This is a genomic window from Arenimonas composti TR7-09 = DSM 18010 (genome assembly GCF_000426365.1).
In the GTDB taxonomy this organism is placed as follows: domain Bacteria; phylum Pseudomonadota; class Gammaproteobacteria; order Xanthomonadales; family Xanthomonadaceae; genus Arenimonas; species Arenimonas composti.
Genome location: NZ_AUFF01000001.1, coordinates 515,244 through 569,947 on the forward strand (window position 1 = coordinate 515,244; position 54,704 = coordinate 569,947).

A 54,704-nucleotide genomic window follows, 5' to 3' on the forward strand; every position below is an offset into this window, starting at 1 on the left:
CGCGCTGGCTCAGCTCGGCCAGCTGCAGGTTCTGCCGCGACACCCGTCGCACCAGCTGGTAGGAGCTCTGCGCGACCGCCAGCGAATGCACCACCAGCAGCGGCGCGGTCGCCAGGATCACCGCGGTGCTCGACGGGAAGTCGACCGCGAAGCCGGTCGCCAGGCCGGCGAGCAGCAGGCCGGTCGCGAACCACGGCAGCGAGCGCAGCCACAGCCCGCGCACGCCGGAATGGATCTTGTCGGCGGTGACCATGGTCGCCAGCACCGCCGACGGCAGCAGGTTGAAATGCAGCATCGGCAGCCAGCTGCCGGCGAGGAAGGAATCGATGACGAAGTTGCGCAGTTCGGCCTTCAGCGGGTCACGGCTGGCGATCGCCCAGCGGAAAGCGACGTGCGGCCAGAGCACGCAGCTGAGCACGACCCAGGTCCAGGCCGCCCAGCCGGCGTCCAGCTCGAGCAGCACCGCCGCCAGCGGAAGCGCCGACAGGCTCATGCCGAGGATGCGGAACCTGTAGGTGCGGCGCGGCAGGCTTCGCAGCCGCTTCGCCGGATCGCCGTCGCCGCGGTGGGGATCTTGGCGACGCCTGACCGGTGGTTCGGAGGACGGGGAGGCGGGCATCGGTCGGCGAAGGCGGGAGCAATCGCGATCATAGCGTCTCATTCGGCGGGCGCCGCATACGCGGCGTCCACGGGCGGTGTCGTCTGCTGCACCTACCCCACGCGAGGAGCACGACGATGCCCACCGGCAAGCGCGAGAAGATCAGCCCCAACGGCGATGCCCGTTTCGTCCGCCGCGACGAGCAGGGCCGCTTCAAGGAGAGCGACGACGTCGGCCGTTCGCTCGCCGCCGACCGCCGCCAGAAGGCGAAGACCACGGTGAAGTCCGGCCAGGGCGACCGCGGCGACCAGAAGCGTCGCTGAGGCCGGTGAGCCTCGCCGAATACCGCCGCAAGCGCGACTTCGCGCGCACCGCCGAGCCCGAGCCGGGCAAGCCGATGCCGCGCGGCAAGCGGCCGCTGTTCGTGGTGCAGCTGCACCACGCCAGCCGCCGCCACTACGACTTCCGTCTGCAGGTCGGCGATGCGCTGAAGAGCTGGGCGGTGCCCAAGGGGCCCAGCTACGACCCGGCGGTGAAGCGCATGGCGGTCGAGGTGGAGGACCATCCGCTCGACTACGCCGGCTTCGAAGGCGACATCCCGAAAGGCGAATACGGCGGCGGCCACGTCGCCCGCTTCGACACCGGCACCTGGAGCAGCGAGGGCGACGTCGAGGCGCAGCTGGCGAAAGGCCATCTGCGCTTCGAGCTGTTCGGCGAGCGCCTGAAGGGCGGCTGGCACCTGGTGCGCTCGGGCAAGCCGGCGCGGCAGCCGCAGTGGCTGCTGTTCAAGGAGAAGGACGAGTTCGCCGGCGAGCTGGAAGCGGACGACCTGCTGGAGGGCGTCACGAAGCCCGGCGGGAAGCCGGAATCGGGAAACGGGAAGCGGGTTTCGGAGCGCGGGGTGGCGAAGGGGAAGCGCAAGGGCGCGGCCTTGGTCGCCTCCGCTCCTGCTGTTTCGCCGGCAGCACGAAAGCGGCGGGTGGACTGGGCGGGACGGGCGGCGAAGTTGCCGGGTTCGCGCGAGCGCAAGCTGAAGGACGCGGCCTTCATGCCGCAGCTGGCGCGGCTCGGCGAGGCGCCGCCGGCCGGCGAGCAATGGCTGCACGAGCTGAAGTGGGACGGCTACCGGATCCTGGCCACGATCGTCGACGGCCGGGTGCGGTTGTGGTCGCGCAACGCCCTCGAATGGACCGACCGGCTGCCCGATGTCGCCACCGCGCTCGCGCAGCTCGGCCTGAAGGCCGCGGCCTTCGACGGCGAACTGATCGCCGGGCAGGGCACCCAGCAGGATTTCAACCGCCTGCAGGCGACGCTGTCCGGGCAGCAGGCCGGGGCGCTGGCCTACGTGATGTTCGACCTGCTGCACGTCGACGGCGTCGACATCTCGGAAGCGCCGCTGCGCGAGCGCAAGGCGCTGCTGGCGCAGTTGCTGGCGAAGCCGCCGCGGCACCTCGCCTACAGCTCGCATGTCGAAGGCGAGGCGGATGCCGCCTATGCGCTCGCCGCCGAACAGGGCTTCGAAGGCCTGATCTCCAAGCGCGCCGATCGTCCGTACCGGCCGGGCCGCGGCGACGACTGGCGCAAGAGCAAGCGCCGCGACTCCGATGAATTCGCGGTGGTCGGCACGACACCGGGCAAGGGCGCGCGCGCCGCGGGCTTCGGTTCGCTGCTGCTGGCCCGCCCGGATGGCGACGGCGGCTGGTCCTATGCGGGCCGCGTCGGCAGTGGCTTCGACGACGCGACGATGCGGGCGCTGGTGAAGCGCCTCGGCGACGCCGGCAGCGCGACGCCCTCGGTGGCGATCACGCCGACGCAGCAGCGCGAACTCGGGCGCGGGGCGCGCTGGTTCGCGCCCGAACTGGTCGTCGAGGTGATCGCCCGCGGCATCGGCAGCAGCGGCGTGCTGCGGCAGCCGTCGCTGAAGGCCCTGCGGCCGGACAAGACGCCGGCCGATCTCGGCGACAGCGACCGCGGCCCCGTCGGGCGGGCCGCACGGGGAGCAGCGATGGCAGCCAGGAAATCCGCGAAGAAGGCCACGAAGAAAGTGGCGAAGAAGCCGGCCGCCAAGGTCGCGAAGACCGCGGCGAAGAAGGCGACGAAACGCACGCGCGACGACGACACCGCGGGCCCGGTGCGCATCAGCAGTCCCGACCGGGTCGTGTATCCGGAGGACGGCTACACCAAGGCCGAGGTCGCCGCGTATTACGACGCGGTGATGCCGCAGCTGCTGCCGGAGATCGCCGGCCGGCCGCTGTCGGTGATCCGCTGCCCCGACGGCAGCCAGGGTGCCTGCTTCTTCCAGAAGCACCACACTGCCGGCCTGAAGCGCGTCGACAGCGTGCGCCTGAAGGAGGAATCGGAGGCGTCGGGCGAGTACCTGGTTGCCGGTGCCGCCGAAGACGTGATGGAACTGGTGCAGTTCAACGCGCTGGAGTTCCATCCCTGGGGTTCGCATGCCGACCGTCCGGACCGCGCCGACCGCATCGTCTTCGACCTCGATCCGGGGCCGGAGGTCGCCTTCGCCGAAGTCAGGCGCGCCGCCCGCGACGTGCGCGAGCTGCTGAAGAAGGCGGGGCTGGAATCGTTCCTGCGCACGACCGGTGGCAAGGGCCTGCACGTGGTGGTGCCGCTGGCGCCGGCCGAGGACTGGGAACTGGTGCGCCGCTTCGCGCGGGGCTTCGCGGAGTCGCTGGCCGCCGCGGAGCCCGAGCGCTTCATCGCGGTGTCGACGCTGAAGAAACGCCCCGGGAAGATCTTCGTCGACTACCTGCGCAATGGCCGCGGCGCCACCGCGGTGGCCAGCTATTCGCTGCGCGCGCGGCCGGGCGCGCCGGTGGCGATGCCGCTGCCGTGGTCGGCGCTGCCGCGGCTGACCTCGGGGGCGCAGTACACGCTGGCGAACACGCCGGCCCACCTGCGCCGCCGGCGCAGCGATCCCTGGGCCGGCATGGCGCGGCTGAAACAGGGGCTGGCGCGCTGGCGTCAGCAGGACTGAGCAGCCCGCGCGACTACGGTCGCAGAAGCGGCGCGGCGGGGGTTGCTAGACTGCGCGCGGATTTCCCGGGCAGGCAGCCTGACGTGCAGACGATCTATCGACTCGAGGCGCGCTGGACCGGCGGCGCGCCGCCGGCGGCGGTCGCCGCGGCGCTCGACGCGCTGCCGCGCTACGACGGCGATGCGCTGATGCAGGCGGTGCGGGCGCTGTCGCCGGCGGCGATGCACACCGGGTTCCTGCTGCACGAGCTGCGCGAACGGGTCGAACTGCGCCGGGTGCAGCGCGACGAGGCGCTGTGGAAACTCGAACTGCGCGGGCCGCGCGACGGCCAGGCCGACGTGATCTGCGTGCTCGATTTCCTCGCCGCGCTCGGCTTCCGGCACGTGTCGGTGAGCGGCCCCGACGCCGGCGGCGAGCAGCACGTGCTGAGTGCCGAACTGTGGCGCCAGCGCTTCGAGCTCGACGACGCGTTCGTGTTCTTCGCCGAAGACGACGACGCCGTCGAGGACGATCTCGACGATGAAGCCGATGCCGCCGAGGAGGCCGGGGCCGAACTCGACGACGGCTTCGTCGATCATTTCGAACTGCATGCCGAAGGCTACGACGACGGCGAAGGCAATGCGCTGCCGGCGGTCGGGCCGCGCCTGAGCGGGGTCGAGCTGATGCCGCTGCGCGGACTGTTCGCCGCGCTCGCGTCCGAACCGGAGGGTGGGGCGGGCGACTGCCTGGTGACCTTCGCGATGGTCGCCGAGCGGCTGCAGGCGCTGCATGAGCTGCACGCGTCGGAGGTCGAGTTCGGCGACGGCGACGGCGGCGCCGGCCTGTTCCTCGCGGCGGCGCACCGGCACGGCCGGGAACTCGACGGTGACGGCCTGCGCAGGCCGCTCTACGCCTGGTATGCCGGGCTCGCGGCGCAGGGCCTGGACATCGAGCATCTGGGCAGTCTGCGGTTGCTGGTCGCGCGCGCGGCCCAGTTCACCGGCGTGCTCTGCGGGCTGGTCGCCGAGCAGGGCCGGGGGCAGGGCGACCTCAGCGGGCTGGTCGGCATCGCGGCGGCCGCCGCCGGTTTCGTCGAATTCGGCGACGACTGAGGCGCTAGCGGCCGCGCACCGCGGCATCGGCCGCGTCGGCATCCGAAGCCGGCGGCTCGGCGGCCGTTTCGATCCTGCCGTCGGTGGCGGTGCGCTCGAGTTCGTCGTCGCCGATCCGCGCCGCCGCCGCGGCGGCGGTTCGCGCCGGATCGTCGCCGCCCTTCGCGACCCGTTCCTTCGGCGGCGGCGGGCCTGGCTCGCGCGGCGCCGGCTCGCGCGGCCCGGGGTCCTTCTTCGCCGGCGGCGTTTCCGCCGGATGACGCTCCGCGTCCTGTGTTCCGTCCCGTCCGCTCATGGGCGCGCCCCGGTGAATGCCTGTCGACCTGATGCCACGGCGGCGGTGACGGCCGCGTAGCCGGCGGCGATGACCTCGCCTTTTCGGCCGGGCGCGCAAGCTCGCGCGGATCCCGCGACCGGAGCCGGCAATGCCCAGCCACGAATGGACCTTCGGCATCGAGGAGGAATATTTCCTGGTGCACGCGCGCAGCGGCGAGCTGGTGCGGCGGGTGCCGGCGAAGCTGCTCGCACGGGCGCAGGCGCGGCTCGGCGAGGTGGTGGTACCGGAGCTGCTGCAATGCCAGCTCGAGGCCGCCTCGCCGGTGTTCGCCAGCAGTGCCGAAGCCCGCGAGCGGCTGCCGGCGCTGCGGCGCGAACTCGCCGAAGTGGTCGGCGCCGCCGGTTACCGGCTGGTCGCGGCCGGTACCCATCCGCTGGCCGGCTGGCATGGGCAGACGGTGACCGCGAAGCCGCGCTATGCCGAACTGGTCGAGGATTTCCAGATCATCGGCCGCCGCAACGTGCTCTGCGGCATGCACGTGCACGCCGCGGTGCCGGCCGGCGTCGACCGGGTCGCGCTGATGAACCGGCTGATGCCCTGGTTGCCGCTGCTGCTGGCGCTGTCGGCCTCGTCGCCGTTCTGGGGCGGCCTGCCGACCGGACTGATGAGCTATCGCCAGGCGGCCTACGACGAATGGCCGCGCACCGGCATTCCCGATCCGTTCCCGGACCAGCGCGCCTACGACGCCTTCGTGCGCCGGCTCGTGCGCCAGGGCGCGATTCCCGACGCCAGCAACCTGTGGTGGGCGATCCGGCCGTCGCTGCGGCTGCCGACGCTCGAGCTCAGGATCTGCGACGTTTGCCCGCGCAGCGCCGACGCCCTGGCGCTCGCGGCGCTGTATCGCTGCCTGGTGCGCCTGCACGTGCGGCGGCCGGCCCTCGGTGCGGGCTTCGACCCGGCCGGCCGCCGGCTGATCGACGAGAACCGCTGGCGCGCGAAGCGCTGGGGCGTCGCGGCCAGCTTCCTGGCGGCAAAGGGTCGCGGGCCGGTGCCGGCCAGGGCGCTGTTCGAACGCCTGCGCCGGCTGATCGGCCCCGACATCGCCGCCCTCGACTGCGCCCCGGAGATCGAGCACTGCGCGACGATCCTCGCCGAGGGCACGGCCGCCGATGCGCAGCTCGCGGTCTACCAGCGCGCCCGCGCGCAGGGCGCGGGCCGGCACGGCGCGGTGCGGCGGGTCGTCGACTGGCTCGCCGACGCCACCGTCGCCGGGGCACAATCGCGGCGATGAACACGCCGCCGCTGCTGATCGGCATCAGCCCCCGCACCCTGCGCGAAGTGCCCGTGGAACTGGGCTTCCGCGGCAAGACCCTGGAATTCCTCGAGAATTCGGTCCCGCACTGGCTGCTCGGCCTCGGCGCCCTGCCGGTGATGGTGCCGACGGTGGAAATCGAAGGCCCCTACCGGCCGGCCACCGCGACCGTCGGCGACTACGCCCGCCAGCTCGATGCGCTGATCCTGCAGGGCGGCTCCGACATCCACCCGCAGTTCTACGGCGAACCGATCCGGCATGCGCGCGGGCGCATCGACCCGCGCCGCGACCGCTTCGAGCTCGACCTGCTCGCGGCCTTCGTCGAAGCGGGCAAGCCGGTTCTCGGCATCTGTCGTGGCCTGCAGCTGATCAACGTCGCCTACGGCGGCAACCTGTACCAGGACCTGCACGAGGACGCGGCGACGTCCAGCGCGCACCACGTGCAGGACCTCTACGACGAACACCTGCACCCGATCGAGTTCGCCGCCGGCGGCTGGCTGCGCGGGGTCTACGGCAACGACGGCGGCATCGTGAACTCGATCCACCACCAGGGCGTGCGCGAGCTCGGCCGCGGCCTGAGGATCGAGGCCCGCGCCGACGACGGCGTGGTCGAAGCCGTGCGTGCCGAGGGCGACGGCTTCGTGCTCGGCGTGCAGTGGCACCCGGAATTCCACGACGGCCGCTGGGAAGATCTGCTGCCGACCGAGCCGCTGCTGCAGGCCTTCTTCGCCGCGGCGGCGGCCAGGCGCGAGCGCGGCTAGGTGGTCACGCAGCACGCCGGCGTCAGCCGTCCCGCAGGCGCTTTCGCCTTCGACGGGACCGGCGGTGGCGACGAGCGCCTGTTCTTCGCGCTGTTCCCGCCGCCGGTGATCGCCACGGGCCTGGTCGAGCTGGGCCGTCGCCTGCGCGAGCGGCACGGACTGAGCGGGGCGGTCGCGCCGGCCGAACGCATGCACGTGACCCTGGCCTTCGTCGGCAGCTTCCGGCCGGTGCCGCCGGACCTGATCGGCGCCGCGAAGACCGCCGGCGATCTCGTGAGTGCGGCGCCGGTACCGGTGGCCTTCGCGCTCGCCGGCAGCTTCGACGGCCGCGGCGGTCGCCACCCCTTCGTACTGCGCGGTGGCGAGCTCGCGGCGCTGCACGACCTGCGCCGGCAGCTCTGTGCCGCCCTCGTCGCCACCCGCGCGATCGCCTCGACCGCCGACTACGAACCCCACCTGACGCTGCTGTGCGACCGCAAGCTGGTCGCCACGGAAGCCCTGGCGGCGCCGCCCTGGCAAGCCACCACCTTCTCCCTCGTCCTGTCCACCGCTGCCGGTTACCGCAGCCTGCAGACCTGGCCGCTGCAGGCCTGACGCCCGGGCGGGGCCGTTTGCGCGAGCGCTGCCCGGTGGCCAGCATGGACCGCGTTGGACAGGCAGACCTGCACGGGGAAGGGAGGCGATTCATGCGTATCGCGATGGCCATGGCACTCATGACGGCGGCGGCGGCCCAGGCATCGACCGGGCCGGAAGCCGACAAGGCATCCGGATGGAACTGCGCGACGCTGGAGACGCGGCGGGTCTTCGCTGCCGACCAGCAGGACGATGCGCTGGTGCGCGAAATCGCGACCCTGCTCGATCCCGTGGCCCGCGGGAACGGCGGCGGCGACCACCATCTCGTCGTCTCCGGCGCGCTGCCGGAGCGCGTCGAGCGGTTCGTGATCGAGGCCGAGCGCAAGGGGTGCCGGGACGGCAGCAACGTTCCCGTCATCGCGGAGCTGGAACTGCAGACGGTGCGCATCACCGCCTGCGCCAGCATCGCCGGCGAGCACCCGGTCCCCGTCCGCCACGTCCGCCGCTGGACCCACGACGCGACCCTGGGCTGGCGCCTCGTCGAACGCCGCGAAGCGATCGACCCCGACTGCCGCATCGACTGAGCCGGCTTCAGGCCGCGAGCGAGTGTTCGTAGTAAGGGCGGTCGCGGTCGTCGAGGATGGCGTACTGCGCAGCGGGATCGTGCGGGTCCGGATTCAGCCACGCATCGAGGTTCTCCGCCCGGATCGGCACGATGCAGCGATCGTGCCCGGCGGCCGCGACCTCCGGCGGCGGCTCGTCGGTGATCGCCGCGAACGACCACAGCTCCTCGTCGCCGCGCTTCCAGTGCGCGTAGAGACAGGCGACCAGCATCGGCCGGCGGTCGCGCGGACGGAACTCCAGAACGAGGTTCTCCGGCGATTCCCCTTCGCGCAGCGGCCGGTGCTCGGCATCGTGGCGGGCGACGTTCTCGTAGAAGGCATCGGCGACGATCACCGCGTGCCGGTAACCGAACAGCGGCTTCCAGAACCCGTCCAGACTGTCGCGGCGGGCGTTGTAGGTGCCCGGGAACTTGCGGTCGAAACCGGCCGGCACCGCCGGTGGCCGGCACTGGTAGCGCATCGGCACCAGGCTGCGCACGCCGTCGCGCTGGATCATCACCGGCGCGTACCAGCCGGGGTAGATGCGCGAATCCTGGGCATTCGGGGTGCTGCGGTGCAGGTCGGCGAGGCGGGCGCGCAGCTGGCCGACCTTGCCGCTGCCGATGCGCAGGTCCTCCTGCGCCTTCTTCGTGACCCGGGTCTGCAGGGCGCGTTCGGCGTCGGCGACGCGCCGCGACTGGCGGAACAGTTCCTGCTGCAGCTCGGCTTCGCGGGCGGCGGCGAGCTCGCGGATGCGCGCGGCGATGCGCCGCTCGGTCTCGCTGTCGCCGCGGGCGAAGGCGGCATCCAGGGCCCTCGGCGTGCGCGCGGCGCGCGACTTGTCCGGCGACCAGTACAGCTGCACGAACTGCTCCAGGCTCACCGCCTCGACGCCCCAGAGCCGGCGGTAGACGTGGTAGTCGGCCTGGATCTGCGCCGAGTAGCACATCTCAGGCGGGGTCCGGTTCCAGCGAGTCGCCCTGGCGCACGAGCTGGTTGCGGCCGCCGTGCTTGGCCCGGTACAGGGCCTTGTCGGCGGCCTCACTCCACTCGCGCAGGCCGAGGTGGGTCGGGCCGGCTTCGGCCAGGCCGAGGCTGATCGAGCAGCGCAGCGCCGGCGCATCCGCCAGCCGCAACTGCTCCACGCCGGCCCGCAGCTGCTCGGCGACGTGCTCGGCCTCGGCGATGCCGACCGGCAGCGCCAGCGCGAACTCGTCGCCGCCGAGCCGGCCGACCCGCGCCTGCGGACCGGCGCCGCGACGGAGCAGGGCGGCGATCCCGCGCAGCACGTCGTCGCCGGCGGCGTGGCCGTGGCGGTCGTTGATCTGCTTGAACAGGTCGACGTCGACCAGCATCAGGGTCGCCGGGCGGCCTTCGCGGTGGTGGCGCTGCAGCAGGGCTTCCGCCTGGTCCTGCCAGTGCCGGCGGTTGTCCAGACCCGTGAGCACGTCGGTGCGGCTGAGTTCGTCGAGGCGACGGTTCTGCGCCTGCACCTTGCGCACCAGCTGGTAGCTCGCCAGCGACACCGCCAGCGTGTGCACGATCATGATCGGCAGGCAGGCCAGCAGCACCGGCAGGCTGGTCTCCGGACGGAAGGCGAAGCCGGTCAGCAGGCCGCCGACGAGCACCGCGAGGAACATGCCCGGCAGCGAGCGCAGCCACAGCCCGCGGATGCCGGAATTGATCTTGTCGGCGGTGGCGACGGTCACCAGCAGGGCCGAGGGCAGGGCGGTGAAGTGCATCAGCGGCGCCCACAGGCCGGCGATCATCGAATCGGCCATCAGGTTGCGCAGCTCGGCGTCGAAGGGCGAGGCGCTGCGGCGGGCGATCACATAGGCGACCTGCGGCCAGACCAGGCAGGTCACCAGCAGCCACGCCCAGGTCCACATCGGCGCGCCGAGTTCCTGCAGCACCAGCGCGATCGGCGGCGCGCCGAGGCCCATCCCGAGCATGCGGAAACGGTAAACCCGGCGCGGCAGCAGATGCAGGTCGCTGAGGCGCGCGGTGCCGGCTTCCGGGTTGCGTGGCGGGTGGTCGTCTCGCATTCCACGCGATCATAGCGCCGGGTGTAGGCTCGCGCAGCGGTACTCCTGCCCGGGCCGCGTGCACCGTTCGGACGGGAAGGTTTAGATTGTCGCCATTCCCAGGAGCAGCCCATGGCCGACGGTTCCGAAAGCAGGACGCGCATTCTCGTCGTCGACGATTCCAAGCTGATGCGCAAGGCGGCGCTGAAGATGCTCGGCGACGAATTCGACATCGTCACCGCCGACGACGGCCTGCAGGCCTGGCTGGTGATCGAGGAGGACCGCAGCATCGAGGTCGTGTTCACCGACCTCAACATGCCCAATTCCGACGGCTACGACCTGCTGAAGAAGGTCCGGTCGTCCGAGGACGCCGAGCTGTCCAGCCTGCCGGTGATCGTGGTCACCGGCGCCGAGAACGACGAGGCGGCGCGGATGTCGGCGCTGGACCTCGGCGCCACCGACTTCATCACCAAGCCCTTCACCGGCAGCGACCTGGTCGCCCGCGCCCGCGCCCACGCCGCCCACCGCAAGGAGACCAGGGCGCTGCAGGCGACCTCGACGGTCGATGCGCTGACCGGCCTGGCCAACCGCGCCGGCTTCATGGCCCGGCTGCAGCAGGACCTGGCCTATTCGCGCCGCCACCAGCAGCCGCTGAGCCTGGTCCGGCTGGAGATCGACGACTTCCGCCGGATGTTCCTGAACTACGGCCGCGAGATCGCCGAGTCCGTGGTCACCCAGGTCGCCGAGCGCCTGCGTTCGCGGATCCGCAAGGAAGACACCGCGGCCCGGATCGGCCTCGGCAGCTTCGCGCTGTCGATGCCGGGCGGGAAGGCCGACGGGATCGCCGGGATGATCTCGCGGCTGCGCACGGAACTGGTCGAGAACGCGCCGACCGACGAGGCCGGGCTGGTGATCGCGGTGACGCTGTCGGCGGCCGTGCTCGGCACGTCGCCGGACATGGGCGATCCGCAGGCGGCCTTCGACATCGTCGACGCGCGCCTGCAGCAGGCCCTGCAGACCGCGGCCGCCCGTCCCGGCGAGGTCACCGAGATCGTCGGCGCCGAGGAGCATGCCGAGCTCGACCGGGCCGCCGCCGAGCGCGAGGCCGAGGCCGCGCGCGCGCAGGCCGAACGCGAGGCCGCCGAGCGCGCCGTCCGCGAGGCGGCGGAACGGGCCGAGGCCGAGCGCATCGCCGCGATCAAATCCGAGGAGGAGCGCGCCGAGGCCGCCCGCCAGGCCGCCGAGCGCGCGGCCGCCGAGCGCGCCGCTGCGGAGAAGGCCGAGGCCGAGCGTCGCGCCGCCGAGACCGCCGAACGCGAGGCCGAAGCGGCGCGGATCGCCGCCGAGCGCGAGGCCGCCGCCGAAGTCGCCCGCCGCGCCGAGGCCGCGCGCATCGCCGCCGCCCGCAGCGCCGCCCCGCAGGCCAGCGCCGCCGACAAGGCGAAGGCGCTGCAGGCCCTGCGCATCGATCCGCTGCTCGACGAACTGGTCGGCGGCAACCCGCGGCCGCTGCAGGAGCAGCTGCCCAAGGCGATCGGCCGGCTGCTGCCGCTGTTCCGCCTGCTCGGGCCGAACCAGCGCGCGCAGCTGATCAACTTCCTGCAGAAACTCGGGGGATGACATGGTCGCCCGGCGCGCCGCACTGCTGGTTCTGACGCTGGCCCTGCTGGCCAGCTGGTTCGGGTGGCGCTACGACGGCTTCGCGCCGGTGCGCGACGCGTGGCGGCCACTGCCGGCGACACCGGTCACGGCGCCGGCGGGCGAGGGGAATGCCGCCGCAGCCGCGCCGGTGCCGAGTCGCCTCGTCGACCAGCAGGTGGCGCTGCTGGCGATCCGCGCCGCCGAACGCACGCGCGACGCCGAGGCGCGCTGCCTGGCGATGCCGGACCCGCCGGGCACCGCCTGGCCCGCGGCGACGGTCGCGGCGCGCTGCGCCCTGCTGCGCAAGGCGGCGATGCCGCTGCCGGTGATGCGCGAGCTGCTGAGTCGCGGCCGCGCCGCCCGGCTGCACCAGGTGCATGCGGAACTGCTGGTCCAGCACTTCGAGGATCCCGGCCGGCGCGAACAGATCTTCAGCGCATTCCGGCAGTTCGACGGCAGCCGCGAGGCCGGGGCCATCGCCACCGCCTGGCTGCGCGCGGCACCGCGCGATCCGTACGCGCTGACCGCGGCCGGCTGGCAGCGCCTGGCCGGGCTCGCCGGCGCCGACCCGGCGGCGGACGCGACCCGGCGCGCCGTCGGCGAGGCACAGGACCAGTTCGAACGCGCCCTCGCCGCCGAGCCCCGGCTGGTGCCGGCCTGCGTCGGCGCCGCCCGCGGCGCCCGCCTGCTCGCCGACTGGCCGCGGCACGACGCGCTGATCGGTCGCTGCCGGGAAATCGATCCGGAAGGTTTCCATGTGCTGGCGGAAGTCGCCGAAGCGGCGCGCCAGCGGCCCGACGGGGCCGCCACGCTGCAGGCGCTGGCCGCCTTCGCCGCCGAGGCCGGCAGCCGCCGTCCGGTGCTGGCCAGCCTGGCGAACCTGCCGGCGAGCGCCGCGGCGGCCGCGGCCGGCGAGGGCGACGTCGTGGCGGCCTGGGACCGCGCGCTGCACGATGCGCCGCCGCCGGTCGAGGTGCTGGTCGCCGCGGCGACCCGGCTGACCTACGAGGACCCGCTGCAGGCGCTGCTGCTGCGTTCGCAGGCGCTGCGTTTCGATCCCTGCGGATGGGCCTGCCATCGCCGCGAGCGCCTCGAACTGCTGGTCAATGCCGGCCAGCTGCCCTGGGCCGAGACCGAGATGACGGCACTGCTGGCGGCGGCACCGGACGACTGGGCCCTGCTCGGACGGCTGGAGGCCGTGCGGCGGGTGATCGGCCCGGCGACGGCGATGGCCGACGGCGACACCGGCAGCGGCGCGACCTCGCCCTGGTTCGACCAGGTCGAGGCGTGCCTGCAGGCGATATCCGCCGGGAATCGTGCAGATGCTGCAGCCCCGGCCTGCAGCGCCGAGCTGGTGGAAGCCCGGCCCGACGATCCTTACGCCTGGTATGCGCGGCTGCGCTGGCTGGAAAGGAGCGGCCGGCCCGGCGCCCACCTCGCCCTGCGCCGCTTGATGGAGACCGTCGACCGCGGCAAACCCGAGCAGCGCGCTCTGCTCGACCGCACCCTGGCCGAACACGTCCCGGCGCCGCGCACTACCGGCGGCTGGGTCGCTGCCGGCGGCCGCTAGCCGCCGGTTGACCGCAGTTCGCGGACCTCACCCGAGACGGTCACCGCGCCGCCGACGGCGTCGTCGAATTCGGCCGTGAGCCGCGAGGGCATGCCCATGTCCTCGCCCTGCAGCAGGGTGATCGCGCCGCCGTGCGGCCAGCCGAGGTCGCGCAGGTAGCCGGCGAAGGCCGCGGCCGCAGCGCCGGTCGCCGGATCCTCGAGCACGCCGCCACTGGCGAAGGCATTGCGCACGTGGAAACGGCGCGGCGTGTCGACCCACAGCAGGGCGATCGTCACCAGGCCGTGCGCCCGCATCAGCCGGCGACCGGCATCGAGCGCGTAGTGCATCGCCGCGAGCTCGGCGCGCGTGCGCAGGCTCAGCGCGAGGTGGTCGGCGCCGGCATGGATCCGTGCCGGCGGCAGCCGCGGATCGAGCGCGGCGTCGGTGAGCCCGAACAGCGCCAGCGCCTCGGCGAGCAGGCTGGATTCCGCCGGCGCGCTGCGGGTCGGCGGCGAACGCAGTGCGGCCGACCAGCGTTCGCCCTCGCGGCGGCCGCGGACGCTGATCCGGGCATCGTTGAGCTGCAGCGCGTAGCCACCGTCACCGTGGGCGCGGGCGAGGGCGGCGCCGAGCGCGATCGTCGCGTGGCCGCAGAACGGCACCTCCGACTCCGGCGAGAAGTAGCGCACCCGCCAGCCGTCGCCGGCCGGGAGCGGGGCCGCGAACGCGGTTTCCGAATAGCCCACCTCGGCCGCGATGCGCTGCATCGTCTGCGCATCGGGCAGGGTGTCGGCGAGGACGACGCCGGCGGGATTGCCGCCGGCATCGGCGGTCGAGAAAGCGGCGTAACGCTGGATCTGCATCGGAGACTCCGTGACGGGGTCGCGATCGGGCGGGGTGGCTTAACATAAGCCCGGAATCCGGGAGTCCCTCATGTTCGAACACCTGCGCGCCGCGGCGCGCCTGCCCCTGCTTTACCTGCTGCTGGCGCTGTCGGCCGGTTCCGCCGCCGCCCGCGACTTCAAGGTGAAGCCCGGAGACCTGCCGGAGCTGCGTGCCGACGAGGGCTACCTGCTGGTGGCGATGGACACCGACCTGGCGGTGCGCTCGCTGAAGTTCCGCGCGGTCGACAGCGCCTTTTCCGGCGGCCGCCTCGGCGGCATTCCGGTCGGCACGACGATGGCGCTCTACGTGGTGCCCGCGGGCGAATACCGCTGGGACCGGGTGAGCCTGGGCTGGTTCCGCTGGAGCCTGCGCGAAGACAGCGAGGCCCGCTTCGATGTCGTCGCCGGCAAGGTCAACTACGCCGGCGACCTGGTCTACCGCAACCTGCTGACCCGTCATTTCGCGAATCGCGGCCTGCGCGCGCTCGACTGGCTGCAGGACCAGCATCCGCGGATCGCGGAGCGCTACGAGTTCGCCTACAGCGGCCACTACCCGGATCCGTTCCCGGCCTTCTACCGCGAGCGGCTGGCGGCGACGCCGCGTCCGCCGGAGGACGCCCGCCTGCCGGCGCCGGCACCTGGGCCGCTGCCGCTGCCGGTGCGTGAGTTGTGGAAGGAGTCGCGGCTCGAGTCGATCGCGCTGAGCCCGGGCGGACGCTGGGCGGCGGCCGCCCTGCGCGCCGGCAAGGACGACTACCGGCTGGACGTGTTCGACCTCGACGCCGAGACCGGGAGCACGGTGCTGACCAGTGCCGGCGAGATCGCCGACGTGCTCTGGGTCGCCGACGACATCCTCGCCGCCTACGTCCAGACCCTGCGCGGCGAGCGCACGATGTTCATCCGCCTCGCGCCCGACGGCGGCCCGCCGGCGGTCTACACGATGCCGCGCGGCGGCGTCGTCGTGGACAGCCTGCCGGCGGATCCCGACCACGTCGTGTTCGGCAGTTTCGGCAGCGACCGCCGCTTCATGCTGCACCGGATCGACGTGCGCGCGCCGCACTACCTGGACAGCTGGCGGTGGCCGGCACGCGAGCGCCTCAACGGCGGCCTCGAGCGCGACGAGCGCTGGTATCTCGATGCCCGCGGCGTGGTGCGGGCGGCGATCGTCGCCCGCGACGAGAAGGACGAGGAAGGCGAGGACAGCACGACCTGGGACCTCGTCTGGCGTCCGGGACCGGGCGCGCCGTTCGCGGCAGTGCTCAACATCGAGGACCCCGACGGCTTCCGCCCGCTGGCGATGTCGGCCGACGGCGGGCTGATCTACGGCACGATCGAGCAGGAACGGGCGCAGCGCGAGCTCGTGGCCTTCGATCCGGTGCAGAAGCGGATCACCGACACCCTGTTCTCCCGTCCCGGCACCGACGTCGTGCGGGCGCTGTTCGACCGCTCGCGCCGGCTGATCGGCGCCGGCTACTACGACGGCGGCTATCTGGTCAGCGAATACTTCGACGAGGCCGGGCGCGGGCTGACGGCGTCACTGGCACAGGCCTTCCGCGAACGCACGGTGTCGATCGTCGGCCGCGACCGCGACGACCGCCGCCTGTTGCTGATGGTCGACGGCGCCGACCAGCCGGCGCAGGTCTACCTGCTCGACCGCGCCTCGCGCCGTGCCAGCCTGCTCGAGGAAACCGCACCGTGGCTGCAGGACAAGCCGTTCGCGCCGGCGCGGACGCTGAAGGTCGAGACGGCCGACGGCTTCGCGATCGAGGCCTTCCTGACCCTGCCGCCCGGCGACGGTCCGCGACCGCTGGTGCTGATGCCGCACGGCGGCCCGATCGGTGTCGCCGACCGCCTGCATTTCAACCGCAGCGTGCAGTTCGTCGCCTCGCTCGGCTACGCGGTGCTGCAGGTGAACTTCCGCGGCTCGGCCGGCTACGGCAACCGCTTCCGCGAGGCGGCTTATCACGGCTACGGCACGGTGATCGAGGACGACATCGAGGCGGCGCTGGAGGCCGCGCTCGCGCAGTTCCCGCTCGATTCCTCGCGCATCTGCGTGGTCGGCGCCAGCTACGGTGGCTATTCCGGCCTGAGCCTGGCGGTGCGCCGGCCCGGGCGCTTCCGCTGTGTCGTGTCGATGTCCGGCGTCAGCGACCTGTCGCTGTTCTTCACCGCCAGCGACACCGGGCGCTCGGAGCGGGGGCGCGAGCTGCTGGAAGAGGCGATCGGCGATCCGAATACCGATCTCGAGCGGATGATCGCCACCTCGCCGCTGTTCCACATCGACCGCCTGACGACGCCGGTGATGCTGGTGCACGGCCGCGAGGACGTGCGCGTCGATTTCGAGCACACCCGCCGCCTGCTGCGCATGCTGAACCTGGCGGGGCGGCCGCCGGTGCTGCTCGAGTTCGAGAAGGAAGGCCACGGGCTGGACGACATCGACAACCTGGAAGCGACCTGGCACGCCGTGGCCGGCTTTCTGCGCCAGCATCTGGAGGGCAAGGTCTTCCCGGCGGAAGCGGGCGCGGCCGCGGCCGATTCCTCGAAGTAGCGGCAGACCTCAGTCGCCGGCGCGGGCGGTGCCGCGCAGGCGCTGGATCATGCCCACGACGCCGACGACGAGCAGGCCGGCGATGATGCCGGCGACGGCGTTGAGCAGCATCGCGATCGCCCACGCCATGCCGCCGTCGCCGGCGACGTGATCGGCGAAGTGGTGCAGCGGCGGAATCGAGTGCACCAGGATGCCGCCACCGACGAGGAACATCGCCGCGGTGCCGGCGAAGGTCAGGAACTTCATGAACCACGGCGCCGCGGCGAGGATCGCCCGCCCCGCCGCGCGGGTGGCGCGGCCGCCACGGGCGCTGAGGTGCAGGCCGAGGTCGTCGATCTTGACGATGCCCGCGACGAGGCCGTAGACGCCCACCGTCATGATCACGGCGATCGCGGCCAGGGTGCCGACCTGCACCGGAAAGGTTTCGCCGGCCGCTGTGCCGAGGCTCAGCACGATGATCTCCGCTGAAAGGATGAAGTCGGTGCGGATCGCGCCGCGGATCTTCTGCTTCTCGTGCGCCACCAGGTCGATCTTCTCGTCGGCGACGGCCTGCACGAGGGCGCGGTGGTGCTCGGCCTCCTCGGCCTTGTGGAAGAACTTGTGCAGCAGCTTCTCGGCGCCCTCGAAACACAGGAAGGCGCCGCCGATCATCATCAGCACGACGATGATCGGCAGGTCGATCCCACGTCCGCGCAGCCAGCCCTCCAGCCAGCTGATGCCCAGCGCCAGTGGCACCAGGACCGCCTTGTTCACCGCCGAGCCCTTCGCCACCGCCCAGACCACCGGAAGTTCGCGGTCGGGCTTCACGCCGTTCACCTGCTGCGCGTTCAGTGCCAGGTCGTCGCCGAGCACGCCGGCGGTCTTCTGGGTGGCGACCTTGGTCATCGCGGCGACGTCGTCGAGGATCGAGGCGATGTCGTCGAGCAGTACGAGCAGGCTGGAGGCCATGAGCGGGTCCGTGGGGGCAGGGGGCGAATGGTAACAACGGTCCCGGACGGCGCTAGGCTTGCGGCAACCGTCACGGAGACCCGCCATGCGCCGCGTCCGTCCACTCGCCGTTCTGGTCGCTGCCGCTTCGATCGCATTCGCCGCCGCCGCGCCGGCGCGGGTGCTCGACCGGTCCGCGTCCGGCTTCACCCTGCAGAACGAGGCGGTGGTGCCGGTGGCGCCGGACGCCGCCTGGGCCGCGCTGGTCGGCGAGGTCGATGCCTGGTGGCCGCGCGACCATCGCTGGTGGTCCGACAGCCGGCTTGCGATCGAGCCACGCGCCGGCGGCTGCTTCTGCGAACTCGCCGGCGAGCGCCAGGCGCTGCACATGCTGGTGACCTTCGTCGACCCGGGCCGCACGCTGCGGATGACCGGTGGGCTCGGCCCGCTGCAGGGGATGGGCCTGCATGGCGCGCTGGAGTTCCGGCTGCAGCCCGAGGCGGGCGGCGGCACCCGCATCACCCTCTGGTACCGCGCCGGCGGCTATCTGCCCGACGGCGCGCCGGCCGGCGATCCGGCCGACCTCGTGGGCTTCGTGCCGATCATCGACCGGGTACAGGCGCAGCAGCTCGGCGGACTGGCGACGAAGCTCGGCGGCAGCGTCATCACCGGGCCGGCCGCGGCGACGGCGGACTGACATGGCGCAGTCACTGGCCGAGGTCGCGCTGCGGGTGCGCGAATACGACGAGCTCTACGGCAATCGCTGGGACCTGCTGCAAGCGGCGGCCGCATGAGTACCGCCGTGCAGTGGCCGGTGGTGATCGCCCATCGCGGCGCCAGCGGTTCGCGCCCGGAGCACACGCTCGCGTCCTACGCGCTGGCGATCGGCTGCGGCGCCGACTTCATCGAGCCGGACCTGGTCGCGAGCGCCGACGGCGTGCTGGTCGCGCGCCACGACAACGCGCTGTCGGCGACCACCGACGTCGCCGCGCGGCCGGAATTCGCCGGTCGCCGCTGCCGCAAGTGCATCGACGGCGAGGACGTCGAGGACTGGTTCGTCGAGGATTTCACCTGGGCCGAACTGGCGACGCTGCGTGCGCGCGAGCGCTTGCCGGAGCTGCGCCCGGCCTCGGCGGCGCACGACGGCCGCTACGGCATTCCGCGGCTGGCCGACATCGTCGCGCTGGTGCGGGCGGCGGAGCGGCGGGGCCGCCACGTCGGCATCTATCCCGAGATCAAGCATCCGACCTGGTTCGCGGCCGAGGGTCGGCGTGGCGACGGCAGGCCGATCGGCATCGACCTCGGCGCGGCGCTGCTCCGCGAGCTGCAGGCGCTGGAATTCACCGATCCGGCGCGGATCCGCGTGCAGTCCTTCGAGCCGGCGAGCCTGCTGGCGCTGCGGCGGCGGCTGGATGCCGCCGGGCTGCGCTGGCCGCTGGTGCAGCTGCTCGGACGGCTCGATGCCGAAACGCCGTACGACCTGCGCTGGCACCACGCGCACGGCGACGCCGCCGGGGCGGTGTACGGGCCGCTCGCGCCGCTGTTCGCGCAGGGCGAGGTGAGCTACCGGCGGCTGGTGCAGGCGGATGCGCTGGCGGCACTGCGTGGTGTGGTCGACGTGCTGGCGCCGCACAAGGACGATCTGCTCGAGGCCGGGGAGGGCGACCGCGCCTGGCTGGCGCAGGCCTCCGCGCTCGGTTTCGCGGTGGTGCCCTACACGTTGCGCGCCGAATCCGGCGGTGCGGTGCAGGCGCGCCGGCTGCTCGAACTCGGGGTCGACGGCTGGTTCATCGACCAGCCCGCGCTGGGGGTCGCGGTCCGTGCCGCGTGGCGGCAGGAGCGCTGAACGGCGCGCCGGCTATCATCCGCGCATGGCGAAACTCGTGTTCAACCTGCGCAATGTGCCCGACGACGAAGCCGACGAGGTGCGCGCGCTGCTCGATGCGCGTCGCATCGACTGGTACGAGACCAGGCCCAGCCTGTGGGGAATTTCCGGCGGCGGCCTCTGGGTGAAGGACGACGCGCAGGCCGACGCGGCCAGGGCGCATCTGGCCGACTACCAGGCCGAGCGTGCCCGGTGTGCCCGCGCCGCGCGCGCGGAAGACCTGCGCGAGGGACGCGTCGAGGGCAGTCTGGAAGGCATGCGCCGGCGTCCGCTGCAGAGCCTGCTGGCGATCTTCGGCATCCTGATGATGCTCGCGCTGGTGATGCTGCCGGCGCTGCTGCTGCGCTGACGGGTTGGTCGGCGGCGGCGATCCGTGGACAATCCGGCGACCCCTTCGCCGGACACGCGCATGACCCAGACCGTGAACGCCACCGACGCCGCCGGCCACGGCCGGATGCCGACGCAGATCAAGTACATCATCGGCAACGAGGCCTGCGAGCGCTTCAGCTTCTACGGCATGCGCAACATCCTGGTGCCGTTCCTGATCGGGTCGATCCTGCTCGGTTACCTGCCGGACGAGGTGGCCCGCGAAGGCGCCGCCAAGGACCTGTTCCACAGCTTCGTCATCGGCGTGTACTTCTTCCCGCTGCTCGGCGGCTGGCTGTCGGACCGGTACTTCGGCAAATACAACACGATCCTGTGGTTCTCGCTGATCTACTGCGCCGGCCACGCCTGCCTGGCGCTGTTCGAGTCGAATGCCACCGGCTTCTACACCGGCCTGTTCCTGATCGCGCTCGGTTCCGGCGGCATCAAGCCACTGGTGGTCACCTTCTGCGGCGACCAGTTCGACCAGAGCAACAAGAGCAAGGCGAAGGTGGTGTTCGACGCCTTCTACTGGATCATCAACTTCGGTTCCTTCTTCGCCTCGCTGCTGATGCCGCGCGTGCTCGAGAGCTGGGGTCCGAAGTGGGCCTTCGGCATTCCCGGCATCCTGATGTTCGTCGCCACCCTGATCTTCTGGCTGGGCCGGCGCGAGTACGTCAACGTGCCGCCCTCGCGCGGTACCGATCCGGATTCCTTCCTCGAGGTCGTGAAGTCGGCGCTGCTGCGCAATGGCCACGGCACCGGCACCTTCCTTGCCGGCGCATCGGTGGTACTGGCGGCGGTCATGCTGCTGCTGTGGGCGGTGTCGGCGTCCACCGGCGCCGCCGTCTGGCCGCAGGGCTGGGGCTTCGTGATCACGTTCTGCCTCGCGCTCGGCGCACTGATCGCCGGCATCGGCATCGGCGCCTCGCTGCAGCTCGAGCGCGCGCGCGGCCGTCACCCCGATGTGGCGATCGACGGCGTGCGCGCGGTGCTGCGCATCCTGGTCGTGTTCGCGCTGGTGACGCCGTTCTGGTCGCTGTTCGACCAGAAGGCTTCCACCTGGGTGATCCAGGGCACGAAGATGGTGGTGCCGCACGAGGCCTGGTGGTGGCCGAGCTGGCTGGTGACCAGCGCCACGCAGATGCAGGCGTTGAACCCGCTGCTGATCATGCTGCTGATCCCCTTCAACAACCTCGTGCTCTATCCGGCGTTGCGGAAGATGGGCTTCCAGGTGACCTCGCTGCGGCGGATGGGCTGGGGCATCGGCATCTCGGCGCTGTCGTGGGTGATCGCCGGCGTGCTGCAGCTCTGGCTCGACGGTGGCGCCGAGGTCTCGCTGGCCTGGCAGACGTTGCCCTACCTGCTGCTGACCTTCGGCGAAGTGCTGGTGTCGGCCACCGCGCTGGAGTTCGCGTACAGCCAGGCGCCGATGGCGATGAAGGGCGTGATCATGGCCTTCTGGTACCTGACCAGCACCTTCGGCGGCCTCTGGGTGCTGCTGACGAACGCGACCGTGCGCCGCCCGGAGGTCGTGCAGTGGATCACCGCCCAGGGCTGGACCGAGAACGCCTTCCTGATGTTCTTCTTCGCCGGCTTCGCACTGGTCGCCGCCTTGGCCTTCGCGGCCTATGCGCGCGCCTATCCGATGCAGGAGAACTACCGCGCCGCCTGACGGTCGCGGCCAGCGAGCTCAGCCCGGCGGTGTTGCGATCGCCGCCGGGACAGGTGGCGACGGCGGCGCCGACCCGTCCGGTTCGGCCGGTGCTGCGCCGACCACGCGCGGCGCCCGTCCGAGGAGTTCCGGCAGTCGGTTGTGGACCGGCCGGTTGTCGCGCCGCAGCAGTTCCCAGTGAGCGAAAGAAAACGGCGTGACGTGCAGCAGGTCGCAGGCGTGCGCCCCGAGCCGCGCCAGCCAGCCCGGGACCGGAATGACGCGTGCCGGTGGCCGACCGAGACCGCGCCGTAAGGCCGCGACGTGTTCGCGCAGCGGCCGGGCCTGTTCGCCGCCGAGTTCGTACGCGTCGAGGCCGGCATGCGCCCGCTCGGCGAGCCGCGCGATCGCCTCGCCGAGGTCGGCGACATCGAGGGCGGCGATGCGGCCGTTGGCATCCGCCGGCAGGGGCAGCAGCGGCCAGGCCGCGACCCGGCGCAGCCAGCGTGCGCCGTAGCCGCCCTCGGTGGCGTCGAGCAGCGAAGGCCGGACGATGCCGCCGCGCACGCCACTGGCGCGCACCGCCGCCTCGCCGTCGCGTTTCGAGCGCAGGAAGCGGCTGCGCGCCGGGGCGTCGAGTCCGAGCGCGGAGATGTGCAGTAGCGGGATACCCGCTGCGGCGCAGGCATGGGCCAGCGCGCCCGGGGCGAGGTGATGGACGCGGTCGTAGGTCTCGTGGCCGCGCTGGCGCAGGATGCCGACGCAGTTCACGACGAGCGCGACGCCGGTCAGCAGCGGTCGCCAGGCGCGGGGGTCCAGCAGGGTTTCGAAACGGGCGCGACGCCGCTCGCAGTGGCGGGCTTCCGTCGGCAGCCGGCGGGCGGCGCGGGCCGGGCGCCGCGAACCCACGATCACCGGGTGTCCGCGGCCGAGCAGGGCGGTGACGACATGACCGCCGACGAAGCCGCTGCCGCCGAGCACCAGGATGGGCAGGGCATTCCGCGAGGGGTCGGCTTCGGCGAGGTCCTGGCCGGCGGCGTCCGCGGAGGACGGGGGCTGCACCGGAAACCGGAAGTCGCGCATGACGGCAGATCCCCTTGTTCCAGTAATTTCTGTCTTGACAGAAAAGTACGACGAGACTAGCTTGACCGCAAGCCGGAATCCATACCGATGAGCACCGAGCCCGCCCCGTATCCCGCCGATCCCCTGTCGCCCCTCGGCCGCCGCTTCGTCCTGCACTGGGGCGAGATGGGCTCACGCTGGGGGGTCAACCGCACGGTCGCGCAGATCCACGCGCTGCTGTTCTTCACCGGTCGGCCGATGCATGCCGAGGAGATCGCCGAGATCCTCACGGTCGCCCGCAGCAACGTCAGCAACAGCCTGCGCGAGCTGATCAACTTCAAGCTGGTGCGCACCGTCCACCTGATGGGCGAGCGCCGCGACCATTTCGAAACCTCGCGCGACGTCTGGGAGCTGTTCCGCACCGTCGTCCGCGAGCGCAAGGCGCGCGAGTTCGATCCCACCGTGGCCACCCTGGAGGCGATCACTGCCGACCCCGCCTTCGCCGCGGAGGATGCCGATGCCCGCAGGCGCATCGCCGAGACGCTGGCGCTGATGCAGTCGCTGTCGGCCTGGGGCGAGGAGATGCTGCGGCTGGATCCGGCGACCCTGGTGAAGGTGATGAAGCTCGGGAACCGCATCCAGAAACTGCTGAGGGACGACGCATGAGCACGCACACCGACGCTGCCGCCACCGTGGTGTGGCCGCTGACGATCTTCTACGACGCGTCCTGCCCGCTGTGCCGGGAGGAGATGCATGCGATCAAGGCGTGGGACCGCGGTAACCGCCTGCGCCTGCGCGACGCCTCCGCGCCCGGCTTCGCCGATGCCCGCTGCGCCGCCGCCGGGGTCGACGTGCCGGCGCTGATGCAGGCGATCCATGCCGTCGACGGTGCCGGCCGCTGGTACCGCGGGGTCGGCGTGTTCGAACTGGCCTACGGCGCCGCCGGGCTGCACAGCGTCGCCCGAATGTTCGCGCATCCGCGCCTGCAGCCGCTGTGGGAGCGGCTCTATCCGTGGATCGCGCGCTTCCGGCAACCGCTGTCGCGGCTCGGCATCAACCGGCTCTACGGCTGGGGCGTACGGCGGGCGGCGGCGCGCGCGGAGCGTCGTGCCGCGGGTTGCCGCGACGGCGTCTGCTCCCTCCCGGATCACCGGCAGGTGCCGGGTCCGCGTCGCGCTTGCTAGGCTGCGCGGCGTTTTCCCGGACGCCACGATGACTCCAGACCCCACCCGCCAGCCTCTGCCCAGCCCCGCAACCCCGCCGCCGCGCCGTCGGAATCCGCTCCTCGCCGCGATCGCTCCCTGGGTCGCGGCGGTCCTGCTGATCACCAGTACCTGCCTGCATGTGCCGGTGCTGCTGGCGGTGGCGCTGTTCAAGGCGGTGCTGCGGATTCCGGCCTGGCGGCGGACCTTCGACGCGTGGCTGATGGCGATCGCCGAGAACTGGATCGGCATCAACAGCGCGATGATCGACCGCTTCACGAGCACGCGCTTCGTGATCGAAGGGCTCGAGGGCCTGCGCCCGGACGGTCACTACCTGGTGCTGGCCAACCACCGCAGCTGGGTCGACATCCCGGTGCTGCAGAAGGCCTTCAACCGGCGCATCCCCTTGCTGCGCTTCTTCCTGAAGAGCCAGCTGTTCTGGGTGCCACTGCTGGGCCTGGCGTGGTGGGCGCTGGATTTCCCCTTCATGCGCCGCTACACCAAATCGCAGATCGCGAAGAACCCGGCCCTCGCCGGTCGCGATGTCGAAGCGACCCGGCGTGCATGCGCGAAGTTCCTGACGATCCCGGTGTCGGTGATGAACTTCGTCGAAGGCACCCGCTTCACCGGCGCCAAGCATGCCGCGCAGCAGCCGCCGTACCGGCACCTGCTGCGGCCGAAGGCCGGCGGCGTCGCCTTCGTGCTGGGGGCGATGGGGCAGGCGATCGACGCGGTGCTCGACGTCACGATCCACTACGACACCGGCACGCCGAGCTTCGCCGACCTGTTCGCCGACCGCATCGGCGTGGTGCGCGTGCACGTGCGCGAACTGCCGGTCCCCGAAGGCTTCGCCGGCGGCGACTACGAGAACGACCGCGCGTTCCGCGTCCGCTTCCAGGCCTGGCTGAACGGGCTGTGGCAGGAGAAGGACGCGCGGCTCGAAAGCTGGAAAGGCGAGTAACGAGCGGAGAGTAACGAGTAACGAGTAGCAACTCGCGCTTCGCGCGGCCGCGCCGCAGGCGCGGGCTTCCACTCGTTACTCGTTACTCTCCACTCGTTTCTCGCTGTCAAAGTCGCGCGGCGGCGAAGGTGTCGCAGCGCGCGAACTCGCCCGTTTCGAAGCCGATGCGGAACCAGCGGACGCGCTGTTCCGAGCTGCCGTGGGTGAAGGAGTCGGGGACCACGCGGCCCTGGCTCTGGCGCTGCAGGGTGTCGTCGCCGATCGCCGTCGCGGTGTTCAGCGCTTCCTCGAGGTCGCCCGCCTCGAGCCAGGCGTGGCGCTGCTGCGCATGGTGCGCCCACAGGCCGGCGAAGCAGTCGGCCTGCAGTTCCTGGCGCACCAGCGGGCCGTCGGCGCCCTCGGCACCGCCGCGGCTGTTGCGGCTGCGGTTCACCTGGTCGCTGACGCCGATCAGCGTCTGCACGTGGTGGCCGACCTCGTGCGCGATCACGTAGGCCTGGGCGAAATCGCCGCCGCCGCCGAGCTGGGTACGCATCTGCTGGAAGAAGCTCAGGTCGATGTAGACCTTGCGATCGGCCGGGCAGTAGAAGGGCCCGACTTGGGCGGTGGCGCCACCGCATCCGGACTGCACCGCGCCGCTGAACAGCACCAGGGTCGGCGGCGGGTAATTCAGGTTGCTGGCGCGGAACACCTGCGTCCACACATCCTCGGTCTCGCCGAGGATCGCCGCGACGAACTGCCCCTGTTCGTCGGTCGGCGCGGTGTTCGGGCCGGACTGTTCCACCGGCGCCGGGCCGCCGGACTGCTGCATCAGTCCGAGCATCTCCAGGGGATTGATGCCGAACAGCATGCCGATCACCAGCACCGCGACGGTCCCGCCGAGGCCGAGGCGCGCACCGCCGCCGCCGAGGCGGGCCGGGCCGGCACCCCGCCGGTCGTCGACATTGGTGCTCTGCCGCGCGCTGCGCCACTTCATGGTCCGGTCTCCGTCATGGGTCGGGCGATTGTTGCCCAAGGCCGTGCCATCGGCGAGTGAGGATGCGCCCGTCCCCCGGGGTGCCGCGTCCGCCCGTGAACGGGTAGAGTCCGGCAGTCACCGTCCATTGCGTTTCGCCGGAGCCTGCATGAACCAGCCGTCCTCGCCACGCCAGCTGACGCTGCGCGCGGTCGTCCTGTCGATCATCCTGGCGGTGGTGCTCGCCGCGGCCAATACCTACCTGGGCCTGTTCGCCGGCCTGACGATCGCCACCGCGATCCCGGCCGCGGTGATGTCGATGGGCGTGCTGCGCGTGCTCGGCGGCGGCACGATCCTCGAGAACAACATCGTGCAGACCGGCGCCTCCGCCGGCTCCTCGATCGCCGCCGGCGTGATCTTCACGATCCCGGCGCTGATCATCCTCGGCCACTGGCAGACCTTCGAATATTCCTGGGTGCTGGCGATCGCCGGCCTCGGCGGTCTGCTCGGCGTGCTGTTCTCGGTGCCGCTGCGGCGCTCGATGATCGTCGAGGAGCCGCTGCCGTTCCCCGAGGGCAAGGCGGCCGCGGAAGTGCTCAAGGCCGGCGAGAACCCCGGGCCGGGCCTGAAGATCCTCGGCATCGCCGCCGTCATCGGCGGCTTCGTGAAGCTGGCCGCGCAGAGCGGCCTGCGGCTGATCCCGGACACCGCGGCGGCTTCCGGCTTCTTCGGGAAGTACCTCGGCTACATGGGCACGAACCTGTCGCCGGCGCTGCTCGGCGTCGGCTACATCGTCGGACTGAACGTCGGCATCGTGGTCCTTTCCGGCGCGGTGATCAGCTGGCACATCGCGATCCCGGCCTACCACGCGATGTTCGCGGCCACCGATCCGGCCCTCGCCGGCATCGGCGCCGAGGACGCGGCGTGGACGATCTGGTCGACCCAGATCCGCTACCTCGGCGTCGGCGCGATGCTGATCGGCGGCATCTGGACCCTGTTCACACTGCGCAATTCCCTGCTCAGCGGCATCCGCAGCGGCATCGCCGCCGCCCGCCAGTCGCGCGACACCGTGATCGCCGACACCGAGCGCGACCTGCCGATGAAATGGATGCTGGTGGCGCTGGTGATCTTCGTGATCCCGCTGGCGCTGCTCTACCAGGCGGTGGTCCAGAGCTGGGGTGTGAGCATTCCGATGACGATCATCATGATCGTCGCCGGATTCGTGTTCGTGTCGGTGTCGGCCTATCTCGCCGGCCTGGTCGGCTCGTCGAACAATCCGGTGTCGGGCATCACGATCGCGACGATCCTGTTCGCCTCGCTGGTGCTGATGCTGCTGCTGGGCAAGGACTCGCCGATCGGTGCGGTGGCCGCGATCATGATCGGCGCGGTCGTCTGCTGCGCGGCGGCGGTCGGCGGCGACAACCTGCAGGACCTCAAGGCCGGCTACCTGGTCGGCGCGACGCCGTGGAAGCAGCAGTTGATGCTGATGATCGGCGCCTTCTCCTGCGCGCTGATCATGGCGCCGGTGCTGAACCTGCTGGCCGAGGCCTACGGCATCGGTGCGCCGACGCCGGATCGCCCGGATTCGCTGGCGGCGCCGCAGGCGACGCTGATGGCGTCGGTGGCGCGCGGCATGTTCGGCGGCGACCTGCCGTGGACGATGATCTGGATCGGCGCCGGCATCGGTGCGGTGATCATCGCCTTCGACGAGTTCCTGAAGGCGCGCAAGTCGAACTTCCGCGTGCCGGTGCTGGCGGCGGCGATCGGCATCTACCTGCCGCTGGAACTGATGGTGCCGATCTTCCTCGGCGGCCTGCTGTCCTGGCTGGTCGAGCGCCGGCACGGCGTCGACCCGCACGACGAGGAGGCGCGCGACCGCGTGCACCGTCCCGGCACCCTGTTCGCCGCGGGCCTGATCACCGGTGAGGCGCTGATGGGCATCGCGATCGCGGTGCCGATCGTGGTCAGCGAAAACCCCTCGGTGCTGGCGATGGACGGCCGCTGGAATGTCGGCGAGATCGGCGGCCTGATCGTGCTGGCGATCGTCGCGGCGTGGATCTACCGCGTCGCGGCCAAGCGTAGTTCGTAGTTCGTACGAGGTACGAGGTACGAGGTACGAGGTAGTGTCGGGACGGGCGATAGCACTCGCCGTCCTGACTACTGCCTCGTACGGACTACGAACTCATTCTTTTCGCAGGGCCTCGAGGATGGCGCGGCCGGCGCGGCCGTCGGGCGTGAGGCCGAGGCGGCGCTGTTCGGCGGCGATGGCGTCGCGGGTCTTCGCGCCGATGAGGCCGTCGACGGCGCCGATGTCGTGGCCGCGGGCGAGCAGCCGTTCCTGCAGTTGCCGGCGTTCGGCGCGGCTCAGGCCCGGATCGTTGGTCGGCCAGTCCGCGACCAGGCCGGGACCGCCGCGCAGGCGGTCCGAGAGCAGGGCGATCGCCAGCGCATAGCTCTCGGCGGCGTTGTAGGAATAGATCGCATCGTAATTGCGCTGCACGAGGAAGGCCGGGCCCTCGCGGCCCGCCGGCAGCAGCAGCGCCGCGGCCGTGTCGCCGGCGGGCAGGTGACTGCCGTCGGCGCGGACCACGCCACGGCTGCGCCAGTGCGCCATCGGCTTTTTCGCCTGGCGCCCGGCCGCGTTGAAGTCGCCCGCCGGTAGCCTGACCTCGAAGCCCCAGGCCTCGCCGGGGCGCCAGCCGGCCTTGCGCAGGTAGTTGGCGGTGGAGGCGAGGGCGTCGGGGATGCTCGCGACGAGGTCGCGGCGGCCGTCGCCGTCGCCGTCGACGGCGATGCGCTGGTAGGTGCTCGGCATGAACTGGGTGTGGCCGAAAGCACCGGCCCAGGAGCCGGCGAGGCCTTCGGCGCGCAGGTCACCGGCCTGGATCAGCCTAATCAGCGCGAACAGCTCGCCGCGGAAGAAGGCCTGGCGGCGTCCGGCGCAGGACAGCGTCGCCAGCGACTGCAGCAGCGGCTTGCGGCCGAAGGTGCGGCCGTAGTCGCTTTCGACGCCCCAGACCGCGACGATGGTTTCGGCGTCGACCTGGTATTCGGCGGCCAGCCGGTCGAGCAGTTCGCGATGTTCGGCGAGGCGGGCGCGGCCGTCGTCGACACGCTCGTCGTCGACGAGGCCGGCAAGGTAGTCCCAGATCGGCGTGCGGAACTCCGGCTGGTAGTCGAGCGATTCCAGCACCGACGGATCCTTGCGCAGGTCGGCCGTCAGTGTGGCGAAGGTGTCGCTGCGGATGCCGGCGGCCGCCGCCGGTGCGCGCAGACTGGCGACGCAGGCCTCGAAGGCGGCGTCGCGCGGCAGTTCCGGCGCGGCGGGGGCGGGGGCCGCAGGCACGGCGAGGGTCGCGAGCAGGAACAGGGCGGGCGTGGTCATGCGCGAACTCTGCCATCCCGGCACTGAACCGGTTCGTGACGACCGCGGCTCAAGCTGCCGCCGGCCCGGGGCGGGGCGCGTGCGACAATCGCGCATGGACGATTTCAGCGCTCTCGACCTGCCCCCGCCGTTGCGCCAGGCCCTCGATGTACTCGAATACCGCAGCCCGACCCCGGTGCAGGCAGCGACCCTGCCGGCCCTGGTCGCCGGACGCGATGTCAGTGCCCAGGCCCGCACCGGCAGCGGCAAGACCGCCGCGTTCGCGCTCGGGCTGCTGGCGCGCATCGACGCCGGTGCCGGCGGCGTGCAGGCCTTGGTGCTCTGCCCGACCCGCGAGCTCGCCGACCAGGTCGGCCGCGAAATCCGCCGCCTCGGCCGCTTCCTGCCGAACCTGAAGGTCTCGGTGTTCTGCGGCGGCGTGCCGCTGCGTCCGCACCTGGCGTCGCTGGTGCAGCTGCCCCAGGTCGTCGTCGGCACGCCCGGGCGCATCCAGGAGCTGATGGACGAGGGCGCGCTGCCGCTCGACGGCCTGCGCGTGCTGGTGCTGGACGAAGCCGACCGCATGCTCGACATGGGCTTCGCCGACGCGATCGCCGGCATCGTCGGGCAGACCCCGGCGAGCCGGCAGACGCTGCTGTTCTCGGCGACGTTTCCGGAGGCGATCCGCGAGCTCGGTGGCCGCTTTCAGCGCGAGGCCGAGCAGTACCGGCTCGACGATGGCGAGGCGCCTGTACGGCAGCGGTTCATCGAGGTCGAACCGGCGCGCAAGGCCGACGCGATCGCACTGCTGCTCGGCGACCTGCAGCCGGAGGCGGCGCTGGTGTTCTGCAATACCCGCCGCGACGTCGCCGCGCTGGCCGAGGACCTCGACCGCCGCGGCATCGCCGCGCTGGCGCTGCACGGCGACCTCGAACAGCGCGATCGCGACGAGGTGCTGGTGCGCTTCGCCAACGGCAGCGCCGCCGTGCTGGTGGCGACCGACGTCGCCGCCCGTGGCCTCGACATCGTCGGCCTGCCGCTGGTGATCAGCCATGGCCTGGCCAGCGACGCCGACATCCACACGCACCGGATCGGCCGCACGGGTCGTGCCGGCGCCCAGGGCCTGGCGCTGTCGCTGGTCGCCCAGGACGAGCGGCGGCGGGTGGTGGCGATCGAGGAGCGCCTCGGCGGCACGGTGGGATGGGAGCGCATCGACCTGTCCCGCCGCCCGAAACCGGCGCCGGCGGCGAAGATGACGACCCTCGTGATCGACGCCGGCCGTCAGGACAAGCTGCGGCCGGGCGACGTGGTAGGGGCGCTGACGGGGGCGGCGGGGCTGGACGCCGCGGCGATCGGCAAGATCGCCGGTTTCGCGACCCGGACCTATGTCGCGATCGAGCGCAGCCAGGCCAGCAGGGCCCTCGAGAGGCTGCGCACCGGCAAGATCAAGGGCCGCAGCTTCCGGATCCGGAAGCTCGACTGACGTTGCGAGCGGCTCGCGGGGCGGGCCCGGCGACTCCAGCGGGTGGTGGCGCGGGGAACGATCACCGCCTCAGCGACCCAGCGGCGCCGCCGCCACGGCCTTGCGGGCCGGCGCCTTCTGCGCGCGGCGACGGCTGATTTCGGCGTCGATGCGGCGGTATTCGGCACTGCCGATGTCGCCGGCGATGACCAGTTCCCAGAGTCGGATGGCCAGGTCGTCGTCGATGACGGCCTTGCTCGGGAAGGGGATGACGATGCCCATGTGGAGCTCCCTGATGCGGTGGGGGGAAACGCAGGGAGGTGGAAGCAGGTTCCGTGCCACGAACGCGGCGAAATCAGGCGCGGGCGGGTCGCGCATCCGAAAGCGTGAACCGGTTCACGGAACCGGGGCCCGGGATGCCAGCACCGGTAACCGCACGCCGGCCGCAGGTAAGCCGGTCTCACTGCGGCGATGGCAGGACGGCTGCGGCCATGACAGCATTCGCGCCCACTTCTGACGCTTTACGGCACCTGCCGCTCCGATGCGCCTCAATCGCCATATCGCCGACACCGGCCACTGCTCCCGCCGCGAGGCCGACCGCCTGATCTCGGAGGGGCGGGTGCAGGTCAACGGCATCCGCGCCCGCATCGGCGCCGAGGTCGGCGAGGGCGACCAGGTCCTGGTCGATGGCCAGCCGCTGCGCATCCGTGCGGGCAAGCCAGGCGCCCGGCGCCACGTCTACATCGCCCTGAACAAGCCGGTCGGCATCACCTGCACCACCGACACCACGGTCGCCGGCAACATCGTCGACTTCGTCGGCCACGAGCAGCGCATCTTCCCGATCGGGCGCCTCGACAAGGATTCGGAAGGGCTGATCCTGCTGACCAGCAATGGCGACATCGTCAACCGCATCCTGCGCGCCGAAGAGAAGAAGGAGAAGGAATACCTGGTCGGCGTGAACCACGCGGTGACCGAGGAATTCCTGCGTGGCATGGCCCGCGGCGTGCGCATCCACGGGCAGATGACGCTGCCCTGCCGTACCCGCAAGATCGCCCGCTACGGCTTCTCGATCGTGCTGACCCAGGGCCTGAACCGGCAGATCCGCCTGATGGCCGCGGCTTTCGACTACCGCGTGACCCAGCTGCGCCGCATCCGCATCGCCAACGTCCGTCTCGGCGAACTCAAGCCCGGCCGCTGGCGCAACCTCACCGATGCCGAGTTGCGGGGGCTGCTGCCGGAGCAGCAGGTCTGGTAAAGCAGAAACGAGAAACGAGAAACGAGGAACGGGAAACGAGTCGAAACTCCCGTCGGCCGATCCCGCCTTTCGCGCGCACCGCGCGCGCGTTCACTCGTTCCTCGTTCCTCATTTCTCATTTCTCATTTTCCATATCCACCCGGGGTAAGCGAATGAAGTCGAAAGTGGAGTGGTTGCTGGTGCTGGTTCTGGCCACGACGGTGCAGGCCGCGCCGCCGCAGCCGTTGGCGGCGCCGCCGGCGCAGGCGGTGGAGGCGGCGAGTGGCATGGCCTATGTGGTGCTGAAGGCGGGGCCGGATCAGGGCAACCTGGTGCGCGGGGAGTTCGTCGAATACCGCGCCGACGTCTGGAGCGCCGACGGCGTCGCCCGGGCGAGCGCGCGCGAGGACGGCAACCGGGTGGTGCCGGTGCGGGCGCTGGCGCGGCAGCAGCCGGCGCTGGCGCGGGCGCTGATGCTGACGCCGGTCGGGGAAACCCGGCGCTGGTGGATCCAGCCGGAGCGGCTGGCGCCGGGCTATCCGGGCATGCCGAACCTGCCGCACGTGATCGAGCTGACGGTGATCGGCGAAGCCAACCCGCTGCAGGCGCCGCCGGACGTCGCCGCTGTGCCGGACGGTGCCCAGCGCAGCGCCAGCGGCCTGGCCTGGAAGGTGCTCCGGCGCGGCGGCGGCAGCGACCACCCGGGCCCGAATGCGGTGATCGAAATCGACTACACCGGCTGGACCGCCGACGGCCGTCCCTTCGACAGCTCGCTGCGCAGCGGCGGTCACGCCTTCCTGCCGCTGGCGGGGCTGATCCCGGGCTGGCAGGAAGGGCTGCCGCTGATGTCGCGGGGCGACAGCTTCCGCTTCTGGATCCCCGGTCATCTCGGCTACGACGCCAGTCCCGACCCGACCGCGCCGCGCGGCATGCTGGTCTTCGACGTGACGCTCTACGGCTGGTCGGAGTGAGCCTCGCGCCAGCGGGCCGCGGCGCTGCCGGCGCGGCGGCCGCTGGCGAAGCAGGCGGTGAGGAGATAGCCGCCGGTCGGTGCCTCCCAGTCGAGCATCTCGCCAGCGGCGAACACGCCGGGGCGCGCACGCAGCATCAGGTCGCGGTCGAGCGCCTGCAGGCGGATGCCGCCGGCGCTGCTGATCGCTTCCGGCAGTGGCCGCGGCCGTAGCAAGCTCAGCGGCAGCGCCTTGACCGCGGCGGCGAGGGCCGCCGGATCCGCGGGCAGGGCAGTGCCGAGGACTTCCCGCAGCAGGGCCGCCTTGACCCCGTCGATGCCTACGCGCCGCCGCAGATGTTCGGCGATCGTGCGGCTGCCGCGCGGTGCCGCCAGCGCGGTCCGCAGCTGGTCGGGGCTGCGCCCGGGCGCGAGGTCGAGCAGGAGCGTGGCGCGGCCGTGCGCGGCGATGTGCTCGCGGATCTCCGCCGAGCGTGCGTACACCGCGCTGCCCTCGATCCCGTCGGTGCTGCAGACGCATTCGCCCTGCAACCAGTCCGGCGCCTGGCCGTCGACCGCCAGCGCGATCCGTACCGGCTTCAGCGGCGCGCCGGCGAAACGCTGCACGAACCACGGCGACCAGGCGACATCGAAGCCGCAGTTGGCCGGCAGCAGGTCGCCGACGTCGATACCGGCTTCCCGCAGCGGCGCGACCCAGCGTCCGTCCGACCCGAGCTGCGGCCAGCTGCCGCCACCGAGGGCGAGCACGGTCGCGGCGGCGCGGTAGCTCGCCTCGTGGCCCGCGTTGTGGCCGGCGTCGGACGTGTCGGCGCCGAGGTCCGCGAAGCGCAGCGCGCCGTCGGCAGCGAAGCCCAGCCAGCGCCGGCGCAGGTGGAAGCGCACGCCCTGGTCGCGCAGGCGGCGCACCCAGCCGCGCAGCAGCGGCGCCGCCTTCAGGTCGAGCGGGAAGACGCGGCCGGAACTGCCGACGAAGGTCTCCACGCCGAGACCGCGGGCCCAGCTGCGCAGCGCATCGGCATCGAAGTCGCGCAGCCAGGTTTCGACGGTCGGTGCGGCCTCGCGGAAGCGGCGTACCAAGGCGGGGAAGGGCTCGCCGTGGGTGAGGTTCAGGCCGCCCTTGCCGGCGATCAGGAACTTGCGGCCGACCGAGCCGCGGCTGTCGAACAGGTCGACCGGCACGCCGGCGGCGATCGCCGCTTCCGCGGCCATCAGTCCGGCCGGGCCGCCGCCGATGACGGCCACGCCGGGGAGGGAGATCGAGGACATGCGCGATTGTCGCATGCGATCCTGCCGCCCCCGTTCCGCGCGAGGCGACGATGCCCTATACCCCGATCCTGGCCACCCTCGGCTACGTGCTCTCGCCGGACCGCCAGCGCGTGCTGATGGTCCACCGCAATGCCCGCGCCGGCGACCATCATCTCGGCAAGTACAACGGCCTCGGCGGCAAGCTCGAACGGGACGAGGACGTGGTCGCCGGGATGCGTCGCGAGCTGCACGAGGAGGCGGGCATCGAGGTCGTCTCGCTGCGCCTGCGCGGCACGATCAGCTGGCCCGGCTTCGGCAGGAATGGCGAGGACTGGCTCGGCTTCGTCTTCGTCATCGACGGCTGGACGGGTGAGGTGCCGCCCGCCAACGCCGAAGGGGATCTGGAGTGGGTGCCGTTGGACCGGCTGGATCGGTTGCCGCTCTGGGAAGGCGACCGCCATTTCCTGCCGCTGGTCTTCGACGCGGACCCGAGGACGTTCCACGGGCATATGCCCTATGCCTCCGGGCGGATGGTATCTTGGCAGTATTCGCGCTTATAAGCGGCGAACGTCGGCGAAACGCGCCGCAAACATCGATTTCCGTCGCGCGTTTGGAAGTGCCGCCCGCCTGTGAATAACAGGATTCTAACGTCGTGGAACGTATCCTGAGCGGGCAGTGAATGCCCCCCCGGGGCGCATTGTCCGCTTTCCTTCGCGACCGTCCGGTCCTTCGGGACCGCCGCCCGCCGGCCTGGCAGGCGGTCCGGCCGCGCTGCCCATCACCTCGCCAAGGAGCGCCCGATGACCGACACCAGCAGCAACCTGACCGACCTGATCGAGATCAGCGAGGACGGATACGCCTTCTACGAGGAAGCCGCGCAGAAGGTGAAGGACAAGAAGCTCAGTGCGCTGTTCGCGCGCATGGCCAAGGTGAAGTCGGAGCTCGCGCAGGAACTGTCCGGCGAGGTGAAGGCCCCGGCGGGTCGTCGCAAGCCGGCGAAGAAGGGCGAATCCAGCCTCGGCGACCTCGCACGCGCCTACGCCGGTCTGCGCAAGCAGGAGCCGGGCAGCGAGCGTTTCGTGCGCATGGCCGAAGTCGAAGGTCAGCTGCAGACCACCTTCCAGAAGGTCGTGCTCGACCGTGACCACAGCTTCGTCGTCCGTGTCCTCGCCAAGCAGTACGTCAGCAAGGCCGAGGTGCTGAACAAGGAACTGCGCGCGGCCAACCGCGGCGCCTGATCCGCCCCCCTCCCACCTGTAGGAGCGCCTTCAGGCGCGATGTAGGAGCGCCTTCAGGCGCGATTCGACTGCAAAGGCATCGCGGCTGAAGCCGCTCCTACAGGAAGCAGGAAGAAAAACCGCCCGGTCGCCCGGGCGGTTTTTTGTTGCCGAGCGGCAGCTGGCGTCAGTTGCCGCCCGTCTCCAGGCCACGCCGGCGCAGCAGCGGCCCGACCTGCGGATCGCGGCCGCGGAAGTCGCGGAACAGCTGCATCGCGTCGACGCTGCCGCCCTTCGACAGCAGGGTGGCGCGGAAGTGGTCGCCGTTGGCGCGGCTCAGCCCACCGTTCTCCTTGAACCACTCGACCGACTCGGCATCCAGCACCTCGCTCCACAGATAGGCGTAGTAGCCGGCCGAGTAGCCGCCCATGATGTGGCTGAAGTAGGTGCTGCGGTAACGCGGCGGCACCGGCGCGTAGTCGACGCCGGCGGCCTTCAGCGCCTGTGCCTCGAAGGCGAGGGCGTCGGTCGGCACCTGGTCCGGCTTCAACTGGTGCCAGGCCTGGTCGAGCAGCGAGGCCGCCAGGTATTCGGTGGTCGCGTGGCCCTGGCCGTATTGCTCGGCGGCCAGCACCTTGTCCAGCAGCGCCTGCGGAATCGGCTCGCCGGTCTGGTAGTGCTTCGCGTAGTTCGCGAGCACGCTCGGCCAGGTGGCCCACATCTCGTTGACCTGCGAGGGGTACTCGACGAAGTCGCGCGGCACGCTGGTGCCGGCGAACTGCGGGTAGCGGGTGCTCGAGAACAGGCCGTGCAGCGCGTGCCCGAACTCGTGGAACATCGTCGTGACCTCGTCGAAGGTCAGCAGGGTCGGCTGGCCGGCGGCGGGCTTCGGGATGTTGAGGTGATTGCCGACCACCGGATGCGTACCGGTCAGGCCGTTCTGCGGCACGTAGGCGTTCATCCAGGCGCCGCCACGCTTGCTGGCGCGGGCGTAGAAATCGCCGATGAACAGGCCCAGCGAGCTGCCGTCGGCCTCGAACACCTCCCACACCCGCACGTCCTGCTGGTAGACGGGTAGGTCGGTGCGCTCCTTGAAGCTCAGGCCGTAGAGCTGGCCGGCGGCGTAGAACACGCCGTCCTCGAGCACGCGGTTCATCTCGAAGTAGGGGCGCAGCTGCGACTCGTCGAAGTCGTAGCGCTGCTGGCGCACCTTCTCGGCGTAGAAGGCCCAGTCGGCGGCCTCGAGCTGGAAGCCGCCGCCTTCGGCGTCGATGATCGCCTGCATGTCCGCGGCTTCGCGCCGGGCATTGGCGACCGCCGCCGGGGCGAGGTCGGACAGCAGCTTGTTGACCGCGGCGACGGTGCCGGCGGTCTCGTCCTCGATGATGTAGGCGGCGTGGCTGTCGTAGCCGAGCAGGGCGGCACGCTCGGCGCGCAGGCGGGCGACGCGGGCGATGATTTCGCGGTTGTCGAACTCGTTGCCGCGGGTGCCGCGGGCGAGCGAGGCGGCCATGATTTCCTGGCGCAGGGCGCGGTCGGTCAGGCTGGCGAGCGGCGGCTGGCCGCTGGTGTTCATCAGCGCGATCAGGTAGCGGCCTTCCTGGCCGGCCGCCTTCGCGGCCTCGGCGGCGGCGGTGATCGCCTCGTCGGACAGGCCGTCGAGGCGGGCGACGTCGTCGACCCAGACACCGGAGGCATTGACCTCGTTGAGCACGTTCTGGCTGAACTTCGTCGACAGCGTCGCGAGCTCGGCGTTGTAGCCGCGGAGCACGTCCTTGTCGGCGTCCGAGAGATTGGCGCCGGCGCGGACGAAGTCGGTGTAGTAGCGCTCGAGCAGGCGCTGCGACTCGGCGTCGAGGCCGAGTTCGGCGCGGCCGTCGTACAGGGTCTTGATACGGGCGAACAGGGCCGCGTCGAGCAGGATCGCGTCCTGGTGGGCGGCCATCTTCGGCGCCATCTCGGCCTGCACGGCCTTGATCGCGTCGTTGGTGTGGGCACCGGCCAGGTTGAAGAACACCGCGCCGACCCGGTTGAGCAGGGCGCCGGAGTTCTCCATCGCGACGATGGTGTTGTCGAAGCTCGGCGCCTCCGGGTTGTCGGCGATCGCGCGCACCTCGGCGATCTGCTCGGCCATGCCGCGCTCGAGCGCCGGCTGGTAGTGCTCGTCGCGGATCAGGTCGAAGCGCGGGAACTGGTACTGCAGGGTGCTGGGTGCGAAGAAGGGATTCTCGGTCACGGCGTCGGTGGCGGCATCGGCCGCGGTGGTCGGGGCGGCGGAGGCCTCACCGGCCGGCTGCTGGCAGCCGCCGACGGCGAGGGCGATCGCCAGCGCCAGCGGCGCGGCGACGAGAGACTTGTTCATCGGGATCCTCGGAAGTTTTTGCGGGAAGCCGCCGGAGCCTACCCCGAGCGGACGGTCGCTGCCCATGACGAAAGGCAGGGGTGGCCGCTCCTGCGCTAGGCTGCCGCGATCAACCGGAGCCGACCATGACCACCGCCCACGATTTCTCCGCCACCACGATCGACGGCAGCCCGCAGTCGCTGGCCGACTACCGCGGCAAGGTGCTGCTGATCGTCAACACCGCTTCCCGATGCGGCTTCACGCCGCAGTACGCCGGCCTCGAGCAGCTGTGGCGTGAGCGCCGCGATCGCGGCCTGGTGGTGCTCGGTTTCCCCTGCGACCAGTTCGGGCACCAGGAACCCGGCGACGAGGCGGAGATCCGCGAGTTCTGCTCGCTGACCTACGAGGTCAGCTTCCCGATGTTCGCCAAGATCCAGGTCAACGGCGGCGAGGCGCATCCGCTGTACCGCTGGCTGAAGAAGGAGAAGCCCGGCCTGCTCGGCCTCGAGGCGATCAAGTGGAACTTCACCAAGTTCCTGGTCGACCGCGACGGCCGGGTGGTGAAGCGTTACGCGCCGACCGACAAGCCCGAGAGCATCGCCGCCGACATCGACGCGCTGCTGTAGGAGCGGCTGTAGGAGCGGCTGTAGGAGCGGCTTCAGCCGCGATGCTTTTCATCGATGCTTTTCATCGATGCCCTTCATCGCGGATCACGATCCACGGCGAAGGCATCGCGCCTGAAGGCGCTCCTACGGGGGCGCGTTACTTCTCGACGAAGGCGCGCTCGAAGACGTAATGGCCGGCCGTGCCGATCCGCGGCGCCGCGACGAAACCGCGGCCGTCGAGGATCGCGCGGAAGTCGGCCAGCATCTGCGGGCTGCCGCAGATCATCGCCCGGTCATTCTCTGCGTCCAGCGCGTCGAGGCCGAGGTCGGCGGCGAGCTTGCCGGACGCCAGCAGCGTCGTCAGGCGGCCGGTGTTGCGGAAGTCCTCGCGGGTGACGGTCGGGTAGTACAGCAGTTGCCTGGCGATCGTCTCGCCGAGGTATTCGTGCCGCGGCAGTTCGTTGACGATGTAGTCGTGGTAGCAGAGGTCGGCGACCGTGCGCACGCCGTGGGTCAGGACGACCTTTTCGAAGCGCTCGTAGGTGCCCGGGTCCTTGATGATCGACAGGAAGGGCGCCAGGCCGGTGCCGGTCGACAGCAGGTACAGGTTGCGGCCCGGATGCAGGTCGCTGATCAGCAGGGTGCCCGTGGGCTTGCGGCTGACCAGCAGGTCGTCGCCCGGCTTGATGTGCTGCAGGCGCGAGGTCAGCGGCCCGTTCTGCACCTTGATGCTGAAGAACTCGAGCTCCTCCTCCCAGTTGGCCGAGGCGATCGAATAGGCGCGCATCAGCGGCCGGCCGTCGACCATCAGGCCGATCATCACGAACTGGCCGTTCTCGAAGCGCAGGCCGTCGTCGCGGGTGGTGGTGAAGCTGAAGTAGTCGTCGTTCCAGTGGCGGACGACCAGCACGCGCTCGGTGGCGAAGGCGGACATGGGGGAGGGCGGAACCGTAGGGGAGTTTTCGGGAGGCGCGGCCAGGCCGGCAAGCCCGCAATTCTAAGGCATTCGCAATTTCGCCGATATCGGGTAGGCTCAGCGGACTGCGCTCGCCGTCACACAACGGTTGATCGTGGGATACCCTCAACCGTTACAAGGATACAGAGTCATGTCTGACCGTCAGACCGGCACCGTCAAGTGGTTCAACGACGCCAAGGGCTTCGGCTTCATCACCCCGGAAAGCGGCGAGGATGTGTTCGTGCATTTCCGCTCGATCATGGGCACCGGCTTCAAGTCCCTGCAGGAAGGCCAGAAGGTCTCCTTCAAGGTGGTGAAGGGCCAGAAGGGCATGCAGGCGGACGAGGTTCAGCCGCTCTGAGCGCTGCCATCGTGCGCTGATGAACGAGCCCCGGCCGGCGACGGCCGGGGCTCTTCTTTTGTGCGGAACGGACGCGGGCGCGTTCACGCCGGGTCGATCCCGGATGCCGGAGCCTGTTTGCGCGGGCCAGCCCGCTCGCCTAGCCTATGCGCCCTTTTCGCCCCCCGGGTTCTCCGGATCGGGCCTTCCCCAGAGGTATTGCCATGCAGATCGCCGAGCGCACCGTCGCGTCCTTCCACTACACCCTGACCGACGACGACGGCAAGGTGATCGACTCCTCGGCGGGCAACGAGCCGCTGGCCTACCTGCACGGCGTCGGCAGCATCGTTCCGGGCCTGGAGAAGGCGCTCGAGGGACGCGGCGTCGGCGACCGCTTCGACGTCACGGTGTCCCCCGAAGAAGGCTACGGCACCCCGAACGACATGCTGATCCAGGAAGTGCCGCGCGAGGCCTTCCAGGGCATCGACGAGATCGAGCCCGGCATGGCCTTCCAGGCGCAGACGCCGCAGGGCGCGATCTCGGTGACCGTGACCAAGGTCGAGAACGGCATCGTCACCGTCGACGGCAACCATCCGCTCGCCGGCAAGAACCTGCACTTCGCGATCGAAGTCGTCGAAGTCCGCGAGGCCAGCGTCGAGGAATGCCTGCACGGCCACGTGCACGGCGCCGGCGGCCACCACCACTGATGGCCACCGCGGGGCGCGCGCTGCAGACCGACGCCGAGCTGCGCGAGCTGCTCGCGCGCACCCAACGTATCGCCGTGCTGGGTATCAAGACCGAGTCCCAGCGCGGCCAGCCGGCGATCGAGGTGCCGCGTTACCTCGAGCGCGCCGGCTTCGACGTGGTTCCGGTGCCGGTGTACTACCCGGAAGTCGAGACGATCCTCGCCCGGCCGGTGTTCCGCCGGCTGGTGGACGTGCCCGGCGACATCGACCTGGTGGACGTGTTCCGCCGGTCGAAGGACCTGATGCCGCATCTGGACGACCTGCTGGCCAAACAGCCGAAGGCCGTCTGGCTGCAGTCCGGCATCCGCGACGACGCCTTCGCGGCGCGCCTGATGGAAGCCGGCATCGACGTCGTCCAGGACCGTTGCCTGATGGTCGAGCACCGGCGCCTCGCCTGACCGAAGTCACCGTGCGCATCGGCACGGGCGAACTAGTGTCGAGTTACGGATAGTCCCTGAAGGCGGCCGGTCCCGGGCCGCGAAAGGGCAATCCCATGCAATGCCAACTCGACGTCGACGGCGTCGACTACACCTACCGTGGCGGCCACGAGGCGCTGGCCGGCATCGACCTGCACCTGGGCCCCGGCATCGTCGGCCTGCTCGGCCCGAACGGCGCCGGCAAGTCGACCCTGATGCGCATCCTCGCGACGCTGGCGAAGCCCGCCACCGGCAGCGTGCGCTGGAACGGCACCGACATCGTCCGCGCGCCGGACGTACTGCGTGCCGCGCTCGGTTACCTGCCGCAGGACTTCGGCGTCTACCAGGCGCTGAGCGCGCGCGAGTTCCTCGCCTACCTGGCAGCGGTGAAGGGCATGTCCGCGCAGCGCGCCCGCGAGCGCATCGAGGTCTGCCTCGCCGAGGTCGGCCTCGCCGACGCCGCCGACCGCCGCCTCGGCGGCTTCTCCGGCGGCATGCGCCAGCGCGTCGGCATCGCCCAGGCCCTGCTCGACGATCCGCGGCTGCTGATCGTCGATGAGCCCACCGTCGGACTCGACCCGGAAGAGCGCCTGCGCTTCCGCCACCTGATCACCGCGCTCGCCGGTGAGCGGCTGGTGATCCTGTCGACGCACATCGTCTCCGACATCGAGGCCAGCGCCACGTCGCTGGCCGTGCTGGCACGCGGGCGACTGCGTTTCCAAGGCGATCCCGAGGCCCTGATCGCCCAGGCCCAGGGCCATGCCTGGGACTGGACGGTGCCGGCGTCGGCGCTCGCCGAGGCGCGCGCGCGGCATGCGGTGACCAGTTCGCTGCGTCGTCCCGACGGCATCCGCCTGCGCGTGGTCGCGGCGGCTGCGCCCTCGGCCGATGCGGTCGCGGTGACGCCGAGCCTCGAGGACGCCTATCTGTGGCTGCTGGAATCGCAGGGCGCGCGCTGATGGAAGCCGCCCGCCGCTTCTACGCGATCGTGCTCGCCGACTTCCGCGAGCGTTGCCGGCGTACCGGTTTCCTGGTCGTGCTGGCCGCAGTCGCGATCGCGACCTGGTGGTGCTTCCCGCCGGCGGACGCCGGCTACGTCACCGTCGCGGTTGGCGACGCGCGCGGCGCCTATTCGCCGGCCTGGATCGGCATGGTGCTGGCGCTGGTCCACGCGGTGATCCTCGGCCTGGCCGGCTTCTACATCGTGCGCGGCACGATCACCCGCGACTTCGAGACGCGCGTCTGGCAGCTGCTCGTCGCCACGCCGATGACCCGCTTCGGCTGGCTGCTGGCGAAGTGGACGAGCCATCTGGCGCTGCTTTCGCTGCTGGTGGGCGTGGGCCTGCTGGTCGGGCTCGCCGCGCAGTTCCATCGCGGCGAATCCACCGCGATCGCGCCCTGGCAGCTGCTGCAGCCGGCGCTGGTGCTGACCCTGCCGGCGATGGCGCTGACGGCCTTCTTCGCGGTGCTGTTCGATGTCGTGCCGTGGCTGCGCCGCAGCGGCGGCAATGTCCTCTACTTCTTCCTGTGGGTGTTCGTGTTCGTCTCGCCGGCCGACATGGCGGCCGACGCGGCGACGCAGGCGGCGAGTGCGTACAGCGAACCCGGCGGCATGTCGCTGGCGATGCGCGACATCCGGGCCGACCTGCAGGCGCGCGGGCTGCCGGCGGACGGCGGTTTCAGCATCGGTGTCAGCATCGTCGAAGGGGGCGTCACGACCTTCGCCTGGGACCGCTGGTCGCCGCGCGCGGCCGACGTCGGCGGGCGCCTGCTCTGGGTCGGCGTTTCGCTGCTCGGGCTGCTCGCGCTGGCGCCGCTGCTCGACCGTGCGGCCGCCCGCAGCGAGGTACGCCAAACTGGCCAGCGCGCCGTGCCGGGCCTGCGCCTGGCCTGGCTGGACCTGCTGCTGGCGCCGCTCGACCGCTTCGGCTTCGGCCGGCTGCTCGCGGCGGAAATCCGCCTCGTCCTGCGCCAGCGCCGCGTCAGCTGGTGGCTGGCCCTGCTCGTGCTGCTGGCGGTGCAGGCCTTCGCGCCGGCCAAGGGCATGGCGATCGCGGTGATCGGCGCCTGGCTGGCCTGCATCGACGTGTTCGCCCGCGCCGCATTGCGCGAACGCGAAACGGGCACCGCGGCGATGGTGTTCAGCGCGCCCGGCGCCGGCTGGCGTCTGCTCGGCGTTCGCCTGGCGGCCTCGGTGCTGCTGGCGCTGGGGGTGGTGCTGCCGGCGCTGGTGCGGGCCGGCATGAGCGGGTCCGGGACGCTGGCGGCGCTGGTCGCGACCGCAGTGGCGATCGCGGTCGTCGGCCTGGCGCTGGCGGCCGCCTGCCGCAATCCGCGCCCGTTCGAGCTGCTGCTGGTGTTCGTCGCCTACATCGGCGTGCAGGGCGATCCGCTGTTGAACCCGTTCGCCGATCCGCCGGCGACCCTGGCGCGGCAGGGCGTGGTGATCGCCGTCGCCGTCGCGCTGCTGCTGGGCGCGTGGGCGGTGTCGATTCGCCGGCATTGAGCCCGCGGCCACCCCGCGTGGCTACAATGCAGCGCCCCGGCCGCCCGACCATCGCCCTTGAACCCACTGCCCGACGATATCCAGTTCCAGGTCGAAGACCGCGGCGACTACCTCTACGTCGCCGTCAGCGGCCCCCGTGACAGCAACGAGATCACGGTCGCGTACTGGCAGCGGATCATCGAGGAATGCCAGCGCCGCGGCACCCGCCGGCTGATGGTCTACGAGAATCTCGGCGATCACGAGGGCGAGCGCGACCTGCAGGCCCTGGTCGAGTGGCTGATCGAGGAAGGCCTCGGCGAGCTGCAGGTGGCCTTCGTCGTCGCCCGCATCGAGCTGCTGGCGCACATGGAGTTCGGCGAGATCCTGGCGATGGAGCGCGGCGCCCACGGGCGCGTGTTCGCCGACCGTGCGCTGGCGGAACGCTGGCTGCGGCACGGCAGCGCCTGAACCCGGCCGCCGGCGAGGGCGCCGGCGCCGGTAGAATGCGCGCATGTCCCTGATCACCCTTCAGGCCGTCGACTTCAGCGTCGGCGGTCCGCTCCTGCTCGACGGCGTCGACCTCACGGTCGAGCGTGGCGAGCGCCTGTGCATCGTCGGCCGCAACGGCGCCGGCAAGTCGACGCTACTGCGGCTGATCGCCGGCGGACTGCAGCCGGACGATGGCTTGATCCGCCGCGAGGGCCGCGTCGCCGGTCTCGCACAGGAGGTGCCGCGCGATCTCGCCGGAAGTGTCTTCGATGTCGTCGCCGCGGGTCTTGGCGCGCTCGGCGCCGACATCGCCCGCTATCACCATCTGGTCCACGCCGGGGACGCGATCGACATGGACGCGCTGGCCACGGTGCAGGCGCGCATCGAGGCGGGCGGCGGCTGGCAGATCGAGCAGCGGGTCGAACAGGTCGTGGCCCGCCTCGACCTGCCGGCCGACGCGGAGTTCGGGGCGCTGTCGGGCGGCATGAAGCGGCGGGTCCTGCTGGCGCAGGCGCTGGTCGCCGAACCCGACGTGCTGCTGCTCGACGAACCGACGAACCACCTGGACATCGCGTCGATCGCCTGGCTCGAGGGTTTCCTGAAGGAGTTCGCCGGCAGCGTCGTCTTCGTGACCCACGACCGCGCCTTCCTGCGCGCGCTGGCGACCCGCATCGTCGAGATCGATCGCGGCCAGGTGACGAGCTGGCCCGGCGACTACGACAACTTCCTGCGCCGCCGCGAGGAGCGGCTGCACGCCGAGGCGCAGGCGAACGCGCATTTCGACCGCAAGCTGGCGCAGGAAGAGGTCTGGATCCGCCAGGGCATCAAGGCCCGCCGCACCCGCAACGAGGGTAGGGTGACGGCGCTGAAGGCGATGCGCCGCGAGCGTGCCGCCCGCCGCGAGCAGACCGGCGACGTGCGGATGGCGGCCGCCAACGCCGAGAAGTCGGGGCGCAAGGTGTTCGATGCGCGCGACGTGGGTTTCGCCTACGGCGACCGGGTGCTGGTGCGCGCCTTCTCGACGGTGATCCAGCGCGGCGACAAGATCGGCCTGATCGGCGCCAACGGCTCCGGCAAGACGACGTTGCTGAAACTACTGCTCGGCCAGCTGGCGCCGCAGGCCGGCGAGGTCCGTCCCGGCACGAACCTGGAGATCGCGTTCTTCGACCAGCTGCGCGGCGCGCTGCGCGAGGACTGGAACGCCCTCGACAACGTCTCCGAAGGCCGCGAGTTCGTCGAGATCAACGGCGCCCGCAAGCATGTGATGGGCTACCTGCAGGATTTCCTGTTCAGCCCGGAACGTGCGCGGGCCCCGATCACCCGCCTCAGCGGCGGCGAGCGCAACCGCCTGCTGCTCGCCAAGCTGTTCGCGCGGCCGTCGAACGTGCTGGTCCTCGACGAGCCGACCAACGACCTCGACGTCGAAACGCTGGAGCTGCTGGAGGAACTGCTGGTCGACTATCCCGGCACGGTGCTGCTGGTTTCGCACGACCGCGACTTCCTCGACAACGTGGTCACCGGCACTCTCGTGATGGAAGGCGACGGCCGCGTCGGCGACTACGTCGGCGGCTACAGCGACTGGCTGCGCCAGCGCCCGGACGCGCCCTCCGCCCCCGAAGCGAAGCCCGCACCAGCTGCCGGCGCGACGCCGCCTTCGCCATCGCCTGCCGACGCCGCCACGCCGGCGCCGCGCCGCAAGCTGTCGTGGAAGGAACAGAAGGAACTCGAGGCGCTGCCGTCCCGCATCGAAGCCCTGGAGGCCGACATCGCCGCGCTGACGTCGCGCATGCAGGACCCCACGTTCTACCAGCAGGACGCCGCCGCGGTGCGCCAGGCGACCGAGCAGGCGGCGGCGCTGCAGGCGGCGCTGGACGCCGCCTACCGGCGCTGGGGCGAACTGGAATAGCGGCGGGCAGAAACGCCCGTTGCGGTTTCCCGGCGGGGTGAGGGCAGAAGTCGCGGGAGGTAAAATGCGCGTTTTCCCCGCCGAGCCCTCGTTGCCATGGCCGCCATCCGCCAGGAAGACTTCATCCAGAGCGTCGCCGACGCCCTGCAGTACATCAGCTACTACCACCCGGTGGACTACATCCGGAACCTCGCCGCCGCCTGGGAGCGCGAGGAATCGCCGGCCGCGAAGGACGCGATCGCGCAGATCCTGATCAATTCGCGCATGTGTGCCGAGGGTCACCGGCCGATCTGCCAGGACACCGGCATCGTCACCGTCTTCCTCGAGATCGGCATGAACGTGACCTGGCCCGACGCGACGATGGGCGTGGAGGACATGGTCAACGAAGGCGTGCGCCGCGCCTACAACCACCCCGACAACAAGCTCCGTGCTTCGGTGCTGGCCGATCCGGCCGGCAAGCGGCAGAACACCCGCGACAACACCCCGGCGGTGGTCAACGTGAAGATCGTGCCCGGCGAAACCGTCGACGTGATCGTCGCGGCGAAGGGCGGCGGCAGCGAGGCGAAGTCGAAGTTCGCGATGCTCAACCCGTCCGACTCGATCGTCGACTGGGTGCTGAAGACCGTGCCGACCATGGGCGCCGGCTGGTGCCCGCCGGGCATGCTCGGCATCGGCATCGGCGGCACCGCCGAGAAGGCGATGCTGCTGGCCAAGGAAGCGCTGATGGAGCCGATCGACATCACCGAGCTGCAGGCGCGCGGGCCGTCGAACCGGGCCGAGGAGCTGCGGCTGGAGCTCTACGACAAGGTCAACGCGCTCGGCATCGGCGCCCAGGGCCTCGGCGGCCTGACCACGGTGCTCGACATCAAGGTCAAGGACTATCCGACCCACGCGGCGAACCTGCCGGTGGCGATGATCCCGAACTGCGCCGCCACCCGGCATGCGCATTTCACCCTCGACGGCAGCGGCCCGGTGATGCTGGAGCCGCCGTCGCTGGAGGACTGGCCGAAGCTGACCTACGACGCTTCGAAGGGCCGCCGGGTGAACCTGGACACCGTGACCCGCGAGGAAGTCGCGTCCTGGAAGCCCGGCGAGGTGCTGCTGCTCAACGGCCGCCTCCTGACCGGCCGCGACGCCGCCCACAAGCGCATCGTCGGCATGCTGGACAAGGGCGAGCCGCTGCCCGTCGACCTGCGCGGCCGCTTCATCTACTACGTCGGCCCGGTCGATCCGGTGCGCGACGAGGTCGTCGGCCCGGCCGGCCCGACCACCGCCACCCGCATGGACAAGTTCACCGAGCAGGTGCTGGCGCAGACCGGCCTGATGGGCATGGTCGGCAAGGCCGAGCGCGGCCCGGCGGCGATCGAGGCGATCCGCAAGCACCGCTCGGCCTATCTGATGGCCGTCGGCGGCGCCGCCTACCTGGTCTCGAAGGCGATCCGCGCCGCCCGCGTGGTGGCCTTCGAGGACCTCGGCATGGAGGCGATCTACGAATTCGAGGTCAAGGACATGCCGGTCACGGTCGCGGTCGATTCCAATGGCGAATCGGTGCACCGCACCGGCCCGCGCGAATGGCAGACCCGCATCGGCCGCATCCCCGTCGCCATAGCGTAGGAGCGCCTTCAGGCGCGATGCCTTCAGGCGGGATGCCTTTCATCGCCACACCCCGTACCCCATCACGAAACCTGAACCACCCCCGCGCCCACCCCGGCGCGGCCGAGGTTTTTCTGGCTTTCCCCGGCAGACCCGCGTATAAAGCCTGCGACTGTGTTTGCGAAGGGTCACTGTGAATCGTGGCCTGATGCGGTAGATCTACGATCCGCTACATCTTGTTACCTCGCTCTCCTTGCAACCCCAGTCGCGCGGCGGGAAGGTTCCCGTCAGCGATTTCATCCATTGTTCCAAGGAGTGTTTCAGATGTCGGATCGTCAGATCGGTACCGTGAAGTGGTTCAACGACGCCAAGGGTTTCGGCTTCATCAGCCGCGAGAACGGTGAGGACGTGTTCGTCCACTTCCGTTCCATCCAGGGCACCGGCTTCAAGTCGCTGCAGGAAGGCCAGAAGGTTTCCTTCAAGCTCGTGAAGGGCCAGAAGGGCATGCAGGCCGACGAAGTTCAGCCGATGTAATCCCTTCGATCCGCAAGGATCGTTCGGGAACCCCGGGCAGCGATGTCCGGGGTTTTTGATTTTCAGGGGTCCGTGTAGGCTGCGCGTCCCCCCGGACGTGCGGAGCACGAGGCCCGATGTACACCCTGTACTACTCCCCCGGTGCCGCCAGCCTGGTCGTGCACTGGCTGCTGATCGAAACCGGAGCACGCCACGAGCTGCGCCGCCTCGACACCGCCGCCGGCGAGCACAAGCGCCCCGAATACCTCGCGCTCAATCCCTCCGGCCTGATTCCGACCCTGCTGGTGCACGGCGAGCCGCTGACCGAAGCGGCGGCGCTGGTGCTGTACCTGGCGGACGCGCATCCGCATTTCGGCCTGGCGCCGGCCGTCGGCGACATCGATCGCGGGCGCTACTACCAGTGGGTCCTGCATCTGGCGAACACGCTGCAGCCGGCGTTCCGCATCTGGTTCTATCCGCAGGAAGGCGCCGGCGAGGCGAACAGCGAGGCCGCGAAGGAACAGGCGCGACTGAAGATCGAGGCCGCCTGGGCGCGCATCGACGCCCACCTGCAGCGCCGCGGTCCCTATCTGCTCGGCGCCGGCGTCAGCGCCGCCGATTTCCTGCTGTGCATGCTGATGCGCTGGTCGCGCAACATGCCGCGGCCGGCCACCGCCTGGCCGCAGCTCGCGGCGCATGCGCAGCGCATGAAGGCCAGGCCCTCGTTCCGGACGCTCTACGAGCGCGAGGGCCTGGACGAGTGGCGCTAGGCAACGCCAGGAAGTCGCTTATTTCCTAGGGCGTTTCATCGAGCAGTGGCGCCAGCGCCGCCCACACATGGTCGCGCAGCTGCGGCTGCACCCCGGCGACCGGATGCAGATTGTCGGCCTGGAAAGCCTCGCGGTCCATCGCGATCGGCTCGAGCAGGAACGGGAGCAGGGCGGTTCCGTGCTCCGCGGCGAGTTCGCCGTACATCGCGGCGAAAGCCTCGGTGTAGCGGGCGCCGTAGTTCGGCGGCATGCGGATGCCGACCAGCAGCACGCGAGCGCCGTGCGCCTTCGCCGCGGCGATCATCTTCGCGAGGTTGGCGCGGGTCTGGCCCAGCGGCAGGCCGCGCAGGCCGTCGTTGGCGCCGAGCGCGATCACGACGACCTCCGGCGAATGCCGCGCGAGTTCGGCGTCGATGCGGCTGGCGCCGCCGGCACTGGTCTCGCCGCTGAGGCTGGCGTTGACGATCCGCCAGCCCGGATGCCCGGCGCGAAGGCGCTCGCCGGTCAGGGCCACCCAGCCCTGCTCGGCGGGGATGCCGTAGGCGGCCGACAGTGAATCGCCGAGCACCATCACCGTGCGCGTTTCCGTCGCCCCGGCCGCCGCGGCCGTGGCCAGCCGCGGCGCCGCCGCCAGCAGCGCCAGCGCGAGGATCAGCAGGCTGTCACGAATCATCCCGAAGGCCGTCATGGCAAGTGTCGCCAGACCGCCCCTATCCGGCGGTTGAACACGGCCCATGATTCCGCCATATCGAAGGTTCATTCCCATGCTCCGAGGTTTTCCGTGATGGCCGACAGTCTGCCAGCCGATGCCGTGCCCGCCCTCCGTGCCGAAGGTCTCGGCAAGCGGGTGCCCTTGCCCGGTGGCGAGCTGACGATCCTGGATGGGGTCGACTTCACGATCGCCAAGGGTGAGACGGTGGCCGTCGTCGGCGCGTCGGGGTCGGGCAAGAGCACGCTGCTGTCCCTGCTCGCCGGCCTCGACCTGCCGACCGCCGGACGGGTCGAGCTCGACGGCGCCGTGCTCTCGGCCCTGGACGAGGACGGCCGCGCCCGCGTGCGCGGCGACAAGGTCGGTTTCGTGTTCCAGAACTTCCAGCTGCTGCCGTCGCTGACCGCGCTCGAGAACGTGATGCTGCCGCTGGAACTGCGCGGCGATGCCGATGCGGAAACCCCGGCGCGGGCGATCCTGGGCCAGGTCGGCCTCGGCGAGCGGCTCGGCCACTACCCGCGCCAGCTGTCCGGCGGCGAGCAGCAGCGTGTCGCGCTCGCCCGCGCCTTCGTGACCCGGCCGGCCTTGCTGTTCGCCGACGAGCCGACCGGAAACCTCGACACCGGTAACGGCCAGGCGATCGTCGAACTGCTGTTCCGCCTGAACGCCGAGGCCGGCACGACCCTGGTACTGGTCACCCACGACGAGCGCCTCGCGGCCCGCTGCGACCGCGTATTGCGGCTGCAGGCTGGACGCCTGCTGGCACCGATGCCGGCGGCGCAGGCATGAAGGCGCTGATGCTGGCCTGGCGCCAGTTGCGCCGGGATCTCGCCGCCGGCGAGGTCCGCATCCTGCTCGCCGCGCTGATGCTGGCGGTGATGGCCGTGAGCTCGGTCGGCTTCATCACCGACCGCGCCGAACGCGCGCTGGCCCAGGGCGCGAACGCGCTGCTCGGCGGCGACAGCGTGATCCGTGCCGACGCGCCGATCGACGCGCCGCTGCGCGAGGCCGCGTCGGCGCCGGGGCTGCGCAGTACCGAGACGCTGAGCTTCCCGACGATGGTCGCGGTCGGCGATCAATTCCGCCTCGGCGACCTGCGTGCGCTCGGCGAGGGCTTTCCGCTGCGCGGCGCCTTCCGGATCCGTGACGCCGATGGCAGCGAGCACGATGCCGGCGCGGTGCCCGAACCGGGCACCGCCTGGCTGAGCCTGGCCGGCGCCGACGCCCTGGGGGCCCGCATCGGCGACGAGGTCACGGTCGGCGAAAGCCGGCTGCGCCTCGCCGCGCTGGTCGCCCAGGAGCCGGATGCCGCGCTCGACTACTTCAACACGGCGCCGAAGGTGTTCGTGAACCTCGCCGACCTGCCGGCCACCGGCCTCGTGCAGGAAGGCAGCCGCATCACCTACCGCCTGATCGTCGCGGGCGACGCCACCGCGGTGGCCGGCTTCGACGCGTTCGCGGCGGACCATCTGGGTCGCGGCCAGCACCTGGAAACCGCCGCGGACGCGCGGCCGGAGATCCGCAACGCGCTCGACCGCGCCGGCCGCTTCCTGTCGCTGGCGGCGCTGGTCGCGGTGGTGCTCGCCGCGGTCGCGGTGGCGATGGCGGCCCGCCGCCACGGCGACCGCCACCTGCAGGGGGCGGCGGTGATGCGCTGCCTCGGCGCCAGCCAGCGCACGCTCGTCGTGATCCATGCCGGCGAACTCCTGCTGCTGGGTCTGCTCGGCAGCGTGCTCGGCGTGATCGCGGCCTGGGGGCTGCAAGCGGGGGTCGGCGCCGCGCTCGGGCCGATGATGAAGCTCGACCTGCCGGCGGCGGGCTGGCGACCGGTCGCGGAAGGCTTCGCGGTCGGGCTCACCGTGCTCGTGGCGTTCGGCGTTCCGCCGGTGCTGGCGCTGCGACGCGTGCCGGCGCTGCGCGTGCTGCGCCGCGACCTCGACCCGACCGAGCCGGCCGCGTGGGCGGTCGCGCTGGCGGCGATCGCCGGGCTCGGCACCCTGATGTGGTGGAAGGCCGGATCGGCGGCGCTCGGTACGGCCCTGCTGGTCGGCGTCGCGGTGACGCTGGCGGTACTGGCCGGCCTGGCCTGGGTGCTGCTGGCCGTGCTGCGGCGGCTGCGGGGCCGCCTGCGCGGGCCCTGGCGTTTCGGGCTGGCGAACGTCGCCCGGCGGCCGGGCGTGTCGATCGCCCAGGTCGCCTCGCTCGGCCTCGGCCTGATGGTCCTGCTGCTGCTCGGCTTCGTGCGTACCGACCTGCTCGAACGCTGGCAGCAGTCGCTACCCGCGGACGCGCCGAACCGCTTCATCGTCAACGTGCAGCCCGACCAGGCCGAGGCGGTTCTCGGCTTCCTCGACGGTCGCGCGCTCGGCGAACCGGTGCTGTTCCCGATGATCCGCGCCCGTCTGATGGCAGTGAACGGGCGTGCGGTCACCGGCGCGGATTTCCCCGAAGGACGCCCGCGCCACCTCGCCGAACGGGAGTTCAACCTGTCGCAGGGCGCGCTCGAACGCGACGACAACCGCATCGTCGCCGGTACGCCGTGGCAGGGCACGCCGGCGGCGCCGGAGCTGTCGGTGGAGGTCGGCTTCGCCGAGGCGCTGGGCTGGAAGCTCGGCGACGAGATCGGTTTCGACATCGCCGGCGCGCCCTTCGCCGGCCGCATCACCAGCCTGCGCGAGGTCGACTGGGAGAGCTTCCGCCCGAATTTCTTCGTGTACGCCTCGCCGGGCGCGCTGGACGGCTACGCCGGCAGCCACATCACCGCCGTCCGCGCCGATGCCGACGACCGCCGTTTCACCGCCGACCTGCTGCGGGAGTTCCCGAACCTGTCGGTGGTCGACATCGATGCGGTGCTGGCGCAACTGCGCGGCACGATCGGCCAGGTCAGCCTGGTCGTCGAGTCGGTATTCCTGTTCGCGCTGCTCGCCGGCGTGCTCGTGCTGCTGGCGGCGGTCAGCGCCAGCCAGGACGAACGCCTGCTCGAGGGCGGGGTGATGCGCGTGCTCGGTGGCAGCCGCCGGCAGCTGCGCTGGGCGCAGGTGTCCGAGTTCGCGACGATCGGCCTGCTCGCGGGTGCCGTGGCAGCGATCGCCGCGATGGTGCTCGCGGGGGTGATCGCGACCCAGGTCTTCGAGCTCGAGTGGCAGGCGGATCCGGGGCTGGCCGTGACCGGCGGGCTCGCCGGCGCGCTGGCGGCACTGCTGGCCGGCATGGCGGCGACGCGGCGGGTCGCGGCCACGCCGCCGTCGGTCACGTTGCGCGAGCTGGGCTGAGTCGGGGCAGGGGGTTCAGAGCACCCACATGGCGAAGGCGAACACGGCCAGCATCGCGACCGCGATCGCGAGCTTAAGCACCACGCCGACGGCCAGCCCCAGCCAGGTCCCGAAGCCGATCTTCGTCGCGGCGCGCCAGTCGGTGCCATGCACCACCTCGCCGCCGACCGCGCCGAGCCAGGGGCCGAGCAACAGGCCGGGCAGGCCGAAGAACAGGCCGGCGAGGGCGCCGATCGCGGCGCCCCATTGCGCCTTCGCCGAGGCGCCGGCGCGGCGGGCGCCGTAGTAGCCGGCCAGCACGTCGACCGCGATCGCGACCAGCAGCAGCACCGTCAGCGCCGTGATCGTGCCGGCGCCGACGCGCGCGAAACCGTCGTTCCAGGCCGCCAGCAGCAGCCCCGCCCAAAGCACCGGCAGTCCCGGCAGGACCGGAAGCAGGGTACCCAGCAGCCCGATCACGACCAGCAGGATCGCGACGAGGTTCCAGATCAGGCCGGTGTCCATCCGTCGGCGGTCAGCCCTTGAAGTCGCGGTGGCAGTCCTTGCAGCCGGCGGACACCCGGTCGAGGGCGACGCCGGCGGAGGCGCAGTCGGTCGGCGGCGTCGCCAGCGCCGCGTCGAGGGCGGCACGGAACGCGCTGGCGTGCTTCGCGAACAGCTCGTCGTCCTCGGTTTCGCCGAACGCGGGCTCGAGGTCGTTGGCCAGGTGGCGCAGCGTCTGCAGGTGCGGGGTCAGGTCGGTCGCGGCGCAGCGATTGCTGCGCACGGCCTGGTCCAGGCCGGCGGAGTGGAAACGCAGCATCGCCATCAGCGCCGTCGACGGCGGCGTTTCCTTGCGCAGCGCACTGAGCCCGATCAGGGAGCAGGCGGCGCCGACGAACAGACCGATCAACAGCACGATGACGAAACGCATGCGGCCTCCGAGCCGAAAAAAAACCGCCGTGACGATATCACGGCGGTTTTCCCGGGGGCGCGGCGGCGGGCCGCGACAGACCGGTCAGAGCGGGGTCAGACGGTTGCCGTCGACCCGCACGTAGGCACCCTCGCGGATGCCGTTGCCGAGCGAATTGCGGTTGAAGACCAGCACGCGTCCGTCGTCCATGCGCACGGTGATGTCGTAGGTCTCCTCGTTCATGCGGTTCTCGATGGCGTTGCCGGCAGCCGCACCGGCGACCGCGCCGACCACGGTCGCGGTGTTGCGGCGACCGGTGCTTTCGTCGTCCGCCAGTTCGCGGCCGACGACGGCACCGACGACGCCGCCGAGGACGGCACCGGTACGCGAGTTGTCGCGGCCGTTGCGGACGATCTGGATGCGCTCGATGCGGCCGCAGTCGTAGCAGCGCGACGGGCGGTCGTAACCGCGGTCGTAGCCACGGTCGTAGCCGTAGCCGGAGTTGTAGCTGGACGGCCCGGTGGCACAGGCGCTCAGGGACGCGGCGACGGCCGCGGCGAGAAACAGGGAAAGCTTGCGGTTCATGGCATGTCTCCTCGGATTCGGGGGGCGCCCCGAGGTTGGTCCTGCACGGCTTGACGCGGACCGACCAGGAAAGGCTCGGCGACGTTGTCCATCAAGCGTGGTGACGCACGCGTAAACTGCGCGGATGAACGCGATGTGGAAGGAACGCTTCGCCGGCATCGACCGGCTGTACGGCAGCGGCGCCGGTGCCCGCCTGGCGACGCGGCACGCCTGCGTCGTCGGCCTCGGCGGTGTCGGTTCGTGGCTCGTCGAATCGCTGGCCCGCAGCGGCGTCGGCCGGCTGACCCTGATCGACGCCGACGACGTCTGCGTCAGCAACACCAACCGCCAGCTGCATGCGCTCGAAGGCGAGTACGGCCGCGGCAAGGGCGAGGTGCTGGCCGAGCGCTGCCGCGCGATCAACCCGGGCATCGCCATCGAGGTGGTGCCGGCTTTCCTGACGACCGCCAATCTCGAGTCGCTGCTCGATCGCGACCACGACATCGTGCTCGACGCCTGCGACAGCCTGCGCACGAAGCTCGAGATGATCGTGTGGTGCCGGCGCCGCAAGCTTCCACTGGTGGTCTGCGGTTCCGCCGGTGGCCGCACCGACCCGACCCTGGTACGCGTGCGCGACCTGTCGCGCACCGAGCACGACGCGATGCTGGCCCTCGTGCGCAAGCGGCTGCGCGCCGGCCACGGCTTCCCGCGCAATCCCGACCGCTACTTCGGGGTGCCCGCGGTGTACT

54 protein-coding genes (2 of these 54 cut by a window edge) are annotated in these 54,704 nt (G+C 71.3%); 37 read left to right on the forward strand and 17 right to left on the reverse strand.

Features of this window, described 5'->3' with window-relative positions; translation table 11 throughout:
- Window positions 1-661, reverse strand: partial view of a diguanylate cyclase gene (locus K311_RS14880; RefSeq protein WP_081683228.1) — the 5' portion only. The gene continues 497 nt to the left of window position 1, outside the view; only the first 661 of its 1,158 coding nucleotides appear in the window; it begins with the start codon at window positions 659-661; its stop codon lies off the left edge, out of view.
- Between the two features lie 74 nt (window positions 662-735).
- On the opposite strand from K311_RS14880, the gene K311_RS0102310 reads away from it, so the two are divergent.
- The 3 genes from K311_RS0102310 (at window position 736) to K311_RS0102320 (ending at window position 4,684) form a co-directional block, all read left to right on the forward strand.
- On the forward strand, window positions 736-921 hold the full coding sequence (locus tag K311_RS0102310; protein ID WP_026815982.1) for a hypothetical protein: 186 nt from the start codon (window positions 736-738) through the stop codon (window positions 919-921).
- A 5-nt stretch (window positions 922-926) separates the two neighbouring features.
- Complete coding sequence (gene ligD, locus K311_RS0102315) at window positions 927-3,593, forward strand: DNA ligase D (protein WP_026815983.1); 2,667 nt, start codon at window positions 927-929, stop codon at window positions 3,591-3,593.
- Between the two features lie 83 nt (window positions 3,594-3,676).
- Window positions 3,677-4,684, forward strand: coding sequence for a hypothetical protein (locus K311_RS0102320; protein ID WP_026815984.1), 1,008 nt, complete (start codon window positions 3,677-3,679; stop codon window positions 4,682-4,684).
- Window positions 4,685-4,688: 4 nt separating this feature from the next.
- Here the strand turns inward: K311_RS0102320 and K311_RS0102325 are convergent, their stop codons facing one another.
- A complete protein-coding gene (locus K311_RS0102325; RefSeq protein WP_026815985.1) occupies window positions 4,689-4,979 on the reverse strand; it encodes a hypothetical protein in 291 nt (96 codons plus the stop codon).
- A 130-nt stretch (window positions 4,980-5,109) separates the two neighbouring features.
- On the opposite strand from K311_RS0102325, the gene K311_RS0102330 reads away from it, so the two are divergent.
- The 4 genes from K311_RS0102330 (at window position 5,110) to K311_RS0102345 (ending at window position 8,191) form a co-directional block, all read left to right on the forward strand.
- Window positions 5,110-6,252: a carboxylate-amine ligase gene (locus K311_RS0102330; RefSeq protein ID WP_026815986.1), complete on the forward strand. Its 1,143-nt coding sequence runs from the start codon at window positions 5,110-5,112 to the stop codon at window positions 6,250-6,252.
- Window positions 6,249-7,034 (forward strand): gamma-glutamyl-gamma-aminobutyrate hydrolase family protein, encoded by a 786-nt coding sequence (locus K311_RS0102335; RefSeq protein ID WP_026815987.1) that lies wholly within the window; start codon window positions 6,249-6,251, stop codon window positions 7,032-7,034. The genes K311_RS0102330 and K311_RS0102335 overlap by 4 nt, the downstream gene beginning before the upstream one ends.
- Window positions 7,035-7,628, forward strand: coding sequence for a 2'-5' RNA ligase family protein (locus K311_RS14885; protein ID WP_051239389.1), 594 nt, complete (start codon window positions 7,035-7,037; stop codon window positions 7,626-7,628).
- Window positions 7,629-7,720: 92 nt separating this feature from the next.
- Entirely contained in the window at window positions 7,721-8,191 is a 471-nt protein-coding gene (locus tag K311_RS0102345; protein ID WP_154659422.1) for a hypothetical protein, read from the forward strand.
- Between the two features lie 7 nt (window positions 8,192-8,198).
- Here the strand turns inward: K311_RS0102345 and K311_RS0102350 are convergent, their stop codons facing one another.
- Together K311_RS0102350 and K311_RS0102355 are read right to left on the reverse strand one after the other, a co-directional pair.
- Window positions 8,199-9,158: an SOS response-associated peptidase family protein gene (locus tag K311_RS0102350; protein ID WP_026815989.1), complete on the reverse strand. Its 960-nt coding sequence runs from the start codon at window positions 9,156-9,158 to the stop codon at window positions 8,199-8,201.
- A gap of 1 nt (window position 9,159) precedes the next feature.
- Window positions 9,160-10,254, reverse strand: coding sequence for a diguanylate cyclase (locus K311_RS0102355; protein WP_081683229.1), 1,095 nt, complete (start codon window positions 10,252-10,254; stop codon window positions 9,160-9,162).
- A gap of 111 nt (window positions 10,255-10,365) precedes the next feature.
- Here K311_RS0102355 and K311_RS17390 point away from each other — a divergent pair, with 111 nt between their 5' ends.
- Both K311_RS17390 and K311_RS0102365 read left to right on the forward strand, forming a co-directional pair.
- A complete protein-coding gene (locus tag K311_RS17390; protein ID WP_051239390.1) occupies window positions 10,366-11,853 on the forward strand; it encodes a GGDEF domain-containing response regulator in 1,488 nt (495 codons plus the stop codon).
- A gap of 1 nt (window position 11,854) precedes the next feature.
- Window positions 11,855-13,444, forward strand: coding sequence for a hypothetical protein (locus tag K311_RS0102365; protein WP_026815991.1), 1,590 nt, complete (start codon window positions 11,855-11,857; stop codon window positions 13,442-13,444).
- Here the strand turns inward: K311_RS0102365 and K311_RS0102370 are convergent.
- The gene (locus K311_RS0102370) at window positions 13,441-14,289 is read right to left on the reverse strand and encodes a PhzF family phenazine biosynthesis protein (RefSeq protein ID WP_026815992.1); all 849 of its coding nucleotides are present in this window, start codon (window positions 14,287-14,289) and stop codon (window positions 13,441-13,443) included. The genes K311_RS0102365 and K311_RS0102370 overlap by 4 nt on opposite strands.
- A 70-nt stretch (window positions 14,290-14,359) precedes the next feature.
- On the opposite strand from K311_RS0102370, the gene K311_RS0102375 reads away from it, so the two are divergent.
- Entirely contained in the window at window positions 14,360-16,858 is a 2,499-nt protein-coding gene (locus K311_RS0102375) for an alpha/beta hydrolase family protein (protein ID WP_026815993.1), read from the forward strand.
- A 9-nt stretch (window positions 16,859-16,867) separates the two neighbouring features.
- Here K311_RS0102375 and K311_RS0102380 read toward each other — a convergent pair whose 3' ends face one another.
- Window positions 16,868-17,806 (reverse strand): DUF808 domain-containing protein, encoded by a 939-nt coding sequence (locus K311_RS0102380; RefSeq protein WP_026815994.1) that lies wholly within the window; start codon window positions 17,804-17,806, stop codon window positions 16,868-16,870.
- Between the two features lie 85 nt (window positions 17,807-17,891).
- Here K311_RS0102380 and K311_RS14900 point away from each other — a divergent pair, with 85 nt between their 5' ends.
- From K311_RS14900 to K311_RS0102405, 4 genes are all read left to right on the forward strand, one after another.
- The gene (locus tag K311_RS14900; protein ID WP_051239391.1) at window positions 17,892-18,482 is read left to right on the forward strand and encodes an SRPBCC family protein; all 591 of its coding nucleotides are present in this window, start codon (window positions 17,892-17,894) and stop codon (window positions 18,480-18,482) included.
- 93 nt (window positions 18,483-18,575) lie between these two features.
- Entirely contained in the window at window positions 18,576-19,631 is a 1,056-nt protein-coding gene (locus K311_RS14905; protein ID WP_043798369.1) for a glycerophosphodiester phosphodiesterase family protein, read from the forward strand.
- Between the two features lie 25 nt (window positions 19,632-19,656).
- Complete coding sequence (locus K311_RS0102400; RefSeq protein WP_026815995.1) at window positions 19,657-20,019, forward strand: DUF6164 family protein; 363 nt, start codon at window positions 19,657-19,659, stop codon at window positions 20,017-20,019.
- A 60-nt stretch (window positions 20,020-20,079) separates the two neighbouring features.
- Window positions 20,080-21,708, forward strand: a complete 1,629-nt coding sequence (locus K311_RS0102405; RefSeq protein WP_026815996.1) for a POT-type proton-dependent oligopeptide transporter — start codon at window positions 20,080-20,082, stop codon at window positions 21,706-21,708.
- Between the two features lie 18 nt (window positions 21,709-21,726).
- On the opposite strand, the gene K311_RS14910 is transcribed toward K311_RS0102405, so the two are convergent.
- The gene (locus tag K311_RS14910; RefSeq protein WP_051239392.1) at window positions 21,727-22,770 is read right to left on the reverse strand and encodes an NAD-dependent epimerase/dehydratase family protein; all 1,044 of its coding nucleotides are present in this window, start codon (window positions 22,768-22,770) and stop codon (window positions 21,727-21,729) included.
- Between the two features lie 87 nt (window positions 22,771-22,857).
- Here K311_RS14910 and K311_RS0102415 point away from each other — a divergent pair, with 87 nt between their 5' ends.
- The 3 genes from K311_RS0102415 to K311_RS0102425 are packed head-to-tail and all read left to right on the forward strand — an operon-like array spanning window position 22,858 to window position 24,912.
- Window positions 22,858-23,415, forward strand: a complete 558-nt coding sequence (locus K311_RS0102415) for a GbsR/MarR family transcriptional regulator (protein ID WP_051239393.1) — start codon at window positions 22,858-22,860, stop codon at window positions 23,413-23,415.
- A complete protein-coding gene (locus tag K311_RS14915) occupies window positions 23,412-23,933 on the forward strand; it encodes a thiol-disulfide oxidoreductase DCC family protein (protein WP_051239394.1) in 522 nt (173 codons plus the stop codon). The genes K311_RS0102415 and K311_RS14915 overlap by 4 nt, the downstream gene beginning before the upstream one ends.
- Before the next feature lie 28 nt (window positions 23,934-23,961).
- Complete coding sequence (locus K311_RS0102425) at window positions 23,962-24,912, forward strand: acyltransferase (RefSeq protein WP_081683230.1); 951 nt, start codon at window positions 23,962-23,964, stop codon at window positions 24,910-24,912.
- 106 nt (window positions 24,913-25,018) lie between these two features.
- Here the strand turns inward: K311_RS0102425 and ypfJ are convergent, their stop codons facing one another.
- A complete protein-coding gene (ypfJ, locus tag K311_RS0102430; protein ID WP_026815999.1) occupies window positions 25,019-25,888 on the reverse strand; it encodes a KPN_02809 family neutral zinc metallopeptidase in 870 nt (289 codons plus the stop codon).
- A 148-nt stretch (window positions 25,889-26,036) separates the two neighbouring features.
- Here ypfJ and K311_RS0102435 point away from each other — a divergent pair, with 148 nt between their 5' ends.
- The gene (locus K311_RS0102435) at window positions 26,037-27,956 is read left to right on the forward strand and encodes an OPT family oligopeptide transporter (RefSeq protein ID WP_026816000.1); all 1,920 of its coding nucleotides are present in this window, start codon (window positions 26,037-26,039) and stop codon (window positions 27,954-27,956) included.
- Window positions 27,957-28,049: 93 nt separating this feature from the next.
- Here the strand turns inward: K311_RS0102435 and K311_RS0102440 are convergent, their stop codons facing one another.
- Window positions 28,050-29,252, reverse strand: a complete 1,203-nt coding sequence (locus tag K311_RS0102440) for a lytic murein transglycosylase (RefSeq protein WP_051239395.1) — start codon at window positions 29,250-29,252, stop codon at window positions 28,050-28,052.
- A 94-nt stretch (window positions 29,253-29,346) separates the two neighbouring features.
- On the opposite strand from K311_RS0102440, the gene dbpA reads away from it, so the two are divergent.
- Window positions 29,347-30,714 carry an ATP-dependent RNA helicase DbpA gene (gene dbpA / locus K311_RS0102445; RefSeq protein ID WP_026816002.1) on the forward strand — a complete coding sequence of 456 codons (1,368 nt, stop codon included), beginning with the start codon at window positions 29,347-29,349 and terminating at the stop codon, window positions 30,712-30,714.
- A 69-nt stretch (window positions 30,715-30,783) separates the two neighbouring features.
- Here dbpA and K311_RS0102450 read toward each other — a convergent pair whose 3' ends face one another.
- Entirely contained in the window at window positions 30,784-30,975 is a 192-nt protein-coding gene (locus K311_RS0102450) for a hypothetical protein (RefSeq protein ID WP_026816003.1), read from the reverse strand.
- A 259-nt stretch (window positions 30,976-31,234) separates the two neighbouring features.
- Here K311_RS0102450 and K311_RS0102455 point away from each other — a divergent pair, with 259 nt between their 5' ends.
- Complete coding sequence (locus K311_RS0102455; protein ID WP_026816004.1) at window positions 31,235-31,948, forward strand: pseudouridine synthase; 714 nt, start codon at window positions 31,235-31,237, stop codon at window positions 31,946-31,948.
- Window positions 31,949-32,100: 152 nt separating this feature from the next.
- Entirely contained in the window at window positions 32,101-32,898 is a 798-nt protein-coding gene (locus K311_RS17395; RefSeq protein ID WP_051239396.1) for an FKBP-type peptidyl-prolyl cis-trans isomerase, read from the forward strand.
- Here the strand turns inward: K311_RS17395 and K311_RS0102465 are convergent.
- Window positions 32,880-34,163 carry a TIGR03862 family flavoprotein gene (locus tag K311_RS0102465; protein ID WP_026816005.1) on the reverse strand — a complete coding sequence of 428 codons (1,284 nt, stop codon included), beginning with the start codon at window positions 34,161-34,163 and terminating at the stop codon, window positions 32,880-32,882. The two genes, K311_RS17395 and K311_RS0102465, sit on opposite strands and share 19 nt — an antisense overlap.
- A gap of 50 nt (window positions 34,164-34,213) precedes the next feature.
- Between K311_RS0102465 and K311_RS0102470 the strand changes: the two genes are divergently transcribed.
- Entirely contained in the window at window positions 34,214-34,702 is a 489-nt protein-coding gene (locus K311_RS0102470) for an NUDIX hydrolase (RefSeq protein ID WP_026816006.1), read from the forward strand.
- Between the two features lie 240 nt (window positions 34,703-34,942).
- The gene (locus tag K311_RS14925; protein ID WP_051239397.1) at window positions 34,943-35,380 is read left to right on the forward strand and encodes a PA2169 family four-helix-bundle protein; all 438 of its coding nucleotides are present in this window, start codon (window positions 34,943-34,945) and stop codon (window positions 35,378-35,380) included.
- A 166-nt stretch (window positions 35,381-35,546) separates the two neighbouring features.
- Here K311_RS14925 and K311_RS0102480 read toward each other — a convergent pair whose 3' ends face one another.
- Complete coding sequence (locus K311_RS0102480) at window positions 35,547-37,721, reverse strand: M3 family metallopeptidase (protein ID WP_026816007.1); 2,175 nt, start codon at window positions 37,719-37,721, stop codon at window positions 35,547-35,549.
- 125 nt (window positions 37,722-37,846) lie between these two features.
- On the opposite strand from K311_RS0102480, the gene K311_RS0102485 reads away from it, so the two are divergent.
- Entirely contained in the window at window positions 37,847-38,326 is a 480-nt protein-coding gene (locus K311_RS0102485) for a glutathione peroxidase (RefSeq protein WP_026816008.1), read from the forward strand.
- Window positions 38,327-38,462: 136 nt separating this feature from the next.
- Here the strand turns inward: K311_RS0102485 and K311_RS0102490 are convergent, their stop codons facing one another.
- Window positions 38,463-39,239 carry a ferredoxin--NADP reductase gene (locus tag K311_RS0102490; protein WP_043798373.1) on the reverse strand — a complete coding sequence of 259 codons (777 nt, stop codon included), beginning with the start codon at window positions 39,237-39,239 and terminating at the stop codon, window positions 38,463-38,465.
- Between the two features lie 172 nt (window positions 39,240-39,411).
- Here K311_RS0102490 and K311_RS0102495 point away from each other — a divergent pair, with 172 nt between their 5' ends.
- From K311_RS0102495 to K311_RS0102540, 10 genes are all read left to right on the forward strand, one after another.
- Window positions 39,412-39,621 (forward strand): cold-shock protein, encoded by a 210-nt coding sequence (locus tag K311_RS0102495; RefSeq protein WP_026816010.1) that lies wholly within the window; start codon window positions 39,412-39,414, stop codon window positions 39,619-39,621.
- A gap of 203 nt (window positions 39,622-39,824) precedes the next feature.
- A complete protein-coding gene (slyD, locus tag K311_RS0102500; RefSeq protein WP_026816011.1) occupies window positions 39,825-40,307 on the forward strand; it encodes a peptidylprolyl isomerase in 483 nt (160 codons plus the stop codon).
- A complete protein-coding gene (locus K311_RS0102505; protein ID WP_026816012.1) occupies window positions 40,307-40,744 on the forward strand; it encodes a CoA-binding protein in 438 nt (145 codons plus the stop codon). Before slyD ends, K311_RS0102505 begins: the two co-directional genes overlap by 1 nt.
- Before the next feature lie 95 nt (window positions 40,745-40,839).
- Window positions 40,840-41,721, forward strand: a complete 882-nt coding sequence (locus K311_RS0102510) for an ABC transporter ATP-binding protein (protein ID WP_026816013.1) — start codon at window positions 40,840-40,842, stop codon at window positions 41,719-41,721.
- Complete coding sequence (locus K311_RS17400; protein WP_026816014.1) at window positions 41,721-43,268, forward strand: ABC transporter permease subunit; 1,548 nt, start codon at window positions 41,721-41,723, stop codon at window positions 43,266-43,268. Before K311_RS0102510 ends, K311_RS17400 begins: the two co-directional genes overlap by 1 nt.
- 57 nt (window positions 43,269-43,325) lie before the next feature.
- Window positions 43,326-43,715 (forward strand): hypothetical protein, encoded by a 390-nt coding sequence (locus tag K311_RS0102520; protein ID WP_026816015.1) that lies wholly within the window; start codon window positions 43,326-43,328, stop codon window positions 43,713-43,715.
- Between the two features lie 43 nt (window positions 43,716-43,758).
- Window positions 43,759-45,642 carry an ATP-binding cassette domain-containing protein gene (locus K311_RS0102525; RefSeq protein WP_026816016.1) on the forward strand — a complete coding sequence of 628 codons (1,884 nt, stop codon included), beginning with the start codon at window positions 43,759-43,761 and terminating at the stop codon, window positions 45,640-45,642.
- Between the two features lie 96 nt (window positions 45,643-45,738).
- A complete protein-coding gene (locus K311_RS0102530; protein WP_026816017.1) occupies window positions 45,739-47,256 on the forward strand; it encodes a fumarate hydratase in 1,518 nt (505 codons plus the stop codon).
- A 303-nt stretch (window positions 47,257-47,559) separates the two neighbouring features.
- Complete coding sequence (locus tag K311_RS0102535) at window positions 47,560-47,769, forward strand: cold-shock protein (RefSeq protein ID WP_026816018.1); 210 nt, start codon at window positions 47,560-47,562, stop codon at window positions 47,767-47,769.
- Window positions 47,770-47,885: 116 nt separating this feature from the next.
- A complete protein-coding gene (locus tag K311_RS0102540; protein WP_043798376.1) occupies window positions 47,886-48,518 on the forward strand; it encodes a glutathione S-transferase family protein in 633 nt (210 codons plus the stop codon).
- Between the two features lie 25 nt (window positions 48,519-48,543).
- Here the strand turns inward: K311_RS0102540 and K311_RS0102545 are convergent, their stop codons facing one another.
- Window positions 48,544-49,191 carry an arylesterase gene (locus tag K311_RS0102545; RefSeq protein WP_211223619.1) on the reverse strand — a complete coding sequence of 216 codons (648 nt, stop codon included), beginning with the start codon at window positions 49,189-49,191 and terminating at the stop codon, window positions 48,544-48,546.
- Between the two features lie 111 nt (window positions 49,192-49,302).
- Here K311_RS0102545 and K311_RS0102550 point away from each other — a divergent pair, with 111 nt between their 5' ends.
- Window positions 49,303-50,016 (forward strand): ABC transporter ATP-binding protein, encoded by a 714-nt coding sequence (locus K311_RS0102550; protein WP_051239398.1) that lies wholly within the window; start codon window positions 49,303-49,305, stop codon window positions 50,014-50,016.
- Window positions 50,013-52,499, forward strand: coding sequence for an ABC transporter permease (locus K311_RS0102555; RefSeq protein WP_026816022.1), 2,487 nt, complete (start codon window positions 50,013-50,015; stop codon window positions 52,497-52,499). Before K311_RS0102550 ends, K311_RS0102555 begins: the two co-directional genes overlap by 4 nt.
- Before the next feature lie 15 nt (window positions 52,500-52,514).
- On the opposite strand, the gene K311_RS0102560 is transcribed toward K311_RS0102555, so the two are convergent.
- The 3 genes from K311_RS0102560 to K311_RS0102570 form a co-directional block, all read right to left on the reverse strand.
- Complete coding sequence (locus tag K311_RS0102560) at window positions 52,515-53,003, reverse strand: DUF456 domain-containing protein (RefSeq protein ID WP_026816023.1); 489 nt, start codon at window positions 53,001-53,003, stop codon at window positions 52,515-52,517.
- A 10-nt stretch (window positions 53,004-53,013) separates the two neighbouring features.
- Entirely contained in the window at window positions 53,014-53,412 is a 399-nt protein-coding gene (locus K311_RS0102565) for a cytochrome c (RefSeq protein ID WP_026816024.1), read from the reverse strand.
- 84 nt (window positions 53,413-53,496) lie between these two features.
- Complete coding sequence (locus K311_RS0102570) at window positions 53,497-53,976, reverse strand: glycine zipper 2TM domain-containing protein (RefSeq protein ID WP_026816025.1); 480 nt, start codon at window positions 53,974-53,976, stop codon at window positions 53,497-53,499.
- Between the two features lie 124 nt (window positions 53,977-54,100).
- Here K311_RS0102570 and K311_RS0102575 point away from each other — a divergent pair, with 124 nt between their 5' ends.
- A protein-coding gene (locus K311_RS0102575; protein WP_026816026.1) for a tRNA threonylcarbamoyladenosine dehydratase crosses the window boundary here: on the forward strand, window positions 54,101-54,704 show its 5' portion. It continues 179 nt past the right edge of the window; the window shows 604 of its 783 coding nt (coding positions 1-604); the start codon lies at window positions 54,101-54,103; its stop codon lies beyond the right edge, outside the window.

Coding starts and splice junctions, on each gene's coding strand:
- K311_RS14915 (WP_051239394.1), top strand. CDS start 23,412: ATGAGCACGCACACCGACGCTGCCGCCACCGTGGTGTGGCCGCTGACG.
- K311_RS0102480 (WP_026816007.1), bottom strand. CDS start 37,721: ATGAACAAGTCTCTCGTCGCCGCGCCGCTGGCGCTGGCGATCGCCCTC.
- ypfJ (WP_026815999.1), bottom strand. CDS start 25,888: ATGAAGTGGCGCAGCGCGCGGCAGAGCACCAATGTCGACGACCGGCGG.
- K311_RS0102415 (WP_051239393.1), top strand. CDS start 22,858: ATGAGCACCGAGCCCGCCCCGTATCCCGCCGATCCCCTGTCGCCCCTC.
- K311_RS0102355 (WP_081683229.1), bottom strand. CDS start 10,254: ATGCGAGACGACCACCCGCCACGCAACCCGGAAGCCGGCACCGCGCGC.
- K311_RS0102510 (WP_026816013.1), top strand. CDS start 40,840: ATGCAATGCCAACTCGACGTCGACGGCGTCGACTACACCTACCGTGGC.
- K311_RS0102465 (WP_026816005.1), bottom strand. CDS start 34,163: ATGTCCTCGATCTCCCTCCCCGGCGTGGCCGTCATCGGCGGCGGCCCG.
- K311_RS0102450 (WP_026816003.1), bottom strand. CDS start 30,975: ATGGGCATCGTCATCCCCTTCCCGAGCAAGGCCGTCATCGACGACGAC.
- K311_RS0102550 (WP_051239398.1), top strand. CDS start 49,303: ATGGCCGACAGTCTGCCAGCCGATGCCGTGCCCGCCCTCCGTGCCGAA.
- K311_RS17390 (WP_051239390.1), top strand. CDS start 10,366: ATGGCCGACGGTTCCGAAAGCAGGACGCGCATTCTCGTCGTCGACGAT.
- K311_RS0102525 (WP_026816016.1), top strand. CDS start 43,759: ATGTCCCTGATCACCCTTCAGGCCGTCGACTTCAGCGTCGGCGGTCCG.
- K311_RS0102345 (WP_154659422.1), top strand. CDS start 7,721: ATGCGTATCGCGATGGCCATGGCACTCATGACGGCGGCGGCGGCCCAG.
- K311_RS0102560 (WP_026816023.1), bottom strand. CDS start 53,003: ATGGACACCGGCCTGATCTGGAACCTCGTCGCGATCCTGCTGGTCGTG.
- K311_RS0102405 (WP_026815996.1), top strand. CDS start 20,080: ATGACCCAGACCGTGAACGCCACCGACGCCGCCGGCCACGGCCGGATG.
- K311_RS0102565 (WP_026816024.1), bottom strand. CDS start 53,412: ATGCGTTTCGTCATCGTGCTGTTGATCGGTCTGTTCGTCGGCGCCGCC.
- K311_RS0102380 (WP_026815994.1), bottom strand. CDS start 17,806: ATGGCCTCCAGCCTGCTCGTACTGCTCGACGACATCGCCTCGATCCTC.
- K311_RS0102535 (WP_026816018.1), top strand. CDS start 47,560: ATGTCGGATCGTCAGATCGGTACCGTGAAGTGGTTCAACGACGCCAAG.
- K311_RS0102455 (WP_026816004.1), top strand. CDS start 31,235: ATGCGCCTCAATCGCCATATCGCCGACACCGGCCACTGCTCCCGCCGC.
- K311_RS0102490 (WP_043798373.1), bottom strand. CDS start 39,239: ATGTCCGCCTTCGCCACCGAGCGCGTGCTGGTCGTCCGCCACTGGAAC.
- K311_RS0102435 (WP_026816000.1), top strand. CDS start 26,037: ATGAACCAGCCGTCCTCGCCACGCCAGCTGACGCTGCGCGCGGTCGTC.
- K311_RS14910 (WP_051239392.1), bottom strand. CDS start 22,770: ATGCGCGACTTCCGGTTTCCGGTGCAGCCCCCGTCCTCCGCGGACGCC.
- K311_RS0102540 (WP_043798376.1), top strand. CDS start 47,886: ATGTACACCCTGTACTACTCCCCCGGTGCCGCCAGCCTGGTCGTGCAC.
- K311_RS0102425 (WP_081683230.1), top strand. CDS start 23,962: ATGACTCCAGACCCCACCCGCCAGCCTCTGCCCAGCCCCGCAACCCCG.
- K311_RS0102570 (WP_026816025.1), bottom strand. CDS start 53,976: ATGAACCGCAAGCTTTCCCTGTTTCTCGCCGCGGCCGTCGCCGCGTCC.
- K311_RS0102470 (WP_026816006.1), top strand. CDS start 34,214: ATGCCCTATACCCCGATCCTGGCCACCCTCGGCTACGTGCTCTCGCCG.
- K311_RS0102375 (WP_026815993.1), top strand. CDS start 14,360: ATGTTCGAACACCTGCGCGCCGCGGCGCGCCTGCCCCTGCTTTACCTG.
- K311_RS0102370 (WP_026815992.1), bottom strand. CDS start 14,289: ATGCAGATCCAGCGTTACGCCGCTTTCTCGACCGCCGATGCCGGCGGC.
- K311_RS0102350 (WP_026815989.1), bottom strand. CDS start 9,158: ATGTGCTACTCGGCGCAGATCCAGGCCGACTACCACGTCTACCGCCGG.
- K311_RS0102555 (WP_026816022.1), top strand. CDS start 50,013: ATGAAGGCGCTGATGCTGGCCTGGCGCCAGTTGCGCCGGGATCTCGCC.
- K311_RS0102310 (WP_026815982.1), top strand. CDS start 736: ATGCCCACCGGCAAGCGCGAGAAGATCAGCCCCAACGGCGATGCCCGT.
- K311_RS0102545 (WP_211223619.1), bottom strand. CDS start 49,191: ATGATTCGTGACAGCCTGCTGATCCTCGCGCTGGCGCTGCTGGCGGCG.
- K311_RS17400 (WP_026816014.1), top strand. CDS start 41,721: ATGGAAGCCGCCCGCCGCTTCTACGCGATCGTGCTCGCCGACTTCCGC.
- K311_RS0102335 (WP_026815987.1), top strand. CDS start 6,249: ATGAACACGCCGCCGCTGCTGATCGGCATCAGCCCCCGCACCCTGCGC.
- K311_RS14900 (WP_051239391.1), top strand. CDS start 17,892: ATGCGCCGCGTCCGTCCACTCGCCGTTCTGGTCGCTGCCGCTTCGATC.
- K311_RS0102495 (WP_026816010.1), top strand. CDS start 39,412: ATGTCTGACCGTCAGACCGGCACCGTCAAGTGGTTCAACGACGCCAAG.
- K311_RS14905 (WP_043798369.1), top strand. CDS start 18,576: ATGAGTACCGCCGTGCAGTGGCCGGTGGTGATCGCCCATCGCGGCGCC.
- K311_RS0102530 (WP_026816017.1), top strand. CDS start 45,739: ATGGCCGCCATCCGCCAGGAAGACTTCATCCAGAGCGTCGCCGACGCC.
- K311_RS0102485 (WP_026816008.1), top strand. CDS start 37,847: ATGACCACCGCCCACGATTTCTCCGCCACCACGATCGACGGCAGCCCG.
- K311_RS17395 (WP_051239396.1), top strand. CDS start 32,101: ATGAAGTCGAAAGTGGAGTGGTTGCTGGTGCTGGTTCTGGCCACGACG.
- K311_RS14925 (WP_051239397.1), top strand. CDS start 34,943: ATGACCGACACCAGCAGCAACCTGACCGACCTGATCGAGATCAGCGAG.
- K311_RS0102330 (WP_026815986.1), top strand. CDS start 5,110: ATGCCCAGCCACGAATGGACCTTCGGCATCGAGGAGGAATATTTCCTG.
- K311_RS0102400 (WP_026815995.1), top strand. CDS start 19,657: ATGGCGAAACTCGTGTTCAACCTGCGCAATGTGCCCGACGACGAAGCC.
- slyD (WP_026816011.1), top strand. CDS start 39,825: ATGCAGATCGCCGAGCGCACCGTCGCGTCCTTCCACTACACCCTGACC.
- K311_RS0102325 (WP_026815985.1), bottom strand. CDS start 4,979: ATGAGCGGACGGGACGGAACACAGGACGCGGAGCGTCATCCGGCGGAA.
- K311_RS0102440 (WP_051239395.1), bottom strand. CDS start 29,252: ATGACCACGCCCGCCCTGTTCCTGCTCGCGACCCTCGCCGTGCCTGCG.
- K311_RS0102365 (WP_026815991.1), top strand. CDS start 11,855: ATGGTCGCCCGGCGCGCCGCACTGCTGGTTCTGACGCTGGCCCTGCTG.
- dbpA (WP_026816002.1), top strand. CDS start 29,347: ATGGACGATTTCAGCGCTCTCGACCTGCCCCCGCCGTTGCGCCAGGCC.
- K311_RS0102505 (WP_026816012.1), top strand. CDS start 40,307: ATGGCCACCGCGGGGCGCGCGCTGCAGACCGACGCCGAGCTGCGCGAG.